General features: G+C 73.3%; 35 protein-coding genes, 4 pseudogenes and 2 riboswitches (1 of these 41 cut by a window edge). Of the genes and pseudogenes, 23 read left to right on the top strand and 16 right to left on the bottom strand.

Going from position 1 to position 44022, the window contains the following annotated elements:
* The 7 genes and pseudogenes from D450_RS0123100 to fbaA form a co-directional block, all read right to left on the bottom strand.
* Positions 1-784, bottom strand: a pseudogene (locus tag D450_RS0123100) (UDP-N-acetylglucosamine 1-carboxyvinyltransferase); the annotation flags it as partial.
* A 331-nt stretch (positions 785-1115) separates the two neighbouring features.
* The gene (locus tag D450_RS0123095; RefSeq protein WP_017541003.1) at positions 1116-2024 is read right to left on the bottom strand and encodes a phosphoribosylaminoimidazolesuccinocarboxamide synthase; all 909 of its coding nucleotides are present in this window, start codon (positions 2022-2024) and stop codon (positions 1116-1118) included.
* A complete protein-coding gene (gene purB / locus D450_RS0123090; protein ID WP_017541002.1) occupies positions 2021-3328 on the bottom strand; it encodes an adenylosuccinate lyase in 1308 nt (435 codons plus the stop codon). The genes D450_RS0123095 and purB overlap by 4 nt, the downstream gene beginning before the upstream one ends.
* 45 nt (positions 3329-3373) lie before the next feature.
* Positions 3374-4636 carry a phosphoribosylamine--glycine ligase gene (gene purD, locus D450_RS0123085; RefSeq protein ID WP_017541001.1) on the bottom strand — a complete coding sequence of 421 codons (1263 nt, stop codon included), beginning with the start codon at positions 4634-4636 and terminating at the stop codon, positions 3374-3376.
* Positions 4637-4689: 53 nt separating this feature from the next.
* Positions 4690-5957, bottom strand: a pseudogene (locus D450_RS31055) (adenylosuccinate synthase).
* 178 nt (positions 5958-6135) lie between these two features.
* On the bottom strand, positions 6136-6549 hold the full coding sequence (locus D450_RS0123075; protein ID WP_017541000.1) for a DUF3151 domain-containing protein: 414 nt from the start codon (positions 6547-6549) through the stop codon (positions 6136-6138).
* A 157-nt stretch (positions 6550-6706) separates the two neighbouring features.
* Positions 6707-7729 (bottom strand): class II fructose-bisphosphate aldolase, encoded by a 1023-nt coding sequence (gene fbaA / locus D450_RS0123070; RefSeq protein WP_017540999.1) that lies wholly within the window; start codon positions 7727-7729, stop codon positions 6707-6709.
* Positions 7730-8073: 344 nt separating this feature from the next.
* On the opposite strand from fbaA, the gene D450_RS0123065 reads away from it, so the two are divergent.
* Complete coding sequence (locus D450_RS0123065; RefSeq protein WP_017540998.1) at positions 8074-8460, top strand: RodZ domain-containing protein; 387 nt, start codon at positions 8074-8076, stop codon at positions 8458-8460.
* A gap of 225 nt (positions 8461-8685) precedes the next feature.
* Positions 8686-9057, top strand: coding sequence for a hypothetical protein (locus D450_RS0123060; RefSeq protein WP_017540997.1), 372 nt, complete (start codon positions 8686-8688; stop codon positions 9055-9057).
* 51 nt (positions 9058-9108) lie between these two features.
* Here D450_RS0123060 and pyrE read toward each other — a convergent pair whose 3' ends face one another.
* Positions 9109-9642, bottom strand: coding sequence for an orotate phosphoribosyltransferase (pyrE, locus tag D450_RS0123055; RefSeq protein WP_017540996.1), 534 nt, complete (start codon positions 9640-9642; stop codon positions 9109-9111).
* A gap of 78 nt (positions 9643-9720) precedes the next feature.
* Between pyrE and cutA the strand changes: the two genes are divergently transcribed.
* Both cutA and D450_RS0123045 read left to right on the top strand, forming a co-directional pair.
* The gene (gene cutA / locus D450_RS0123050) at positions 9721-10065 is read left to right on the top strand and encodes a divalent-cation tolerance protein CutA (RefSeq protein ID WP_017540995.1); all 345 of its coding nucleotides are present in this window, start codon (positions 9721-9723) and stop codon (positions 10063-10065) included.
* Entirely contained in the window at positions 10062-10703 is a 642-nt protein-coding gene (locus tag D450_RS0123045; RefSeq protein WP_051063647.1) for a hypothetical protein, read from the top strand. The genes cutA and D450_RS0123045 overlap by 4 nt, the downstream gene beginning before the upstream one ends.
* A 2199-nt stretch (positions 10704-12902) precedes the next feature.
* Here D450_RS0123045 and D450_RS0123040 read toward each other — a convergent pair.
* Positions 12903-13655: a hypothetical protein gene (locus tag D450_RS0123040; protein ID WP_017540994.1), complete on the bottom strand. Its 753-nt coding sequence runs from the start codon at positions 13653-13655 to the stop codon at positions 12903-12905.
* Positions 13656-13922: 267 nt separating this feature from the next.
* On the opposite strand from D450_RS0123040, the gene D450_RS31980 reads away from it, so the two are divergent.
* The 3 genes from D450_RS31980 to D450_RS0123025 all read left to right on the top strand — a co-directional run bounded on the left by D450_RS31980 (position 13923) and on the right by D450_RS0123025 (position 19298).
* Positions 13923-16766, top strand: a complete 2844-nt coding sequence (locus D450_RS31980; RefSeq protein WP_026128725.1) for a sigma-70 family RNA polymerase sigma factor — start codon at positions 13923-13925, stop codon at positions 16764-16766.
* Between the two features lie 187 nt (positions 16767-16953).
* Positions 16954-18705 (top strand): NYN domain-containing protein, encoded by a 1752-nt coding sequence (locus D450_RS0123030; RefSeq protein ID WP_017540993.1) that lies wholly within the window; start codon positions 16954-16956, stop codon positions 18703-18705.
* A gap of 41 nt (positions 18706-18746) precedes the next feature.
* Positions 18747-19298 (top strand): tetratricopeptide repeat protein, encoded by a 552-nt coding sequence (locus D450_RS0123025; RefSeq protein WP_017540992.1) that lies wholly within the window; start codon positions 18747-18749, stop codon positions 19296-19298.
* A 76-nt stretch (positions 19299-19374) separates the two neighbouring features.
* Here the strand turns inward: D450_RS0123025 and D450_RS0123020 are convergent, their stop codons facing one another.
* Positions 19375-20028, bottom strand: coding sequence for an HAD family hydrolase (locus tag D450_RS0123020; RefSeq protein WP_017540991.1), 654 nt, complete (start codon positions 20026-20028; stop codon positions 19375-19377).
* A gap of 73 nt (positions 20029-20101) precedes the next feature.
* Positions 20102-20364: riboswitch (cobalamin riboswitch) on the top strand.
* Positions 20365-20502: 138 nt separating this feature from the next.
* Here D450_RS0123020 and D450_RS0123015 point away from each other — a divergent pair.
* The 5 genes and pseudogenes from D450_RS0123015 (at position 20503) to D450_RS34945 (ending at position 26901) form a co-directional block, all read left to right on the top strand.
* Complete coding sequence (locus D450_RS0123015) at positions 20503-24120, top strand: ribonucleoside-diphosphate reductase subunit alpha (protein ID WP_017540990.1); 3618 nt, start codon at positions 20503-20505, stop codon at positions 24118-24120.
* Positions 24121-24193: 73 nt separating this feature from the next.
* Positions 24194-25267: a ribonucleotide-diphosphate reductase subunit beta gene (locus D450_RS0123010; protein ID WP_017540989.1), complete on the top strand. Its 1074-nt coding sequence runs from the start codon at positions 24194-24196 to the stop codon at positions 25265-25267.
* A 206-nt stretch (positions 25268-25473) separates the two neighbouring features.
* Positions 25474-25821, top strand: coding sequence for a VOC family protein (locus D450_RS0123005; protein WP_017540988.1), 348 nt, complete (start codon positions 25474-25476; stop codon positions 25819-25821).
* Positions 25822-25898: 77 nt separating this feature from the next.
* A pseudogene (locus D450_RS31045) lies at positions 25899-26648 on the top strand (alpha/beta fold hydrolase); the annotation flags it as partial.
* 37 nt (positions 26649-26685) lie between these two features.
* Positions 26686-26901 carry an alpha/beta fold hydrolase gene (locus tag D450_RS34945; protein ID WP_017540986.1) on the top strand — a complete coding sequence of 72 codons (216 nt, stop codon included), beginning with the start codon at positions 26686-26688 and terminating at the stop codon, positions 26899-26901.
* Between the two features lie 3 nt (positions 26902-26904).
* Here the strand turns inward: D450_RS34945 and D450_RS0122990 are convergent, their stop codons facing one another.
* Entirely contained in the window at positions 26905-29058 is a 2154-nt protein-coding gene (locus tag D450_RS0122990; RefSeq protein ID WP_017540985.1) for a phosphocholine-specific phospholipase C, read from the bottom strand.
* A gap of 212 nt (positions 29059-29270) precedes the next feature.
* On the opposite strand from D450_RS0122990, the gene D450_RS0122985 reads away from it, so the two are divergent.
* On the top strand, positions 29271-30026 hold the full coding sequence (locus tag D450_RS0122985; protein ID WP_017540984.1) for an MHYT domain-containing protein: 756 nt from the start codon (positions 29271-29273) through the stop codon (positions 30024-30026).
* Positions 30027-30074: 48 nt separating this feature from the next.
* Here D450_RS0122985 and D450_RS35480 read toward each other — a convergent pair whose 3' ends face one another.
* The 3 genes and pseudogenes from D450_RS35480 to D450_RS0122970 form a co-directional block, all read right to left on the bottom strand.
* On the bottom strand, positions 30075-30437 hold the full coding sequence (locus tag D450_RS35480; RefSeq protein WP_338037996.1) for a FecCD family ABC transporter permease: 363 nt from the start codon (positions 30435-30437) through the stop codon (positions 30075-30077).
* A gap of 94 nt (positions 30438-30531) precedes the next feature.
* Positions 30532-31014 (bottom strand): annotated as a pseudogene (locus D450_RS35475) (FecCD family ABC transporter permease); the annotation flags it as partial.
* Between the two features lie 113 nt (positions 31015-31127).
* Positions 31128-32120: an ABC transporter substrate-binding protein gene (locus D450_RS0122970; RefSeq protein WP_017540981.1), complete on the bottom strand. Its 993-nt coding sequence runs from the start codon at positions 32118-32120 to the stop codon at positions 31128-31130.
* A 93-nt stretch (positions 32121-32213) separates the two neighbouring features.
* Positions 32214-32380: riboswitch (cobalamin riboswitch) on the bottom strand.
* A gap of 216 nt (positions 32381-32596) precedes the next feature.
* Here D450_RS0122970 and putP point away from each other — a divergent pair.
* From putP to nadE, 3 genes are all read left to right on the top strand, one after another.
* Positions 32597-34141, top strand: coding sequence for a sodium/proline symporter PutP (putP, locus tag D450_RS0122965; RefSeq protein WP_017540980.1), 1545 nt, complete (start codon positions 32597-32599; stop codon positions 34139-34141).
* A gap of 178 nt (positions 34142-34319) precedes the next feature.
* Complete coding sequence (locus tag D450_RS0122960) at positions 34320-34877, top strand: putative glycolipid-binding domain-containing protein (protein WP_026128724.1); 558 nt, start codon at positions 34320-34322, stop codon at positions 34875-34877.
* Positions 34878-34999: 122 nt separating this feature from the next.
* A complete protein-coding gene (nadE, locus tag D450_RS0122955) occupies positions 35000-35830 on the top strand; it encodes an ammonia-dependent NAD(+) synthetase (protein ID WP_017540978.1) in 831 nt (276 codons plus the stop codon).
* An 11-nt stretch (positions 35831-35841) separates the two neighbouring features.
* On the opposite strand, the gene D450_RS0122950 is transcribed toward nadE, so the two are convergent.
* On the bottom strand, positions 35842-36810 hold the full coding sequence (locus D450_RS0122950; RefSeq protein ID WP_017540977.1) for a nucleoside hydrolase: 969 nt from the start codon (positions 36808-36810) through the stop codon (positions 35842-35844).
* 222 nt (positions 36811-37032) lie between these two features.
* On the opposite strand from D450_RS0122950, the gene D450_RS31035 reads away from it, so the two are divergent.
* The 7 genes from D450_RS31035 (at position 37033) to D450_RS34940 (ending at position 42966) form a co-directional block, all read left to right on the top strand.
* The gene (locus D450_RS31035) at positions 37033-38103 is read left to right on the top strand and encodes a ribokinase (RefSeq protein WP_017540976.1); all 1071 of its coding nucleotides are present in this window, start codon (positions 37033-37035) and stop codon (positions 38101-38103) included.
* On the top strand, positions 37994-38686 hold the full coding sequence (deoC, locus tag D450_RS0122940) for a deoxyribose-phosphate aldolase (RefSeq protein ID WP_017540975.1): 693 nt from the start codon (positions 37994-37996) through the stop codon (positions 38684-38686). The genes D450_RS31035 and deoC overlap by 110 nt, the downstream gene beginning before the upstream one ends.
* 85 nt (positions 38687-38771) lie before the next feature.
* A complete protein-coding gene (locus D450_RS0122935) occupies positions 38772-39575 on the top strand; it encodes a GntR family transcriptional regulator (RefSeq protein ID WP_017540974.1) in 804 nt (267 codons plus the stop codon).
* Positions 39576-39790: 215 nt separating this feature from the next.
* Entirely contained in the window at positions 39791-40255 is a 465-nt protein-coding gene (locus D450_RS0122930) for an ATP-binding protein (RefSeq protein ID WP_017540973.1), read from the top strand.
* A gap of 128 nt (positions 40256-40383) precedes the next feature.
* Positions 40384-40863, top strand: coding sequence for a nitroreductase family deazaflavin-dependent oxidoreductase (locus D450_RS0122925; RefSeq protein ID WP_017540972.1), 480 nt, complete (start codon positions 40384-40386; stop codon positions 40861-40863).
* Between the two features lie 11 nt (positions 40864-40874).
* A complete protein-coding gene (locus tag D450_RS0122920; protein WP_051063649.1) occupies positions 40875-41789 on the top strand; it encodes a phosphotransferase enzyme family protein in 915 nt (304 codons plus the stop codon).
* A gap of 841 nt (positions 41790-42630) precedes the next feature.
* Positions 42631-42966 carry a hypothetical protein gene (locus tag D450_RS34940; RefSeq protein ID WP_017540970.1) on the top strand — a complete coding sequence of 112 codons (336 nt, stop codon included), beginning with the start codon at positions 42631-42633 and terminating at the stop codon, positions 42964-42966.
* A 314-nt stretch (positions 42967-43280) separates the two neighbouring features.
* Here the strand turns inward: D450_RS34940 and D450_RS35310 are convergent, their stop codons facing one another.
* Positions 43281-44022: the 3' end of an OmpA family protein gene (locus tag D450_RS35310; RefSeq protein WP_026128722.1), read on the bottom strand. It continues 845 nt past the right edge of the window; 742 of the gene's 1587 nt are visible here — the last part of the coding sequence; its start codon lies off the right edge, out of view — the gene reads right to left on this strand; the stop codon is at positions 43281-43283.

The following is a 44022-nucleotide window of genomic DNA, read 5'->3' as shown; positions in this document are numbered from 1 at the left end:
CCTCGCCGCCGGCGGCCGCGGTCGCCATGGCGAACACGCCGGCGTCGATGCGGTCGCTCATGATGGTGTGCTCGACCGCGGTGAGCTCCTCGACGCCCTCCACGGTGATGAACCCGGTGCCGCCGCCGCTGATCTTGGCGCCCATGGCGCGCAGGAACTCGATGACGTCGATGACCTCGGGCTCCAGCGCGGCGTGCTCGATGACCGTCGTCCCGCGGGCGAGCACGGCGGCCATGATGAGGTTCTCGGTGCCGGTGTGCGAGGGGGTGTCCAGGTACAGGTGGCCGCCGCGCAGGAAGGGCGAGGTGATGTTGATGTGGTTGCGCTCTTCGTCCTCGACCACCTCGGCGCCCAGGCGGGCGAATCCGCGGTAGTGGAAGTCGAGTTTGCGGCTGCCCAGGTTGCAGCCGCCGACGCCCTCGATGCGGGCGCGCCCCATGCGGTGCATGAGGGCGGGCACGAACAGCACCGAGCCGCGGAAGCGGGCGGCGATGTCGGCCGGCAGGACGGCGCGCTCGGGGTCGTTCAGGCGGGAGGCGTCGATGACCACCGTGCGCTCGGCCTCGTGGAACTCGACCTTGGCGCCCACGTGCTCGGCCAGCTCCAAGGCCCGGTGGACGTCCTCGATGCTCGGGACGTTGCGCAGCACGGTGCGTCCCTTGCTCGCGAGCAGGGCGGCGCCGATCATCGGCAGCACGGCGTTCTTCGCGCCCTGGATGAACGCCGTCCCGTTGAGGGGACGGCCGCCGCGGACGCGGTAGCGAACCTCCTGGCCCATGCTCATGTGCTCCTTCGTGAGGCGGATGTGAAAGATCTCGACTTCGTCGCGCCTACCTCGTGAGACGCGTTCTTTTCCCGGCTCGTTCCTGCCGTATGGCCGCGATCCCGAAGCGGCTAACGCGGTGCAGGTCGGAGGGATCGCACGGGCTGTCGTGCCGGCGGTTGTGTGAACGTCCCATGCGTGGGCGCCGGCGGACCCGCCCCGGCAACCGGCGGCCGCGCCCCGGCAAAAGGACGGCTTCCACTGTAAGCGCTCCGCGCGGCTGCCGGTGCCATCGTGGCCGGGATCACGGGCCCGGCACCGGCAGCCGGCGTGTCGCGCCCGGGCGGGGCGGTCAGCCGACCGGCGCCGGCGCGCCGGTGAGGCGCTCGTAGACCTCCAGGTAGCGGTCGCGCGTGCGGGCGACGACCTCCTCGGGCAGCGGCGGGGGCGGCTCCTCCGAGGCGCGGTCCCAGCCCGAGGCCGGGGAGGTCAGCCAGTCGCGGATGATCTGCTTGTCGAACGAGGGCTGGGGGCGCCCCGGCTCCCACTCCTCGGCCGGCCAGAACCGGGAGGAGTCGGGGGTGAAGACCTCGTCGGCCAGCACCAGCGACCCCCCGGAGTCCCGGCCGAACTCGAACTTGGTGTCGGCGAGCAGGATGCCGCGCTCCTCGGCCAGCTCCCGCCCCCGGCGGTACAGCGCCAGGGTCAGGGTGCGCAGCTCCCCGGCGAGCTCGGCGCCGTGCCGGGCCGCGACCTGCTCGAAGGAGACGTTCTCGTCGTGCTCGCCCACCTCGGCCTTGGTGGCCGGGGTGAAGACCGGCTCCTCCAGCCGGGACCCGTCCACCAGCCCGTCGGGCAGCGGCACGCCGCAGACGGCCCCGCCGACCCGGTACTCGGCCAGGCCCGACCCGGTCAGGTAGCCGCGGGCCACGCACTCCACCGGCACCATGTCCAGGCGGCGGCAGACCAGGGTGCGGCCCGCCCAGTCGGCCGGGGCGCCCGGCGGGGGCGTGTCCGAGACGACGTGCGCGGGCGCGATGTCGGCCAGCCGCTCGAACCACCACAGCGACAGCGCGGTCAGCAGCCGCCCCTTGTCGGGGACCTCGGTGGGCAGCACCCAGTCGTAGGCCGACACCCGGTCGCTGGCCACCATCACCAGGTCGCCGGAGCCGGTGGCGTACAGGTCGCGCACCTTGCCGGTGTGCAGGTGCGTCAGCCCCGGGACCTCGGCCGGCACGGGGCGCACGGTGAAGCCGCTCACGCCAGCTTCTCCAGCCGCTCGAACACGCCCGCCAGGCGCCGCGTGAAGCGCTCGGGGCGGCAGACCTCGTCCAGGCGGGCCTCGTCCAGGGCGATGCCGCGGGAGCCGGCCTCCTCGCGCAGGGTCTGCCGGAACGGCGCGCCGCTGTCCCAGGTGCGCATGGCCGCGGACTGCACGACGGCGTAGACGTCCTCGCGGGAGAGCCCGGTCTCGATCAGCTCCGAGACCACGGTGGAGGAGTAGATCAGCCCGTGCGTGGAGTCCAGGTTGGCCAGCATCCGGTCGGTGTCCACGACCAGCCCGGTGACCAGCCTGGTGGTCAGGTTGAGCAGGTAGTCGGTGGCGATCGCGGCGTCGGGGAGGCTGATGCGCTCGGTGGAGGAGTGCGAGATGTCGCGCTCGTGCCAGAGCGGGATGCCCTCCATGACGGGGACGATCTGCGCGCGCACGTTGCGCGCCATCCCGCAGATGCGCTCCGACATGATCGGGTTCTTCTTGTGCGGCATGGCGCTGGAGCCCTTCTGGCCCTTGCCGAAGGGCTCCCACAGCTCCCGCACCTCGGTGCGCTGGCCGTGCCGGACCTCCAGGGCGACCGCCTCGCAGACGGTCGCCATGACCGCCAGGCAGGACACCCACTCGGAGATGCCGTCGCGCAGCACCACCTGGGTGGACACGTCGGCCGGGCGCAGGCCCAGCTTCTCGGCGACGTAGGCCTCGACCTCGGGGTCGATGTTGGAGTAGGTGCCCACCGGGCCCGAGATGGCCATCACCCCGACCGCCTCGCGCGCGCGCCGCAGCCGGTCGCGGGAGCGGGCCATGCCGAAGGCGAAGTCGGCCACCCGGTGGCCCCACACGTCCGGCTCGCCGTGGATGCCGTGGGTGCGGCCCACGCGCAGGGTGCCGCGGTGCTCCAGGGCGTGGTCGCGCAGCGCCGCCACCAGCGTGTCGGCCTTGGCCAGCAGGATGTCGGTGGCCTCGACCAGCTGGGCGGCCAGCGCGGTGTCGAGCAGGTCCGAGGAGGTCATGCCGAAGTGGACCCACTTGGCGGCCTCGCGGGGCTCGGTGTTGTCGGCCCAGGCGGTCAGGAACGCGATGACGTCGTGCTGGGTGACCGCCTCGATCTCGGCCACCCGCTCCGGGGTGGGCGGCGGCGCCTGGCGCACCGGTTCGACCGAGTCGGCCGGGATGGTCCCCGCCTCGGCGTGGGCCTCCATCACCAGGGTCTCGACCCGGCACCAGAGCTCGTACTTGTGGGCGTCGCTGAAGACGCGCCCGATTTCCGGAAGGGTGTAGCGCTCGATCACGCCTACATTTTCGCAGGACTCACCGGCTCGGGCGCGCGCAGGGGTTCAGGAGCCCTTCGCCTCGTGGGCGGCGGCCTCCTCGGCGATGTCCGAGCGGTAGAACGAGCCGCGCAGCTCGACCTTGGAGACCGCCGTGTAGGCGCGCTCGCGCGCGGCGGCCAGGGTCTCGCCGGTGCCGACCACGCTCAGGACCCGGCCGCCGTTGGAGACGACGCCGCGGTCGGGGCCCCAGGCGGTCCCGGCGTGCAGGACGTAGGCGCCCTCCACCGCGTCCGCCTCGTCGAGGCCGCCGATGGCGTCGCCCTTGGCGGGCGAGCCGGGGTAGCCCTCGGAGGCCAGGACCACGGTGACCGCCGCGCCGTTGCGCCACTCCAGGGACGTGATGCCGCCCAGGCCGCCGGTGTCGGCGGCCTGCAGCAGCGTGCCCACCGGGGTGGCGAGGCGGTCGAGCACCACCTGGGCCTCGGGGTCGCCGAAGCGGGCGTTGAACTCCACCACCTTGGGCCCCTCGGAGGTCAGCGCCAGCCCGACGTAGAGCAGCCCCTGGTAGCGGTGGCCGCGCTTGGCCATCTCCCGGATCGTGGGGCCGACGACCGAGGTCATGACCTCCTCGGCGAGCCCGTCCGGCGCCCAGCCCAGCGGGGCGTAGGCGCCCATGCCGCCGGTGTTGGGGCCGGTGCCGCCGTCGTGGGCCCGCTTGAAGTCCTGGGCGGCGGGCAGCGGCACGGCGTGCACCCCGTCGCTGAGCACGAACAGCGACACCTCGGGCCCGTCCAGGAACTCCTCGACCACGACCCGGCCGCACTCGCGGGCGTGCCGCTCGGCGGCGGCGCGGTCCCCGGTGACCACCACGCCCTTGCCGGCGGCCAGGCCGTCGTCCTTGACCACGTACGGCGGGCCGAAGGCGTCCAGGGCCTCGGCGACCTGCGCCGGGGTGCGGCAGACCCGCGCCCGGGCGGTGGGCACCCCGGCGGCCTGCATGACCTCTTTGGCGAAGGCCTTGGACCCCTCGATCCGGGCGGCCTCGCGGTCGGGCCCGAAGACCGGGATGCCCCGGTCGCGCAGCGCGTCGGCGACCCCGGCCACCAGGGGCGCCTCCGGGCCGATGACCACGAGCTCGGCCCGGATGCGGGCGGCCAGCTCGGTCACGGCCAGGCCGTCCACCGTGTTGATCACGTGGTTGTCGGCCAGGGCCGAGGTGCCCGGGTTGCCGGGAGCGCAGTGCAGCTCGGTGACACCCGGGTCGAGGGACAGGGCTCGGACGAGGGCGTGCTCGCGGCCTCCGCCGCCGAGTACCAGGGCTTTCACGTAACGGACCCTTTGTGTGTCGTGGGGATCGAGGGGAGGCGTGCGGGCCGGGGTCAGACCAGGGAGCGCAGCTCCAGGGTCTGGTCGCGCCCGGGACCGACGCCGATGGCCGAGATCGGCGCCCCGGCCATCTCCTCCAGGGTACGCACGTAGTCCTGGGCGGGCTTGGGAAGTTCGCCGAAGGAGCGCGCGCCGGTGATGTCCTCGCTCCAGCCCTCCAGGTGCTCGTAGACCGGAACCGCGTGGTGGAACTCGGTCTGGGTCATCGGGATCTCGTCGTGGCGGACCCCGTCGACGTCGTAGCCGACGCAGACCGGGATCCGGTCCAGGCCGGTGAGCACGTCCAGCTTGGTCAGGAAGAAGTCGGTGATGCCGTTGACGCGGGTGGCGTAGCGGNCCAGCCGCAGCGGCGGTTGCGCCCGGTGGTGACGCCGAACTCGTGGCCCTGGGTGCGCAGCCAGTCGCCCCACTCGTCGTGCAGCTCGGTGGGGAAGGGCCCCGATCCCACACGGGTGGTGTAGGCCTTGAGGATGCCCACCACCTTGGTGATGCGGGTGGGGCCGATGCCCGCGCCGATGCAGGCCCCGCCGGAGGTCGGCGAGGAGGAGGTCACGAACGGGTAGGTGCCGTGGTCGATGTCGAGCAGGGTGCCCTGGGAGCCCTCCAGGTACACGTTCTCGCCCGCGTCCAGCGCCTTGTTGAGCACCAGGGAGGTGTCGGTGACGTGCGGGCGCAGCCGCTCGGCGTAGCCCAGGTACTCGTCGATGACGCGCTCGGGGTCCAGGCCGCGGCGGTTGAAGACCTTGGTGAGCACCTGGTTCTTGTCGTTGAGCGCCAGCTCGACCTTCTTGCGCAGGATCTTGGCGTCGAACATGTCCTGCACGCGCACGCCCTGGCGGGAGATCTTGTCGGCGTAGGTCGGGCCGATGCCGCGTCCGGTGGTGCCGATCCGCCCCTTGCCCAGGAAGCGCTCGCTGACCTTGTCCAGCTCGCGGTGGTAGGGCATGATCAGGTGCGCGTTCGCCGAGATCAGCAGGCGCGAGGTGTCCACGCCGCGCTCCTGGAGGCCGCCCAGCTCCTCGAAGAGCACCGCCGGGTCGATGACGACGCCGTTGGCGATGACCGGTACGACGTCGGGCGAGAGGATGCCCGAGGGCAGCAGGTGCAGGGCGTACTTCTGGTCGCCGATGACGACGGTGTGCCCGGCGTTGTTGCCCCCCTGGTAGCGGACCACGTAGTCGACGCGGTCGCCCACCAGGTCGGTGGCCTTGCCCTTGCCCTCGTCGCCCCACTGGGCCCCAACGAGCGTGATCGCCGGCATGCGGGTCTACCCCTTCAATCGTTCGGACCGTGACCGGTGCCCGGACATGGGTAAGCCCCTGGCGCAAGACAGCGACAGGGGCCCTTGCGTCTAGAGCGTACACGACCACGCCCCGCGCGTTAAGCGCGGAATGCCCGGTCAGTGCCGGTCGGGACGGGGCGGCGCGGGGCGCCGGCGCTCAGGACAGCGCGTCGGCGGCCTCGGGGCTGCTCTCTCGCAGGAAGGTGGAGCAGCGCTCCTCCTCCTCGCTCTCCCCGATCTCCCCGGCGGCGCGGGCCAGCGCGTTCAGGGCGCGCAGGAAGCCGCGGTTGGGCTCGTGGTCCCACGGGACCGGGCCGTGGCCCTTCCAGCCGGCGCGGCGCAGCTGGTCCAGGCCGCGGTGGTAGCCGGTGCGGGCGTAGGCGTAGGCGGTGACCGGGTCGCCGGCCTCCAGGGCGCGCTCGGCCAGCGCGGCCCAGGCGGCGGAGTGCGAGGGGTGGCGGGCGGCGACCTCGGAGGGGTCGCTCCCCGCGGCCAGCGCCTCGCGCGGCTCGGTCTGGTCGGGCAGGCGGGTGGCCGGCGGCTCCCCGAGGAGATTCGCATGCAGGTCCATGGCCCCATCCTGCCAGCGGGGGACGGGGGTGCGCGCCCGGCCGACGCGTCCGCCCATGGATGTCAGGCGGCCGGGCGCGCGGCGGCCCCCGAATCCGCTGGGAAGTGGGGGCCGGCCCAGGGGGCGCGCCCGCACGGGGCGCGCTCCCACGGGCAGATTAGTTCATCTTCTGACCGGCGGACTTCAGCTGGCGGCAGGCGTCGACCACGCGCTCGGCCATGCCGGCCTCGGCCGCCTTGCCGTAGGAGCGCGGGTCGTACTGCTTCTTGTTGCCGACCTCGTCGTCGACCTTGAGCACGCCGTCGTAGTTGCGCAGCATGTGGTCGGCGATGGGGCGGGTGAAGGCGTACTGGGTGTCGGTGTCGATGTTCATCTTCACCACGCCGTAGTCGATGGCGGCGTGGATCTCCTCAAGGGTCGACCCGGACCCGCCGTGGAAGACGAAGTCGAACGGCTTGGTCCGGCCGTACTTCTCGCCCACCGCGTCCTGGGCCTCCTTGAGGACCTCCGGGCGCAGCTTGACGTGGCCGGGCTTGTAGACCCCGTGCACGTTGCCGAAGGTGAGCGCGGTCATGTAGTAGCCCCGGTCGCCCAGGCCCAGGGCCTCGGCGGTGCGCAGGGCGTCCTCGGGCGTGGTGTAGAGCTTCTCGTTGATCTCGCCGACGATGCCGTCCTCTTCGCCGCCGACGACGCCGACCTCGATCTCCAGGATCGTGCGGGCGGCGTTGGAGGCGGCCAGCAGCTCCTCGGCGATCTGGAGGTTCTCCTCCAGCGGCACGGCCGAGCCGTCCCACATGTGGGACTGGAACAGCGGCTGCTGCCCCTTGGCCACCCGCTCCTCGGAGAGCTTCAGCAGCGGGCGGACGAACGTGTCGAGCTTGTCCTTGGGGCAGTGGTCGGTGTGCAGGGCGATGTTCACCGGGTACTTGTCGGCGACCACGCGGGCGTACTCGGCGAAGGCCACGGAACCGGTGACCATGTCCTTGACGGTCGCACCGGAGAGGAACTCGGCTCCCCCGGTGGAGATCTGCACGATGCCGTCGCTCTCCGCCTCGGCGAAGCCGCGCAGGGCGGCGTGCAGGGTCTGGCTGGAGGTCACGTTGATCGCCGGGTAAGCGAAGCCCTGGGACTTCGCGCGGCCCAGCATCTCCGTGTAGATCTCCGGGGTCGCGATAGGCATGGTGTGACTCCCTGGTTGGCCTGGAGTGATCCGGTTGCGATGCCCCCTGTAGCACGGGGGGTCGGGCCCCAGTATCGCGAACCCGGGGAGTCCGCGGAAAGGTCTAGACCAAATGTACGGAATGAGCAGGTCAGAGGCCGGGTGTCCGGATCGGTCGACGGGGTGCCCGGAGGGGGTGGCGACCGGGGCGATCGGTCGACGGGGAGTAGGGGTCTGCTCGCGGTGCGTAGGAAATCCGGTGATATTCCCCCTCTCTTCGCACCAGGTCTCGAATGCCCCGCGTGATTCACGCTACATTCACCACCGTGGGACGACATCGCAATGACCCTCGGGGCATCGGGCAGGTGCTGGGAATCGCCGCCGCGATCGCCCTCTTCGTCGTGCTCGTCGGCCTCGGGGCGTTCTTCCTCTACAACTCCCTGCCCGGACAGGCCGCCGGACCGGCGACCGACACCCCTCCGGCCGCCGCCGAGGAGGCGGGCGAGGCCGACGGAAGCGTGCTGTACATCAAGGTCGTGGGGCAGGCGAGCGACGTGCTCGTGCGCGTGCCCGGGGGTGAGGTGCTGACCGACCAGAGCATGACCCAGGGCCAGTACCTCAGCTACGACCAGGCCCAGCTGGAGGTCACCCTGGGTGACCCCGAGGCCGTGGAGGTCCATGTCAACGGCGAGCTGATGGACCTGTCCGATGCCGAGGAGGGGTACACCTTCGTGGCCGAGGCCGCCTCCTGAGGGTCCTGAGGGGCGCTTTCCATGGGCGTCCCGGGCCGCCGGTTCCCCGCGGCCATCGCGCGACCGCGGTCGGCTCCGCTCCGGCCCGGGCCATCAATCGAGGTCCGGGTTTCGCCGCACTGTGCTGCGGTCGTTGCTTTCGCCACCTCTCTCCTTACTCTGAGTAATTGTCCGGTCTCGGGCTGTTCCGGGGCCACGGTCGACGAATCTCGCTAGGAGAGGCACATGTCCATCGCACGCAATGCCGGTGCCGCGGCCCTGATCGGGGGCCTCATGGGAGCGCTGCTGCTCCCCGTCTCCGCCTCGGCGGATCCGGAGGAGGTCGAGTACGTCTACCTGGAGAACAGGATCGAGGGCTACCACGAGGGCGAACTCGTGGGATACGTCGAGATGGACGGCAAGGACCGCCTCCGGGTGCACGACGAGCGCTGCGACGCCTACAGCCCGCACGGCGAGGTGGACGCCGAGCCCGGGACCGAGTACTGGGACGACGAAGGGTGCGAGGGCGACGGCGAGTGGCACGAGGTCCCGCGCTCGTACAACTTCCGGCTCAGCATGGTCGGCATCAACCACTCCGACTGGCACCCGATCACCTGACCGGGACCGGCGCCCGGCCGCGGAGGTACCGCCTCCGCGGCCGCGGCCGCCTCACACGTCCAGGTCGGACGGCTTGAACACGGTCCGGTACTCCAAGCCCTCGCCGGCCACCTTCTCCCGGGCGCCCCGGTCTACGATCACCGCGACGCCCACGACCTCGGCGCCGGCCTCGCGCAGCGCCTCCACGGCCGTCAGCACCGAGCCGCCCGTGGTGGAGGTGTCCTCCACCGCCAGCACCCGGCGCCCGGCCACGTCGGGGCCCTCGATGCGCCGCTGCAGGCCGTGCGCCTTGCCGGCCTTGCGCACCACGAAGGCGTCCAGCCGGCGGCCCTGGGCGGCCGCGGCGTGCAGCATGGACGCGGCCACCGGGTCGGCGCCCAGGGTCAGCCCGCCCACGGCTTCGTAGTCCAGGTCGGCGGTGGCCTCCAGCATGGCCCGGCCGACCAGCGGGGCGCTCTCCCCGTCCAGGGTGACCCGGCGCAGGTCGACGTAGTAGTCGGCCTCCTTGCCCGAGGAGAGGGTGACGCGGCCGTGCACCACGGCCTTATCGTTGACCTGTCGCAGGAGTTCTTCGCGGTCGCTCATGGTCCCATCGCTCATGGTCCATGAGCCTAGACCGGCTGGATCACCACCCTGATCAGCGGAAAGCGGGAGAGGGCGAGCATGGCGGAGCGGCACCGGGACAACGGGCACGTGCGGGTGGAGACCACCGCGGCCGACCGGGAGGGGGCCCAGGCGCTGGCCCGCTCCGCGGTCGAGCACCGGCTGGCCGCCTGTGCGCAGGTGGCGGGGCCGATCACCAGCTTCTACCGGTGGGAGGGGGCGGTGCAGGCCGACGAGGAGTGGCTGGTGGTCATGAAGACCGCGGCCGACCGCCTGGACGCGCTCACCGCCCACCTGGGCGAAGTGCACCCCTACGACGTGCCCGAGGTGGTGGCGGTGCCGGTCGAGGGCGGCTCGGCCGAGTACCTGGACTGGGTCACCGACGAGACCCGCCCCGTCCGTTGAGGGCCGCGGTCCCCCTGATCCTGGGCGGAGCGAGCGCCCCCGGCCCGTGGCCGGGCCTGGCCGGCGCGCTGGAGGGGCGAGGGCTGCCGCCGGTGGCCGCCGACCCCGACCCGGCCGGCGGCCCGCCCCACGCGGCGGGCTTCGTGGCCGCCGCGTCACTGGCCGCCGCATCGGGCCTCGCGGCCGGAGCGGCGGGCGGGGCGGCGGCCGCGTCCGCCCCGGACCCCGGTGCCGGTCGGCCGGGACCGCTGATCATCGCCGTCGGCGAGGCGGCGCCGCTCGCTGCCGCCGTGGGCGCCGCCCAGCGCGCCGCGCGCCGCCCTCCGGCCGGGTACGTGATCGCCGACGGGCTGATGCCCCAGCAGGGCGCCCCGACCCGGGCCGAGCTGCACCGGGCCCAGAACCCGGCCGCGGAGGAGCCGGGCGGCCCCGAGGCGCCCCGCGGGTACCGGACCGAGCCGCTCCCGCTGGTCCAGGACTGGCCCGACGCCCCGTGCGGCTACCTGTACACCGACCCGGGGCACGCGCCCTGCGCCCGCCTCGCGGGCCTGCGAGGCTGGCCGACCGTGGACGCGACGGCGGCGCACACCCCGGACGACCTGGCCGAGGCGCTGCTGGAGCTGGTCGCGAGAATGTAGCCCCGCCCCGAAAGCGGACGTGCTGGGCCGCCGGGCGGTCGGGCCGCCCGGGCCGCCCGGGCCGACAGCGGCCCGCCGGGGTGCCGGTGGTCCAGGGGGGAGGCGGCGAAGCCGTAGCCGGTTCCCCACTCACGGCCCCGGGCGGGCGCCGGGCTGCCGGTGGTCCCGGGGGAAGGCGGCGAAAGAGAAGCGGGGCGGTTCCCCCGGGCCTGCCAGTCGGCCGCCGGGCCAGCGGAGTGCCAGGCGATGGGCAGCGACGAAGAAGGTCGGCAGCCCCTACAGCGACGCTGTCGGGTGCACGGCGCGCGGACGCCTACCGGCGCAGCGGCAACGGCACGGCCGGTACCCCGCTCACGGCCGCTTCCCGGCCGCCGGGCCAGCGGGGTGCCAGGTGGGGGCGGCGACGAGGAGCCGGGGCGGTTCCCAGGGCCTGCTCGTCGGCCGCCGGGTCCCTCGCGGTCCCGGAAGATCCGCAACCCCGCCACGCCGGGCACCCCGCTCCTCCCCGCTCGCCAGGCGGTGGCTTCCCCTTGGTCTGGTCGGGGTCGGACCTCGCCCGCGCGCGTTCGGGGCGGCCGATCGTTCTGAGTGGGGATTCACGACACCCTTCTGACCTGGGGGAACACGTACCGTCATGGGGGTGGGGCGGGCGGGGGCACGCCCATCGACGCCTCTTCGGACGGTCCGGGTGCGATGTCGGCCAGACCAGAACGCGATTCGGTGAAGAAATGTCAGGAATGACGCTGATCGTCACTTCAGTGATGGGCGGGCTTCGCTGAAGCCGGGCAGGGGTGTCGGGTCGCACTGGATCTCGTGTTGCCGTCGACTCGCGATTGGTTACCCATAGTGATACGTGGGCACTGCAAGTGGAATCGTGGCGCCGTTAGAGGGGGAGTGGGCACCGAATCCGGTTCTGGTCTGGCCGCCGCCGCGCACCAGTCCCCTCGAAAGGCGTGACTGGGGGACTGGGCACCGCACAGCCCTCCCTTCCGGGCGAAGCGGCCCCCTGGTGGTGCGTGTCCGACAGCGGTCGGGGATCGTGTCCTGCAGAGTGGTGTAACTAATTTCGAATCTGCATCGCCATGAGCACCAAACGGCTGGTCAGCACGGGTGCTCATGTTCGAACAGCATCGGAAAGTTACACCACTCCAGGGGACGTGACCCGGTCGGGAGCAGGAGAGCCGGTCAGGGCATCGATTGTGGTGGTATCGCCACCTGATCGCACATTAGGTGGCGATACCACCACTATCGATGAAGCTGCTCCCTGAACATCGGGCTCATCCGGGCGGGACGGCCCGCCGCCCACCCCATCCCCGCATTGTCGACGCCTGTCACCTGGAATCCCGGGCGGCCCGGCGCTCGACTGCCGGGACGGGGGAACCGTCCCGCTTCCTCGTCGTCGCCGTCCGCTCCGTTGTCCGCCCGCACGCCGTGCACCCGGCAGCGCTGCCGTGAGGGCCGTCGGCCTTCTTCGTCGCGGCTCCACCTCCCCGGCCCTCCGGCGGCCCGCCGCCCGGCCGGTGGCCTGGAGCGGGGGACCGGCCGGGCCGTCGTCGCCGCCCCTCCACCCGGACCGCGAGCGGCCCGGCGGCCGACAAGCAGGGCCGGGGAACCGCCCCGCTTCCTCGTCGCCGCTCTTCTTCCCCGGTCACTCCGGTGACCCGCTGCCCGGCCGACGTCCGTGAGCGGGGTACCCGCCGTTCCGCCGACCCCTCCGATGCGGACCGTGAGAAGCCTCCGCCCGGCGGGTGGTCCCGGCGGCGCGCGCCCCTGGGGCGGCCGTGTGCCCGTACCGCCTCCCCCTTCCCCTCTCCCGGCCATGAGGCCCCTCTTCCGGGCATAAGGGGAGGCGCGCCCGCCTCCCCTTGCGGACGCGCCTCCGTGGGAACGCCTTGCGGCATTCCCGTGGTTACCGGTCGGTTCGGGGGACCGTCCCCGCCGGGGACCAGAGGGCCCTCCCGCTCGACGATCCGGCAACCCTTCACCGGGGCGGAGCCCGGTGGCGGGCCGGCCTGCGCGCTCCCGCCCCCTCAAACGGGGCGCAGCAGGCCGACCGGCCGCCGGTGGCGGGTCCCGCCCCCTCTACGGGGCCGCGCGGCACCGGCGGCGTCGGGGGTCAGTCGGTGTCCATGGGGCACCTCGCCGCTGGTTCGGGCCGCTCGGGCCGGCGGACGGGGACGGGGACGGTGGGGACGGTGGTCACGTCGACAGCGGCCTTCCGATGTCGTCGAGCAGGGCGCGCGCCTCGCGCTCGGTGTCGGGCAGCGGCACGGTCCACAGCTCCGCGCCGTGCTCCCGGCACAGGTTCTCCTTCAAGTGGCGGGTGTGCTCGGCGAGCTCGGGCCCGTCCGGAGCCAGCACCGCCAGCCGGGTCCTGCTCAGCAGCGCCAGCGACTCCCCGCCGCTGAACGACCGGCTCAGCTCGTGCCCGAGCACGATCAGCTGGGCGGTGCGCCGCCACGGGTCGGCCCGCTGCTCCAGCGCCACCACCACCAGGCGGTGCCGCGCCGCGGCACCGGCCCCCGCGGCGGCGCCCCGGTACAGCTCGCCGATCCGCGTGTGCAGGAAGGCGGCGGTGGCCAGGCCGGTCAGCGGGTCCTGGCAGTCGTCGGGCGAGCGCCCCCCGTCCACCCAGCCCTCGGCCAGCGCCCGCAGCAGCGGCAGCGGCACGCTCCGCCAGTCCAGTACCTCGGCCAGCGAGGCCAGGTCGGTCATGGTCGCGCCGATGCCCACCCCGGAGCGGGCCCGCGCCTGGCCGAACCGGAAGCATCCGGGCGCCAGGTCGTCCCCGCGCGCCGCCGCCTCGCAGATGTGGTCCACCACCGGGGTCCACCAGTCGTCCGGCGGGTCCCACCCGTTCTCCCGGCTCCTACGGCTCCACAGGGTGCGCAGCCTGCGGCGCTCGGCCGCCTCGCGCAGCTGCCCGGGGCCGTCCCTTCCACATGCCTCCATCGCTGAAGCTCCCGTCGTCGTCCAGGTCCCGGCGCTGTCCGGCAGGGCCCACGCCCCCGTTGCGGTGGGCCCCGCCGGTGCGCCTTCACCCCTAATCACGGACTCGGGTGGCGGCTATGACGCGATTGCGGGATATTTTTTTCGGCTCTCTTTCGCGGGGCGGTCCGCAAGGGAGGGGGCGCGGCGGAGGGGCCGTGCCGAACCGCCCGCCCCGCGGGCGATGCACGACAGACGCGGACGCCGGGGACCGGCGGGAGGGGCGGGTGCATGGCGGACGCTCGGGGTGAGCACACCGAGTTGCTGGCCGGCGACGACGAGTTGCTCGACCGCGTGCGCGCGGGCGATACGGGCGCGTACGGGACGCTGTGGGAACGGCACGTGGACGCCGCGCGGGGACTGGCCCGCCAACTGGTGCGGGGCGAGGCGGAGGTCGACGACGCCGTCGCGGACGCCTTCGCACGCGTGCTGGACGTGCTCCAGCGCGGCGGCGGGCCGTCGGCCGGGTTCCGGCCCTACCTGCTCACCGCCCTGCGGCACTGCGTCTACGACCGCGGCCGCAAGGACAAGCGCCAGGTCGTCACCGACGACATGGAGCGCTTCGACAGCGGCGAGCCGTTCGTCGACCCGGCGGTGGAGGGGCTGGAGCGGTCGCTGATCGCCCGGGCCTTCCTGTCGCTGCGCCCGGACTGGCAGTCGGTGCTCTGGTACACCGAGATCGAGGGGCTGGGCCCGGCCGAGGCCGCCGGCTACCTGGGCAAGGACCCGGGCAGCGTGGCCGCCATGGCCTACCGCGCCCGGGAAGGGCTGCGCCGGGCCTACCTGCAGATGCACCTGGCCGGGGGTGCGCCCGCGGAGAGCTGCCGGCCCGCCCTGGAGCTGCTCGGCGGCTACGTGCGCGGCGGCCTGGCCAAGCGCGACACCGCGGTGGTCGAGGGGCACCTGGACGGGTGCGCGCAGTGCCGCGAGGTCTGCGCCGAGCTGATGGACGTCAACGTCGGGCTGCGCGGGCTGGTGCTGCCGCTCATCGTCGGGCCGGCGGCCGCCGGGTACCTGTCCAGCCTGCCCACGGGCGCCTTGGCGGGCGGCTGGTGGGCGCGGATGTCCAAGGGGCAGCAGCAGGCCACCGCGGGCGGGACCGCCGCGGCGGCCGTCGCCGCTGCGGTCGCCCTGGCGCTGGTGGGCGCCGAGTCGCCGCTGCCGCCGCCCGGCTCGCCCCCGCNCCCTCCGGCGCAGGATCCGCCCGCCGAGGACCCGCCCGCGCCGGACCCGCCCGCGCCGCAGGGGGAGCCGCCGGCGGACCCGCCGGTCCAGGCCCCGCCGCCCGCGGACCCGCCGGTGGTCCTCCCGCCGGACCCGCCGCGCGCGCCCGGGGAGGAGCCCGCCCCCGACGAGCCCGACCCCGAGGACCCGCCGGCGCCCGACGAGCCGGGCGAGCCCGTGTTCGCCGCCCGGGTCGACCCGGTCGGCTCCCTGGTCCCCGGCCGCGCTGGCATCGTGGTGATGAGCGTGCTCAACGAGGGCGACCCGGCCGTGCAGGACGTGGTCGCCGACATCCTGCTGCCCGACGGGGTGTCCTTCGCCGAGGGCGGGGGGCCCGGCAGCACGGTGCCCTTCTCCGTCGGCGAGGACGGGTGGAGCTGCACGCCCCGGGCCGAGGGCGCCCGCTGCGTGCGCGACGGCCTGGGCCAGGGGGAGAGCACCACCCAGTACCTGGACGTGGACGTCGACGGGGGAGCCCCGGCCGGGGACCCGCCCGGGATCCGGGTCTCCTACGGGGGGCGGACCGTCTCCGCGGGGGGCACCTACGGCGTCGACCCCGAGGGGACGCCCGCGCGGTACGCCACCGCAGGGCGCGTCCGGGTGGAGAGCGTCGGCAACGCGCTGCTCACGTGCGAGGACGTGGAGCCGCCGGACGACGACCATGACCATGACCATGACCATGGACACGATCACGACCACGGCTACGACGACTGGCCGTGGTGGCCGGGTGTGGTCGGCGACGGCCGGGGCCCCGGGCGCGGCGGTGGAGACGGCGGCCAGGAGGCCCCCGCCGCCGACGAGCGCCGCGCCCCTGCCGCGGCCGGAATCCCCGAGGCTCCGGAGCCCGAGTCCCCCGAGGAGGAGGAACCCGCGACGCCGGAGTCGCCCGAACCTCCCGCCTCGCCCACGCCCCTGCCCCCGGAGAAGCCGGAGGCCCCTGAGAAGCCTGAGAAGCCCGCTGAGCCGGAACATCCCGAGAAGCCGGAACACCCCGAGAAGCCCGAGAAACCGGAGAAACCGGAAGAACCCGAGGAGCCCGAAGGGCCCGGCCCCTGTGCCGAGGCCCGGCAGCGCCAGGGCGACATGCGCGACAACGACCTGTGGGACATGCGCCCGCTCGACCAGGACTCCGACCCCGACACCCGCACCTCCAGCTCCGCACGCTGGACGCTGCCCTCCGAGGGATCGGTCCGCTGGGCCGGGCTCTACTTCTCCGGGGTGGGCTCCCCAGGGAGCGCGTCGGCCCGCTTCAAAGGCCCGGGCGCGTCCTCCTACACCGAGGTCGCCGCCTCCGAGGTGCGTACCGCCGAGCTGCCCGGCTACACCGCCTACCAGGCCTACGCCGACGTCACCTCCCAGGTCCGGCAGGGCGGCGGCGGCGAGTGGTGGGTGGCCGACGTGCCCGGAAAGGAGGGTGTGAGCACCTACGCGGGGTGGAGCCTGGTCGTCGTCCTCGAGGACCCGGAGGAGTCGTTCAACCAGGCCATGGTGCTGGACGACGCCGCCCCCGTCTTCCACGACGACCGGGGGGCGCGGTTCCCGCTGGCCGGGCTGCTGCCGGCCGCCGTCTCCGGCACCGTCGACGTGGTCGCCTGGGAGGGCGACGCCGACCTGCCCGGCGACCGGGTGCTGCTGAACGGCGAACCGCTCACCCCGTCCGGTGGCGACCGCGACCCGGCCAACGCCCTGGCGAGCCATTCCCGGGGCGCCTCCGGGCCGCCGCTGACCTTCGGCACCGACGTGGTGCGCTTCCCCGCCCGGCTGCCCCGCGACCCCGAGCTGCGCCTGGTCTCCGAGGGGGACGCGGTGATGGCCGGGGTGGTCGCGGTGACCACGCCGATGCGCACGTGAGGCGCAGGTGAGCGGGGTGCGGGCGACCGGCTGTGGCACCCCGCACGCAAACCGACACAGACTTGGCTAGGCTGTGGGCGGCCTGTCCAACGGCCGGACGCCGAACACAGGCCGGTACTTCGCGGAGCGGCCCGGTGCGGACATCAGTCGCTCCGGGCGGCAGGACCTTGGGAAGGGGCGGTGTCGCGTGGATCGCTGCGCGCTGTTCGTTGACGCCGGCTACCTCCTTGCCGACGGCGCGATGGCTGTACACGGAACCCGCAACCGCGACTCCGTGTCCTGGGACTACGCGGGACTCGCCCGGCTCCTCGACGAGGTCGCCCGGGACCGTACAGGGCTCCCCCTGCTGCGGTGCTACTGGTACGAGGCGACCGCCGACGGCCGCCGCACCCAGGAGCAGGACGGGATCGCGGACATCCCCGGAATCAAGTTCCGAGCCGCGCGCATCCGTCCAGGCAGACGGGAGGGCGTCGAGAGCTATGTCCAAAGAGACCTGACCACCCTGGCCCGCACCGGCATCCTGTGCGAGGCGGTGCTGGTCAGCGGGGACGAGGACATGGCCCAAGTGGTGGCCGACGTGCAGGACATGGGGGTGCGGGTCACCGTCGTGCACGTCTCGGTCGAGGGCAACTGGACCATCTCGCGCGCGCTGCGCCGGGAGTGCGACGACCTCATCGAGATCGGCGCGGGGCACCTGCGGCCCTACGTCAACCTGCTGTCCGGGGCTGGCGCCGGGGAGTCCTCGGCCGAGACCACCGCCCCGCTGACCAACGGCCGCGCCCGCTCGGCCCCCGAGACCGAGCGGCACCCGGTGGAGGCGCACCCGGCCTCGGCCCGGGTCGAGCCGGCCGCCGCGCAGAGCGGCGGCGTGGAGGCGGTGCTGGCGGCCACCGGGTCCCAGCAGTCGATGGGCGGCAGCGCCATGGACCAGCTGCGGGCCATGCGCCAGACCCTGGACCGGCAGCGCGGCGGCGACCAGCTCGCCCCGCAGGCCGGCCCGGACACGCCGCAGCAGAACCCCTCGGGCCCGATCGACGCCAACGGCTTCCCGACCGGGCCGCGCGCCTCGCACGCCGCCCCGCCCCCGCCGCCCCAGGCCCCGCCCCCGCCGCCCCAGGCCGCGGGGGGCCCACCGGCCGCCGGGCACCAGCAGGCCACCGGGGGTAGGCCCGCCATGGGCCACCCGACGGGGCCGCAGCCGGCCATGGGGCACCAGACGGGCGCCCAGCCCGCCATGGGGCACCAGCAGGCCACCGGGGGGCAGCCCGCCCACCCGCCGACCGGCCCGCAGCAGGCGCCGCACCACGGCCCCGCCGCGCACACCGGCCACACCGGGCAGCAGCCGTCGTTCGCCCCGGATGCCTACGGCGCCCCGCCGCAGCAGCGCCAGGCGCCGCACCAGCCGCAACCCCCCTATGAGCGGGAGGCGCCGCCCGGTGCCGCCCCGCCGGATCCGCGGTACGGCCACGGCCCTACGACCGGGGAGAACCCCGGATACGGAGGTAATACCGGGCCAAACCCTATTTTTGGGGCCAGTACGGAGGCTGACTCCCCGCAGGGGAGCGGCCCGGGGGGACCGCAGGGGCCCCCGGACGGCGGTACTGGCCCCCGACCCCGACCCAGGGTCCAGCACGGGCCCTACACCGACCCGACCCCCAGTGCGGACTTCGCCCGCGCCGGGGGGTCGGTCGCGCGCACCATCGAGGACGCCGTGAATGTCGCGCGCCAGGAGGGGAACGACTTCGCCGAGTCCATCGCGCGCGACGCGCCCGTCCTGTGGCTTGAGGCGGTGCTCGTCCGCCGCCCCCGGATGCCCTCCGACCTGGAGGCGCGGCTGTTGCAGGGGTCGGCGCTGCCGATCGACTTCCTGCTGCGCGACGAGGTCCGCGAGGCGCTGCGGCAGGGCTTCTGGGAGGCGCTGGAGCGGCACCGGGAATGACCGGGGCGCTGCGGGGCGGCGACAAGCGAGGGAGGCCGATTGTGACCCGAGTTACCACGGCCGATCTGGACCGCCTGGAGTTCCGGGCCGTCCAGTCCGGCGACCATGCCGACGTGGCGGTGGAGCTCCTCGGGCTGGCCAACAGCGTGGACGCCGACAGCGAGGTGTCGCGCGCCGAGCTGTTCGTCCGCGCCGGTGAGCAGTGGGAGATGGCCCAGGAGTTCGACCGCGCCTCCCGCTCCTACCAGCGGGCCATCGACGACGGGGGGATCACCGTCATCGACGCCCGCGCGCTCCAGGCCGGGGCGCTGCTGGAGCTCGACGACCTGGACGGCGCCGCCGCCCGGCTGGAACAGCTGCGCGCCGAGGGGCCGCGGAACCTGCCCACCTTCATCCACATCGCCGAGACGCTGCAGGCGCACGGCGACCTCAAGGGCGCCCACGCCTGGTCGACGCTGGGCGTGGAGCGCTTCCGGCACCAGGACGTCTCGCCCTACGTGCACGACCTGCTCATGGAGCTGCTGCGGATCCGCTTCCGGATCCGTGTCGACCTGGGCTTCGACGAGGACGCCCTGGACCGGATGCTCGACTGAGCGCACCGATCGGCACCGGAAACGACCGCTCTGAGCGGTACCGAGCGGCTCTGGGCGGCACCGGGCGCGCCGCCTCTCAGGGCGCCGCCGCGCCGTCCTCCACCAGCCCCCGCCCCAGCCGGTAGGCCTCCTCCAGGCTCCGCCCGCGGTAGGCGGCCGCCGCCAAGTGGTCGATGTGCGCGTCGCCGTTGACCGCGACCGTGTGCGGCAGGTGGCGGAAGAGCGGCGCGTCGGACATCGAGTCCCCGTAGGCGACGCAGCGCTCGGGCGCCACGCCCAGCGCCGTACGGACCCGCTCGCAGATGCCGACCTTGTCCGCAGGGGTGAGGATGCGGCCGGGGTCCGGCGGCCCGGTGAACGGGGGAGCGGGGAACAGCGAGGCCTCGACCCGGTCGAAGCCGAAGGCGGCCAGCCGCTCGGCGAAGAACGACGGGGACATCGTGATCACCAGGGAGTGCTCGCCGCGGCGGCGGATGTCGGCGCAGACCCGCGCGATACCGTCGAGGAACGGCCCGCCGGCGAAGGCGGTGTCCACGTGCGCGGGGGTCAGGTGGCGCCACACCTCGTACAGGGCGCCGGAGAACCCCCGGGTGTCCAGCTCGCCGGCGGCGAAGCGGCGCTCCAGCGCGGTGATCGCCTCCTCGGTCCCGCTGGCCCGGGCCAGCTCCAGGCTGGCGGTGCTGTCGGGGATCAGGGTCCCGTCCATGTCGAAGATGTGGAGTCGCGTCATCGCCCGGCAGCCTATCGGGATCCTGTGCGACACGGCTATCTTGCGGTGGTCGCGACCGGTGGGCACCAGATGTAGTATCGCTCCCGCCGATGGTTCACCCCGGATGCGAGACCGGGGTGAGGCAAGAGGGAACCCGGTGCGAATCCGGGACTGCCCCGCAGCGGTGAGCGGGAAGCGGCGCGGCCCAACGGCCCGGGGGACCGGGTCCGCGCCTTCCGACGTCCGCACGAGCGCACTGGGCGCGTGAGCGCCCGGGAAGCGGCGGACGCCAGGCCGCCCGGCCAAGGCCGGGCGACGCCCGCGAGTCCGAAGACCTGCCGTCGGTGTGCGCCTTCCGCGCGCACGATCTACGGGGCCTCGAGGGCGGGCCGCCGTGAGACGGGGGGACCGGCGTGTCCGGGTGCGCCCCCGCTTCGCGCTTCTCCGGCCTCGACTTCCCGACCGGTTCATCGACTACCTGGTGGGAGCGAGCGAATGACCCTCGACACGGAGCCGGCGGCCTACATCGCCGAGGCGGTGCGGGAGGCGAGCGCCGGACTGGCCGGAGTGCGGCCGGAGGCGGTCGTCGCCGAGGCGCGCCGCGGCCTGTACCCCGGTATCCGCGACGACGAGGTGGAGCTGGCGCTGATCATGGCGGCGCGCAGCCTCGTCGAGGAGGACCCCGACTACTCGCCGCTGGCGGCCCGCCTGCTGCTGGGGTCGCTGCGCCGCGAGGCGCTGAGCTTCCTGTCCGGGTCCGGCGACGCCGCCGGGCAGCAGGGCATGGCCGAGCGCTACCCCGCCTACTTCGCCGACTACGTGGCGCGCGGCACGGCCCTGGGCCAGCTCGACCCCGAACTGCAGAAGTTCGACCTGGAGCGCCTGGGGGCGGCGCTGCGGCCCGAGCGCGACCTGGAGTTCACCTTCCTGGGCCTGCAGACCCTCTACGACCGCTACTTCCTGCACAGCGACGGGGTGCGCTACGAGCTGCCCCAGGCCTTCTTCATGCGCGTGGCGATGGGCCTGGCCCTGGAGGAGGACGACCGCGACGCGCGCGCGGAGCAGTTCTACGACCTGCTCTCGTCGTTCGACTTCATGTGCTCCACCCCGACCCTGTTCAACGCCGGCACCCGGCACGCCCAGCTCTCGTCGTGCTTCCTGACCACCGTCGACGACGACCTGCAGGCGATCTTCAAGGGCATCTCGGACAACGCCCTGCTGTCGAAGTACTCGGGCGGCCTGGGCAACGACTGGACCCCGGTCCGCGGCATCGGCGCCCACATCCGCGGCACCAACGGCAAGAGCCAGGGCGTCGTCCCCTTCCTCAAGATCGCCAACGACACGGCCGTGGCGGTCAACCAGTGCTTCGCTCCGGAGACGTCCGTCTACACGGCCGAGGGGACGCGGCCCATCGGTGAGATCCGCGCGGGGGACCTCGTTCTGGGCGACAGCGGGACCTACCGCGAGGTCACCGACGTGATGGTCTACGACCAGACCGATCCGATGGTCGAGATCAACGTCAAGCACGCGGTCGAGACCCTCAAGGTCACGTCCGGCCACCCCTTCTACGCGATCCGCGGTGTTCCGCTGGGCCAGTCGAACAGCCGCACCTATGACTGGATCGCCAAGGGGAAGGTCCGCCCCGAGTGGGTAGAGGCAGGCGAGCTGGAAACAGGCGACTACGTCGCCCAGGTCGTCCCCCGGGAGACCGTTCCCGTCGAGGGCTTCACCGCCGACGACGCCCGGCTCTACGGGATCCTTCTGGGCGACGGCCACCTGGGCAAGAACGGCACGCAGTGGGGGGTCTCCGGCAACCCCGAACTCGACCCGCACCTCGAGTTCGTCCGCGGCTACCTGGAAGAACGGGGCATCCACTACTGGGAGACCGGCAGGGACGACACCTACCTGCAGATCCACTGGTCCTTCGGCAGCGGCGCGAAGCGCTGCGCCGAGACCGGTCGCATCACCGGTCCCGGGGCGCCCACCCTTCCCTTCACCGCCGACGACATCTACGACGGGGGCCGGAAGAAGCGCATCGCGCGGCGCTTCATGCACCTCCCCCTGGACCAGACGAAAGCCCTGCTGCACGGTCTGCTCGAAACCGACGGCGGTGTCTCGCGCGGGGTGGAGATCTACTTCACCACCACGTCGCGTCCCCTGGCGATGGGCGTCCGGTACCAGCTGCTGCGGCTGGGGGTGCCTGCGGCCGGCCAGTACCGGGAACGCGGCCAGGCGCACACCGGTCGCCGCTCGGACGGCACCGAGATCTTCTTCGACGGCCTGGTGAAGGCGTTCGACATCCGTGTCCCCGCGGTGGAGGGGATCGCCGAGCTCCTCGGCTGCCGCCCGCTCACCAAGCGGAACTGGATCGAGCACGCCGGCATGGTCTTCACCCGTGTGCGGGACGTGGCTGAGACGGAGACCGTTCCCCAGGTGGTCGACCTGAAGGTGGAGGGCGATGAGACCTACATGACGGCCTCCGCCCTCGCGCACAACGGAGGCAAGCGCAAGGGCGCCGTCTGCGCCTACCTGGAGAGCTGGCACATCGACGTCGAGGAGTTCCTCGACCTGCGCAAGAACACCGGGGACGAGCGGCGGCGCACGCATGACATGAACACGGCCAACTGGGTGCCCGACCTGTTCATGCGGCGGGTCGAGGCCGACGCCGAGTGGACCCTGTTCTCCCCGGACGAGACCGCCGACCTGCACGAGGTGTACGGCCGGGAGTTCGAGGAGCGCTACGAGGCCTACGAGCGGGCCGCCGACGCCGGGGAGGTCAAGGTGTGGCGGCGGGTGCGCGCCGTCGACCTGTGGCGGCGGATGCTCACCATGCTCTTCGAGACCGGCCACCCCTGGATCACCTTCAAGGACCCGTGCAACCTGCGCTCGCCGCAGCAGCACGCCGGGGTGGTGCACTCCTCCAACCTGTGCACCGAGATCACCCTGAACACCAAGGCCGGCGAGGAGGTCGCGGTCTGCAACCTCGGCTCGGTCAACCTGGCCCGGCACGTCTCCGGCGGCCGGCTGGACTCCGAGCGCCTGGAGCGCACGGTGCGCACCGCCGTGCGCATGCTCGACAACGTCATCGACGTGAACTACTACACGATCCCCGAGGCGCGGACCGCCAACATGCGCCACCGCCCGGTGGGCCTGGGGCTCATGGGGCACCAGGACGCGCTGTTCCGGCTGCGCATCCCAGTGGGCTCGCAGGAGGCGGTGGCCTTCGCCGACGAGAGCATGGAGCTGATCTCCTACCACGCCATCGCCGCCTCCAGCGATCTGGCGGCCGAGCGCGGCTCCTACGCCTCCTTCGAGGGGTCGCTGTGGAGCAGGGGCGTGCTGCCGATCGACTCGCTGGAGGCCCTCGCCGAGGCCCGCGGGGGCGACCTGGACGTCGACCGCACCGCCCGCCTCGACTGGGACGGGCTGCGCGCGCGGGTGCGCGACCAGGGGATGCGCAACTCCAACGTGATGGCGATCGCCCCGACCGCCACCATCGCCAACATCACCGGCGTCGGCCAGTCCATCGAGCCGATCTACCGGAACCTCTTCGTGAAGTCGAACATGTCCGGCGACTTCACCGTGGTCAACCCCTACCTGGTGCGCGACCTGAAGGAGCGCGGCCTGTGGGACGACGACATGGTGGCGCGGCTCAAGTTGCACGACGGCAGCCTCGGCCCGATCGACCGGGTGCCCGCCGACCTGAAGGAGCTGTACGCCACCGCCTTCGAAATCGACCCCGAGTGGCTGGTCGAGGCGGCGGCCCGGCGGCAGAAGTGGATCGACCAGGCGCAGTCGCTGAACCTGTACATGGCCGCCCCCAGCGGCCGGAAGCTGGACGCGCTGTACCGGCGCGCGTGGCGGACCGGTCTGAAGACCACCTACTACCTGCGGTCGCAGAGCGCCACGCACGTGGAGAAGTCGACGCTGAAGGGCACCGACGGCCGGCTCAACGCGGTCGCCGCGACCCCGTCGCCCTCAGCGCCCTCCGGGTCCTCCGCACCCGCGTCCGGCCCGTCCGCGGCGGCAGCGGCCGCGGGGGAGCAGGACGGTCCCGACGCGGCGGGCGCGGCCTGCTCCATCGAGGACCCCGAGTGCGAGGCCTGCCAGTAGCCCCGGCGGCCCCCGCCCGAGCCCCCCGCCACCCGACCGAGCACCGAATCACGAAAGACGACGGTTCCCACCCATGACGACGGCCCCGGAGACCCACGGCACCGGACTCGGCGAGATCGACCGCGGCGGCGCCCGCGTGAGCGTCGACGACAAGTCGATGATCAACGCCCGCGCCGACGTGAACCAGCTCCTTCCGCTGAAGTACCGGTGGGCCTGGGACAAGTACCTGGCCGGGTGCAACAACCACTGGATGCCCACCGAGGTGTCCATGCAGGCCGACATCGCCCTGTGGAAGTCGGCCGACGGGCTCACCGACGACGAGCGCCTGATGGTCAAGCGCAACCTCGGCTTCTTCGCCACGGCGGAGTCGCTGGTCGCCAACAACATCGTGCTCGCCGTCTACCGGCAGCTGACCAACCCCGAGTGCCGCCAGTACCTGCTGCGCCAGGCCTTCGAGGAGGCGGTGCACACGCACACCTTCCAGTACATCTGCGAGAGCCTGGGGCTGGACGAGGGCGAGCTGTTCAACATGTACCGGGAGGTCCCCTCCATCACGGAGAAGGACGCCTGGGCGCTGAAGTTCACCCAGAACCTGGAGGACCCCGACTTCGCCACCGGCACGCCCGAGGCCGACCAGGCGTTCCTGCGCGACCTGATCGCCTTCTACGTGGTGTTCGAGGGGATGTGGTTCTACACCGGTTTCGCGCAGATCCTCTCGCTGGGCCGGCGCAACAAGATGGTCGGCGTCGCCGAGCAGTACCAGTACATCCTGCGCGACGAGTCGATCCACCTGAACTTCGGCATCGACGTGATCAACCAGATCAAGCTGGAGAACCCGCACCTGTGGGGGGAGGAGTTCCAGCGCGAGGTGCGCACCATGCTCCGCGAGGCCTGCGAGCTGGAGGTCGCCTACGGCAAGGAGACCATGCCGCGCGGCGTTCTGGGCCTCAACGCCGAGCTGTGCGAGCAGTACATGCACTTCATCACTGACCGCCGCGCCGAGCAGATCGGCCTGGAGCCGATCTTCGGCGGCACGGAGAACCCGTTCCCGTGGATGTCGGAGATGATGGACCTGAACAAGGAGAAGAACTTCTTCGAGACCCGGGTCATCGAGTACCAGACCGGCGGCGGCCTGAGCTGGGACTGACCTGACAGGACACGGCCCCTGGACCCGTCGGCGGAGGGTCCGGGGGCCGTTTTCGCGCGCGGGAGGGGCCGGGGCCGGCGGTTCCCATTCCTCCAAGACGCGGGTGCGCCCCTGGGCGAGGATGGGGCGCATGGAGCAGAGAGGGGCCGCCGTGACGGGTCGGCCCATGGATCTGCGGTGAGGTCCCGTTCCGATTGGAGCCGTCGATGTCCGTCCGCCGCGTGGTGCCCGACATCCGTTCGCAGGACCTGCAGGAGAGCCGGGAGTTCTATGGGCTCCTGGGGTTCGAGGAGGTGATGGACCTCGGCTGGGTCGTGGCGCTCGCCTCGCCCTCGGAGCCCAAGGCTCAGATCATCCTCATGACCGGTGATGCGACCGCTCCGGTCGTCCCCGACATGAGCGTGGAGGTGGACGACGTCGACGCGGCTTATGCGGCCGTGCGGGACAGCGGGGCGGAGATCGTTCACCCCTTGCAGGACGAGGAGTGGGGGGTCCGCCGGTTCTTCGTCCGGGACCCCGACGGCAAGGTGGTCAATGTGCTGAGCCACCGCTGAAGGGGGTTCTCCTGGGGAGGAGCGGCGCACCAGTGCACGGCAGGGCGCGTTGAGATGCACTGAGATGCACTACGAAAATGTGGCGCATATCACATTTCCCTCCTGTGAGGGCGGTGTGTCGGCTGTTCCGGGGCATGGGGGAGGCGACGGGGCGGCGCCCGGAGCGCGCCTTCACTGGCGCCGACTCGTTACCTCGGGTAGACCGTTTCTTTATGGACCACCGAGACATCGTTTACGAGCGGCACGGCCGGGGCGACCCCCTCGTGCTCCTGCACGGGCTGGGCCACCGGCGCCAGGCGTGGGAGTCGGTCCTGGACGACCTGGCCGGGCGGCACGAGGTCTATGCCCTGGACCTGCCGGGGTTCGGTGATTCCCCCGGCCCCGAACCCGAGGGCCCCTACGGCATACCCGCCCTGGTCGACGCGGTCGCCGCGTGGTGCGCAGCGGCCGGTCTGCACCGCCCGCACCTGGCAGGGAACTCCCTCGGCGGGGCCGTCGCCCTGGAGCTCGGCGCGCGCGGGCTGGCCGCTTCGGTGACCGCCCTGTCCCCGATCGGCTTCGCCCGCGGGGCGGAGATGCTGGGCAGCCGCCTCATGGTGGGGGGCATGCACGTCGCCACCCGGGTCCCGGCCCGGGCCTGGCGCGCGGTGATCGACAGCCGCCCGGTGCGCACCCTGACCACCCTGGCGGTGCACGGCGGCCTGCGCGACTCCCACGGCGGGCTGGCCAGGCTGGACCCGGCGGCGGTGACCCGCGGGTCGCCCTACACCCGGCTCGCACCCGAGGTGGTGCGCTACAACTTCACCGGCGGACCGGTCCTGACCTGCCCCGCCACCGTGGCCTGGGGAGAGAACGACCGCGNCGGTGGCCGGGGGAGAGACCGCCCGCGCCCTGCCGGTGCGCGCGGTGCGGCGGGTCCTTCGGGCGATCCCGCACGCGCGCGAGGTGCGGCTTCTGGGCTGCGGGCACGTCCCGATGGACGACGACCCGCGCGCGGTGGCCCACACCATTCTGAGCACCTGCCTGAGCGGCGCCGCCCCGCGCGCTGTGGCCCCGGCCCCGGCCCCGGCCGCCGCCTGAGCATCAGCCGGTCACGCTCTCCCGGCCGTTCTCGATGTGTCCGGCGAAGCGGCGGCGGAAGCCGTCGTCCCCCTCCACGGTCACGGTCAGGTCGTACCAGCCCTGGGTCGGCGCCGCAGGCCAGGTCTCCCGGTGCTGCCCTCCGGGCGACACCCGGACGGTCTTCTCCTTCTTGCCCTTCCTCTCCCCGTGCTCTCCGTGCCCCCCGTTCCCGCCGTGCGCGTCGGGGGAGACGGTGTACACCAGCTCCTCCTCACCGCGGTTGGCCAGTGTGACGACCACTCTGCGGCCCTTGGACTCGGTCCGGGCCTCCACCCGGGCCGCGCTGCCCGCCGCATCGGGCGAAGCGCCCCCGGCGAACTCGCGTCGGAACCCGTTGGGGCCGACCAGCAGCAGGTCGTAGGCGTCGCCGGGGACCGGGACCGTCCACGCGCCCGCGTCGGCGCCCGGGCCGACGTCGCGGTGCTGCGGCTCGTCCAGCTCACCGGCGTAGGCGAAGAGGATGAGGTGCACGCTGGAGCCGCCGGCGTTGGAGGCGGCCACCGCCACCTCCGCCGCGTCGGCGTCGTGGTCGGCCCAGGCCTCGGGCCGGTAGGGCAGCGGGCGCGCGGGGCGGCGCCCCTCCTCCTGCGCGGGCACGGTGCCCTGGTCCGGAGGCCGCGGCCGCCAGCGCCGGGTGAACTCCGGGACCGGGCCGGGCTCCTCCACGGCCGGCTGGGGGCGGCCGCGGGTGAAGTCGAACGCGCCGGTCAGGTCTCCGCACACGGTGCGCCGCCACGGCGTGATGTTGGGTTCGCCCACCCCCGTCACGCGCTCCAGGAACCGGATCTGTGAGGTGTGGTCGAAGACCTCCGAGCACACGTAGCCGCCCACGCTCCAGGGGGAGACCACCAGCATGGGCACGCGGACGCCCAGGCCGGTGGGGGCGCCGTCCCAGTACTCCTCCTCGGTGCCGGGCGGGGGCACCGGCGGCGGCACGTGGTCGAAGAACCCGTCGTTCTCGTCGAAGGAGATCAGGAGCGCGGTCTTCGCCCACACCTCGGGGGAGGAGGCCAGGGCGTCGAGGACGCGGTAGGTCAGGGTGGCGCTCTGCACGGGCGAGGAGGAGCCGGGGTGCTCGGACTCGGCCGAGCTGGGCACCAGGTAGCTGACCCGGGGCAGGCGTCCGGACTCGACGTCGGAGCGGAAGGCGTCGGTGAGGCTCCCCGGCGTTCCGCGGCGCAGCCCCCGGTCGTACAGCGCGCGCTCATCGCGGCCGAGCGCCTCCACGCCCTGCTCCAGCAGCTCCAGCAGGCGCTCGCGCTCGTCCTCGGGCCGGCCGGCGAGATCTCCGTAGAACTCGGTGAGGCCGCTGTAGTCCCCGGCCTTCGACAGCGCCTTGCGGGCGATCGCCTTGAAGCGGGCGAAGAAGTCGAGGTTGTTGTCGGTGAAGTTGTCCCATTCCTGGTACACCTGCCAGCTCACGCCCGCCTCCTGCAGGCGCTCGGGGTAGGTCGTCCAGTCGTAGCCCGGGTGGCGCCCCTCGTCGTAGGCGTCGTTGCCGACCGCCCGGCTCCCGTCGGCCTCGAAGCCGGTCCACCCGCTGATCCAGTGGTTGCGGTTGGGGCTGGTGGAGGTGTGGATCGACGAGTGGTAGGCGTCGCAGACGGTGAAGGTGTCGGCCAGCTCGAACTGCAGCGGCAGGTCGCGGCGGTCGTAGTGGGCCATGGTCGCGGCGGTCTTGGCCGCGGTCCAGCCGTCCATCCGCCCCCGGTTCCACGCGCGGCGCCCGCCGTGCCAGGAGTGGTCGAGGGCGCCGATGTACTGCAGCTCCTCCCGCTGCCGCTCGGCCGCCTCGCGGACGCCGAACGGCGGCACCGGTGCGGAGGGCGGCCCCTGCTCGAACACGCTCCGCCCGTCGGGCAGGCGCACGGCGTTGCGGTCGCCGAACCCCCGCACCCCCTGCAGGGTGCCGAAGTAGTGGTCGAAACTGCGGTTCTCCTGCATGAGCAGGACCACGTGCTCGATCCGCCCGACCCCGCCGGGCGGTGCGGGCTCGGCGAGCGCGGTGCGCAGGGAGGGCGGCAGCAGCGAGAGCGCGGCGGCCCCTCCGGTGGCGGCCGCGCCGGCGCCGAACAGGCCGCGGCGGGAGAGGGGGCGGGGGCTGGGCTGGGACACGGGTGGTGCTCCTTCCGACGGTGCCGCCAGGGAACGCTAGGGGCGCGAGGGGGCGGCGGGAAGGCCCGCGGATGGAGCGCGGGAGAACGGCCGTTGTCCGGGAACGGCCGCTGTGCAGGGATTGCGGGTGCGCTGCACGGGTTGCGATGATCTGCGGCGTTCTGCGGTAGGGGGAAACGGCCTGGTAGTGCGGGCCGCGAGGGGAAACAGGCATGGTGGAGCATTTCGCTCAGGGGGTGTGGACGCCGCTGGTGGCGTGCGCGGTGTCGGTGCTGGGGGCCTTCCTCGGCCTCAGGTACGCCTCGCGGGCGCTGTCGTCCTCGGGCCGGACCCGGGCGGCATGGACCGCGCTGGGCGGGCTCTCGCTGGGCGGGGCGGCGGTGTGGTCCATGCACTTCATCGCGATGCTCGGGTTCCGCGTCCCCGGCACCCCGATCCGCTACGACCCGCTGCTGACCGCCGCCAGCGCCGCCGTCCCCGTGGTCGTGATGACCGGTGCGCTGGCCGTGGTGGTCGCCCGCCGGTGGCGCCGCCTGGTCGTGCTGCCGGTCGGCGGGGTGCTGGTCGCGACGGCGATGCTCACCATGCACTACATGGGCATGGCCTCGATGCGGATGGACGCGGCGATGGCCCATGAGCCGCTGTTCGTCGCGGGCGCCGCGGTGGTGGCGCTGGGCGCCTCGGGCGGCGCGCTGTGGTTCGTGGGCAAGCGGTGGACGCTGTCGGCCACGCTGCTGGGGGCCGGGCTGCTGGGCTGCGCGGTGTCGGCCATGCACTACATCGCGATGGCCGGGGTGCGCGTGGAGGCGGCGGGCGCCCCGGGGCACGCGGCGTCCGGAGGCGTCCCCGCCCTGGCCTTCCTGACCCCGATGGTGATCGGTCCGGGCGCCTTCCTGGTACTGGGCACCCTGCTGCTCCTGGTCCTGCCCGACGAGCGCCCGGTCACCGGAGAAGCCGCCGTCCCCTAGCCGCTCCTCCGGTGCACCGGCCCCGGTCCAGGGCCCCGACCGGTCCGCTCAGCCCATCGTCTTGCCCGCGCGTGCGTCGCGGCGCATCAGCCACAGGAAGAAGGGCGCCCCGCACAGGGCGGTGAGGATGCCGACCGGGATCTCCTGGGGCGCGGCGAGCGTGCGCGCCGCCAGGTCGGCCATGACCATGAACGACGCCCCGAGCAGGACCGCGACCGGGACGGCGCGCCGGTGGTCCGTCCCCACCAGCAGCCGGGCGATGTGCGGCATCATCAGCCCGACGAACCCGATCGGCCCTGAGAGGGCGACGAGCACCCCCGTCGCCAGGGACGTGGCGACGAACATCAGCGCGCGGAACCGGTGCACCCTCAGCCCCATGCCGTGCGCCATCTCCTCGCCCAGCTGGAGCACGTTGAGCGCGGGCGTGGCGGNCCCCGACCCCCCCCGCCACTGCGGCCAGCGGCAGGTCCTCCCAGGTGGTCCCGCCCAGGCCGCCCAGCGTCCAGCGCTGGACGGCCCGCGAGGCGTGCGGGTCGCCCGACATCATGATCATCAGGCTCGCAAAGGCCGAGCACACCTGGCCCACGACCACCCCGGACAGGATGAGCCGGGTGACCGTCATCCGCCGCCCGGTGCGGGCCAGCAGGTACACGGCCACGAGCGTGCCCAGCGCGCCGAGGAACGCCGCCGCCGGCATGGAGTAGGCGCCGAAGAGCGTGACGCCGCCGATCACCACCAGGACCGCCCCCAGGGTCGCCCCCGAGGAGATGCCCAGCAGCAGCGGGTCGGCCAGCGGGTTGCGCACCAGGGTCTGCAGCACGGCGCCCACGCCGGCCAGTCCCGCGCCCGTCATCGCCGCCAGCAGCACGCGCGGGGCGCGGGCGGTGACCACGATCGCCTCGTGGGCGCGCGGCCAGTCCGGTTCGACCAGCCCGGGCAGCAGGCGGTGGGCGGTGATGCGCCAGGTGTCGGCGAAGGAGACGTCCACCGAGCCGACGATCACGCCGAAGGTGGCCGCCACCGGCAGCGCGCCCGCGAGCAGACCCAGCACCAGGGGCAGGGGGAGCAGGCCGGGGCGGCGCCCCGTCGCGGTGCGCACGCTCAGCCGTCCTCGCCCGGGTGCAGCTGGTCGGCGACGTCGGCGACGGCGTCGCCGATGCGCACCCCCACCACCGCCGAGGACAGCGGCAGGACCGCGAAGCGCTCCTCGCGCACCGCCTCGGTGCCCGAGAGCAGGGGGTCGTCCTTGACGGCCTGGATCTTCTCCTCGACCGTGATCGAGCCGTAGTCGTAGAAGACGATGGCCTCGGGCCCGCGGTCGGCGGCCTGCTCGATGGAGACGTCGGAGAACACCTGGTCGACGTCGTCGAAGACGTTGCGGCCGCCTGCGCGCTCGATGATGTCGGTGCCGATCCCCTTGCCGCCGGAGGTGAAGACCGTGGTGTCGACGTTGTCCACCACCAGCACGTCGACCGGCTCCACACCCTCCATCCGGGAGTCCGTCTCCGCGAGGCGCTCATCGATCCCGGCGATCAGCTCCTCGGCGCGGTCCTCGACGCCGAAGAGCTCTCCGATGTTGCGGATCTCCTGGTGCGAGGTCTCCACGCCCACCTCGTCCGCGCACTGCTCGAGGCTGCCGTAGGTGGTCATGCCCGCGTCCTCGAGGGCGTCGCGGCCGCGCCCCTCGGCCTCGTCGAAGGCGCTGCCGGGGTAGCCGGCGTAGGCGAAGTCGGGCTCGGCGGCGAGCAGGTCCTCGAAGGAGGGGTACTCGTCGGCCAGGACCGGGACCTCCTCGTAGGCCTGCTCGTACTCGGGCAGCACCGCGTCGTCGAGGTAGGCGGTGCCGACCATGCGGTCCTCCAGGCCGAGCGCCAGCATCACCTCGGTGGCGTGCTGGTTCAGGGTGACCGCCCGCTCGGGCGGGGCGTCGACGGTCACCTCGCGGTCGCACTCGGAGACCGTGACGGGGTAGCCCTCTGCGGGGGCGGCCTCCTCCTCGGAGGCGCCGGTGGTGCCGCAGCCGGCCAGTGCTGCGGCGGCCGCGGTCAGGGCGATCAGGCGCGCGGGGGCGCCGTGCGGGGGTCGAAGGTGCACGTCCGGTCCTCTCCCGGGATCCGGGCGCGTCCGGGAAAGGGCAGGGCAGGGCCGTGCACGTGTGCATCCTCTCCGGGGTCCGCGCCCCTGGTCGGCAACGTTCCGCGACGGGTCAGTCTCCTGACTCCCGGATCGTCGCGTCGCCCGGCCTTCCAGCGCTCGCGCGCCGTGGCCTCCAGCGGGGTCGGCTCCCCGGTCACAGTGGCGGGACCGTGCCGGACTCGCACCGGCTTCCTGGCTCCCGTCGCGGCACCAGCGTACGGGGAGGGCCCAGAGCGGGAGAAGGCAGGTCCGCGCTGTGCGATCGGACAACCGCTCGGCCATGTTCTGGCTGGTCGGACAACTATGGAGGACGAATGTGACGGCCGTATCTCGAAGGAGTGGCGAAGTGCATATCGGTCATTGCGCCGCACGTGACGCGGAGTACAGGATGCGGTGGTCGTCACCATCCTGAGCTGGAGAAAAGGGGGCCAGGCGTGGACCAGTCACTGCTGGCGTCCGTCCTCACCTTCGCCGCGTACTTCGTGGTGATGGTGGGGATCGGTCTGTGGGTGTACAAGCGAACCGTTTCGCTGTCGGACTTCGTGCTCGGCGGCCGAAGGCTCAACAGCTGGGTCGCCGGCCTGAGCGCGAACGCCAGCGACTTCAGCGGCTGGCTCCTGCTGGGGCTGCCCGGTGCCATCTACCTGTCGGGCCTGGGAGAGGCCTGGATCGCCGTGGGCCTGGCGCTCGGCTTCGCCGGCAGCTGGATCCTCATCGCCGGCCGGCTGCGCGTGTACACCGAGCGCGCCACCGACGCCCGCAGCGGCGGCGAGTCGGACTCCCTGACGCTCTCCTCCTACCTGGAGAACCGCTTCGGCGACCGCACCGGTCTGCTGCGCGGCGTCTCGGCCCTGCTCATCCTGGCCTTCTACCTGTTCTACGTCGCCTCCGGCCTGGTGGCCATGGGCGGGCTCTTCGAGCAGGTCTTCGGTCTGAGCTCGGCCGTCGCCATCGTGGCCGGCGTGTCGATCGTGGTTCTCTACACCTTCCTGGGCGGGTTCCTCGCGGTCAGCTACACCGACGTCGTGCAGGCCGTCATGATGTGGATCGCGCTGCTCGTCGTGCCGATCGTGGCCATCGTCGCGATCACCGGCGACGCCGAGCGCGGCACCGGCGGCCTCTCCTCCGTCCTGGGCGGCTTCAAGGGCCAGGGGGCGCTCGACACCGGCGCCGTCCTCGCCCCGGTCGTCGTCATCTCCGGTCTGGCCTGGGGCATCGGCTACCTCGGCCAGCCGCACATCCTCGCCCGCTTCATGGGCATCCGCTCGGTGGCCGACGTTCCCCGGGCCGGTACGGTCAGCGTGGCCTGGGCCGTCTCGGCGATGACCCTGGCCGTGGTCATGGGCTTCGCCGGCGTCGCCTACTTCGGCTTCGACAGCGAGCTGGACAACGCCGAGAACGTCTTCCCCTCGCTCATCCAGGCCCTGATGAACCCGTGGGTGGCCGGGCTGCTGCTGGCCGCCATCCTGGCCGCGGTGATGAGCACCGCCGACTCCCAGCTGCTGGTCGCCTCCTCGGCGCTCACCGAGGACGGCTACCGGGCCTTCCTCAAGCGCGACGCCTCGCCGCTGACCCTGGTGTGGGTGAGCCGGCTGGCGGTCGTGGCGGTCGCGGTGGCCGCCGCCGGGATCGCGCTGAGCGGGAACAACACCGTGATGGACCTGGTGGGCTACGCCTGGGCCGGGTTCGGCGCCGGCTTCGGCCCGGTGATCCTGCTGTCGCTGTACTGGAAGAGGATGACCTGGACCGGCGCGCTGGCCGGGATGGTCGGCGGCGGCGCCACCGCGGTCATCTGGGACGTCCTGGACGAGAAGGTGCTGGAGACCGGCCTGTACGCGATGGTCCCGGCGGTCGTGGTCAGCGTCGTGGCGATCTTCGTCTTCAACGGGCTCGCCAAGGCCACCGACGGGATGGCCGAGGACTTCGACCGCGTGGACGCCGAGTACCGCGGCGCCAAGCAGAAGGCCGCGTCCGCCTGACGGCGCGGTCCGATCCGACCACGCCCCCCTCACAAGGAAGGGCCCCGCGTACCGTCCGCGCGGGGCCCTTCCGCATGCGCACCGCCGTTTCGGCGTCCCATCTCCGGATCGCCCTCCGTTCATGCATTGTGATGGGGGCGTTCTGGTGCGTAACGGGGGCGAACGGTAGAACAGACGCATGTGTGAGCATCCCGCTGCATGGCGCCGCTTGGGCGGCGAGGGCACGGGTGTGGGCACGGTCATCGCCGAGCGCGACGGCTTCCGCCTGGAGGCGACGGAGGCCGCCGCGGGGGAGCGCCCTTTCGGCGGCCGCCTGACCGTGCGCACGGACCTGGCCTGGGAGGTCCTCCGTGCGCGCATTGAGGCCGTGACCGATCAGGGCATGAAGGCGGTAGAGCTGTGCCGCGCGGGGGCGCAGTGGAGCGTCGACGGGACGCGCCGCCCCGACCTCGACGGGTGCGTGGACGTGTGCGCCTCCTGCACCCCGCTGACGGTGACCCTCCCCGTCCGCAGGCTGGGCCTGCGCAAGGGGGAGGCGCGCGAGATCGCGATGGCGTGGGTCGACGTTCCCGGCCTGACGGTGCGCAAGATCGCCCGCCGGTGCACCCGCCTGGAGCCGGCCGGGGGACGCCAGTGCTACGAGATCAGCGATGAGGCCCTGGGCACCGTCCGGGTGACCGTCGACCGCGAGGGGGTCCCCTTCGACATCGAAGGCATGTACACGCGCGCCGCGTGAGCGTCGGCGCACCCCGGCCCCTCCCGGCCCCCTGTCGGCCCGCTTCAGGCCCCGATGCCCGGTGCCCTGCCCGGGAGCGGGATAATCCTCCGAGGACAGACGCAGCCCCGGGGAGGACCCACATGAGCGCACCCGACCTGAGCGACGCCCGCAGTGAGATCATCCGCGACCTGGAGGTCGCCCCGGAGTTCGACGCGCGCCGGGAGATCGAGCGCCGCGTCGCGTTCCTCGCCGAGCGGCTGACCTCCACCGGCGCCCGCGCGCTGGTGCTGGGGATCAGCGGGGGCGTCGACTCCAGCACCGCCGGGCGGCTGTGCCAGCTGGCCGCCGAGCGGGTGCGCGAGGGCGGCGGGGACGCCGAGTTCATCGCCATGCGCCTGCCCTACGGGGTGCAGCGCGACGAGGACGACGCCCAGCGCGCGCTGGGCTTCATCGCCCCGGACAGGATCCTGACCGTCGACGTCCGCCCCGCAACGGACGGGCTGGCCGACGCCCTGGACAAGGCCGGCCTAGACTACGCGGGCGACTCGGCCCGGGACTTCGTCATCGGCAACGCCAAGGCGCGCGAGCGGATGGCCGCCCAGTACGCCGTCGCCGGGGCGGCCGGCGGCCTGGTGGTGGGCACCGACCACGCGGCCGAGGCGGTGACCGGCTTCTTCACCAAGTTCGGCGACGGAGCCGCCGACCTGGTGCCGCTCACCGGGCTGACCAAGCGGCGCGTCCGCGCGGTCGCCGCCGAGCTGGGCGCGCCGGCGGACATCGTGGACAAGACCCCCACGGCCGACCTGGAGTCGCTGAGCCCGCAGAAGCCCGACGAGGAGGCGCTCGGCCTCACTTACGACCAGATCGACGACTTCCTGGAGGGCCTCCCCGTCGACGCCCGTGTCGAGGAGGCCCTCGTGGCGCGCTACCGGGCCACCGCGCACAAGCGCGCGCTGCCGACGGCCCCCTAGCGCTCCCCGCGCTACTGCGGGGCGCGGATCTCCCGCGACGGGGTGGTCGGGGTGGACAGCAGGTCCTTGATGTAGGCGTAGAACCCCTCGGCGTCGATCTCCTCGACCACCTCGGCGTTGGGCTCCAGGCCGTGGACGCCCCACGACATCGCGGAGTAGCCGCGGGTCAGCTCGCCCGCGGTCTCCACGTCCACGTGGTACCGGGACGAGGCGCGCACCAGGCCGGGGTGGAGCAGCACGGCGGCGGTGAGCGAGTCGGGGTGGGTGGTGCCGTCGATGCCGACGCTGCGGTCGAACTCCAGCGTCGCCGCGCACACCCGGGTGAAGAAGTCCGACAGCGGGGTGCCCAGCGCCGCGATCTCCTCCAGCCGCTCCTCCCCGAACACGGCCTGGCGCAGGGTGAGCGGGTCCCAGGGCACGACGGTGACGTCGAAGCCGGCGGCGAAGACCGTCTTGGCCGCCTCCGGGTCGACGTAGAAGTTGAACTCGGCGGCGGCGGTGATGTTGCCCCGCCCGTTGTTGGACCCGCCCATGACGTAGAGCGCCTTGACGTTCTCGGCGAAGCGCGGGTCCTTCACCACGGCCGTCGCGATGTTGGTGAGCGGGCCGATCGCCACGATGGACAGCTCGCCCGGGTGCTCGGCGGCCAGCCGCACCAGGGCGTCCACGGCGTGCTCGTCCTCGGGGGACAGATCGGCGTCGTCCATGGTCAGGCCGCCCGCCCCGTCGCCGTGCACGTCCTCGGCGCTCACCCAGGGGCGCACCATCGGGCGGCGGCAGCCCAGGTGGATGGGGACCTCGCCGAGGCGTCCGGCGGCGCTGAGGGTCAGGTAGGCGTTGCGCACCTGGCGCTCGAACCCGACGTTCCCGGCCACCATCGTGATCGCGCGCAGGTCGGCCTCCGGGTCCAGGAGGCCGGCGAGCAGTGCGACGCAGTCGTCCTGTGCGGTGTCGGTGTCGATGATCAGGGGAACGGGCATTGACCCCTCCGGGAGCGCGATTTGTCCATCCTTTGTCGACTGCGCCCTCCGGGGGCCGACCGGCCGCCGCCTCCCGTCCGCGCGTCGCCAGAGCACGCTATGCCACGGATCTGACGTGCGTCAATCGGTCATATCGGTGGAACGGCGCGTGGAAGTGGACACCGTGCATGGGGTACAAATGTATAGAGATGTCTACCCCCCTCGTGAAGATCGGGTGAGAGTATGCGGATCGCGGTCGTCGGCAGCTACGGCGCGGGCCTGACCATGCGCACGCCCCGGATGCCGGACCCCGGGGAGACCCTCGGCGGCGGCGTGTTCGCCTCCGGGCCCGGTGGAAAAGGGTCGAACCAGGCCATCGGAGCGGCCCGGCTCGGCGCCGACGTGTCCCTCCTGACGGCCATCGGCCCGGACGCCTTCGGGGACGAGGCACGGGACCTGTGGTGCGCCGAGGGCGTGGACGCGCGCTCCGTGGTCACCGCGCGGGCGGCCACCATGGTCGGGGTGATCCTCGTCGAAGGCGACGGGGAGAACCGCATCGTCATCGCCCCCGGTGCGCTGGACGAGCTGCGCCCGGAGCACGTCGAGGGCTTCGCCGGACGCATCGCCGAGGCGGACCTGATGATGACGTGCAACGAGATCCCCGCCGCGACCGTCTCGGCCGCCCTGCGCACCGCGCACCGCGTCGGCACCCCCGCCCTGCTCAACCCCGCCCCCGCCCGCGACCTGTCCGACGCCGACGCCGCCCTCGTCGGCTACCTCACCCCCAACCTCGGCGAGGCGCGCCTGCTCACCGGCCTGGGGGAGGAGGCCGGGCCCGAGCGGCTCCTGGACGCGCTGCGCGTCCGGTTCCCCTCCGCCGCCACCGTGCTGACCTGCGGCGCCGAAGGGGCGTGGGCCGACGACGGGCGGACGCGCACCCGGGTGCCCGCCGTGCGACCGACGTGCGTCGCCGACACCACCGGCGCGGGGGACGCCTTCAACGCGGCCCTCGCCGCCGCCGTGTGCGCCGGGTTCGCGCTCGACGCGGCCNTTCCGCCGCCCCCCGCCACGAGGCGCTGCCGGGGCTCGGGCGTCCCGCGGACATCGACGCCCTCATCGGCTGAAGAGGGCTCGGCTGAAGAGAGCACCGCCGCCGGGCCCCGTCCGCCGACGAGGCGAGGCCCCACGAACGAGGAGAAGGACCATGACCGACGCACAGGCCACCGCGACCGACGCCGCCTCCCTGGCGCCCTACATCCAGCACACCGCCATCGACGCCGGCCTGACGCGGGACGACATCGTCGCCCATTGTGAAGAGGCGGCGCGCTACGGCTTCAACGCCGCGATGATCCCGGCGTCCTGGACCCGCCTGGCCTCCGAGGTCCTCAAGGGCACGGGGATCGCCGTGGCCTCCGCGCTCGACTTCCCGACCGTCGGCGTCATGACGTCCGAGGGCAAGGCCGCCGAAGCGCGCGCCATCGCCGCCGCGGGCGGCGGGCAGATCGACATGGGGGTGCAGATCGGCTGGCTGCGCAGCGGCATGGAGAAGGAGTTCCACGACGACATCGCCGGAGTGGTCGCCGCCGGCGTCCCGGTCAAGGTCATGCTGGAGCTGCCGCTGCTGACACCCGCCGAGCGCGAGCGCGCCGTGGAACTGGCCATGGACGCGGGCGCCGCCTACCTGAAGAACGCCAGCAGTGGCGCCGTCGAGGTGGCCGAGCCCGACAGCGTGGCCTACCTGGCCGCCCGGGTGCGTGAAGGGGTGAAGGTCAAGGCCTCCGGGGGCATCAAGACCCGGGGGCAGGCGCGCGCGCTGCTGGAGGCCGGTGCCTCCCTGCTCGGCACCAGCTCCGGTGTGGCCATCGTCAGCGGGGGCGAGGGCTCGGGGGCGTACTGACCGCGTCTGAGGGGGTGAGCGGCCGGTCGTCGGACCGTGTGTCGGTAGGGTGCCGAGGGGCGAAAGTGGGACACGGAGGGATGAAGTGGACGGCTTGGACGCCGCCGGGGGCGGTACGGGACTGGCCGGGGCGGTCTCCCGCGGTGCACCCGAGCCGCTGAACGTGCAGATCGCCCGGGCGGTGCGCGAGCGCATCGCGAGCGGGGCGTGGCCGCCGCACTTCAAGCTCCCCGCCGAACCCGCCCTCGCCCGCGAGCTCGGCGTGAACCGGGGGACGGTGCGCAAGGCGCTGGCGGCGCTCACCGACGAGGGCCTGCTGGTGCAGACCCGCGGCCGCGGCACCTTCGTCACCTCCGGCAAGGCCGAGCCCTCCATCGCCCAGCGGCTGCGCTCGCTGTCGGAGGACTTCCGTGACCAGGGCATCGAGGTGCGGGCCGAGGTCGTGGACGCGCGCCTGGTGCGCCTGCCGCTGACCGTCCAGGCACTCCTCGGCGCGGAGGCCAACACCCCCGGGCTGCGCCTGGTCCGCGTCTTCCATGGGGACGAGGGGCCGCTCGCCTACCTAGTGAACTATGTGCGGGCGGACCTGTGCCCGGAGATCGAAGGGGTCGACTTCTCCCGGGAGTCGCTGTTCGGCACCCTCGAACAGCGCTACGGACTGGACATCACCGAGGGGCGCCGCTCCTTCAGCGCCGAGCCCGCGCGCGACGAGGCCGCCGAAGCGCTGGGCCTGGAGCCCGGCGCCCCCGTGCTCTACCTGGAGCAGGTGACCTACACGCGCCGGGGGCACGCGGTGGAGTACTCGGACGTGTGGATCGACAGCACACGCGTGAAGGTCACCTCGCTCCTGGACCGCGGGCCGGTCGGAGGGGCGCGCCGGGCCCGGTAGGCCGCGGGGCCCACAGGGGCGGGTGGGGCGGCCGGGGAACGCCTTCCGGCCGCTATCGGCCCTGCAGTGGTCTCGGGGTGGGGAGTCCGATATCGTCCGGCTGCACAGGGTCCCGCACCGTCCCGCACCGCCAGGCGCGCACGGCGGCGCGGAGCCGTTCCGAACCGGCCGCCCGCTCTGCCCCGGCGCGGCGGCGTGCCCCCGGCGGTGGCCTGATGAACGAGACCGGAGACGCCGCGTCCATGGTCGGCGACCCCCCGGCGCTGGATGCGCGCCGGACCTTCCCCGGCGTGCCCGAGCAGTGCCGTGAGGCCCGCCTGTGGGCGCGTTCGGTGATGCGGCCCTTTCCCGACGCCGCCGACGCGGTCGAGGTGGTCGTCAGCGAGTTCTTCGGCAACGCCGTCCGGCACACCGCCTCCGGCGGGCCGGGAGGTGTGGTGGACGTGGAGCTCACCGGCGGCTACGGGGCCCCGGTGCGGTTGACCGTGGTGGACCAGGGGGCCTGCGCCGACCGCCCGGCGACCGCCGCGCGGGTGCTCGCCCCGACGCTGAGCCGCCCCGACGGCCGGGGACTGTTCCTGGCCGCCGCCCTGAGCAGCGAATGGGGCCGCGCCCCCCACGACGGCACGGGCGCGATGGCCACCTGGGCCGAGTTCCCCACCGAGCGGTCGCGTTCCTGAGCGNGCCATCGGCTCCTCCACCACCGACGCCGCCACTGACGCGGCCACTGACGCCGCCTCCAAGGGATGACGGGGACGGACCGGTACCCTCCCGCCCAAGGCGCGCAGAGGCACGCAGGGGAGGGGCCATGGAGGAGACCGGCAAGCCGAAGCGGCCGACGGGCCTGTCGAAGGCTCTGTTCCGCGCCCCGACCCACCTGTACCGGTGGAACCTCGGGTGGCTCATGGGCGGGCGCTTCCTGATGCTCAGCCACATCGGGCGCCGTTCGGGGCTCGTGCGCCGTACGGTCGTCGAAGTGGTGGACCGGGACGCCCCGCAGGGCACCTACACGGTGTGCTCCGGGTTCGGCCCCCGTTCGGACTGGTACCGGAACCTGCTCGCGGAGCCCAAAGCCGTCATCCAGGTGGGCGCCAAGCGCATGCGGGTGACCGCACGCCCTCTCAGGGCCGAAGAGGGGGCCGAGGCGATGGTCCGCTATGCGCGCCGCCATGCGCGCTCGGCCAGAGCGCTGGCGGGCTTCATGGGGTTCCGCGTCGATGGGAGTGAGGCCGACTTCCGGGAGGCGGGGCGCCGCCTCCCCTTCGTCCGCTTCGAGCCCCGCCGGTAGTGTCGCCGGACATGCGTGACGTGAGCGTGGGGAAGGAGCGCGGGGTGTTCGACGGTGCAGCCGCCCGTGCCGTGCTGGAGCGGGCGTGCGCTGAGGCCGGATATCCCTCTCAAGGCGCTCGGGAGATCGCCCTGGGGGAGAACGCGGTGTTCGCGCTCGACGGCCCTGGGGTCGTGGTGCGCGTCGGTCGGGACCCCGCCCTCCTGGAACGGGCACGGCGCGAAGTGCGGGTCGCATCGTGGCTCGCCGAAGAGGGCGTGCCCGCCGTCCGCCCTGCGGAGGGGGCGCCTGAAGCCCGGCTCGTCGACGGGCACCCGGTCTCCTTCTGGCGGCGCCTGCCCGACCCGGTGCGCCCGCCGGGCGGTGCGGACCTGGCAGGGCTGCTGCGGCGGGTCCACGCCCTGGAGCGGCCGCCCTTCGCCCTCCCCTCGCGCGACCTGCTCTCCGGGGTCGAGCGCTGGCTCGCCGCCGCCGAGGGGCACATCGACCCGGCCGACGCCGCTTACCTGGAGGAGCGGCGCGACGCCTTCACCGAACGGCTCAGGGCGCTGGACCCGCCGCTCGCGCCCGGCCCCGTGCACGGCGACGCCCTGCTGCGCAACGTGCACGTGGGGCCGGACGGCCCGGTCCTGGTGGACCTGGAGACCTTCGCCGACGACATGCGCGAGCACGACCTCGTCGTCATGTGGCTGATGCGGGACCGGTACGGAATGCCGGCCGAGGAGTACCGGGCCTTCACCGCCGTCTACGGGTGGGACGTGGCCCAGTGGGAGGGGGCGGCGGTGCTGCGCGGGGCGCGGGAGACCGCGAGCGCGGCGTGGGTCGCCCAGCACGCCCCGGGCCGCCCGCAGGCCCGCACGGAGTTCGAACGGCGCGTCGCTTCACTGAGGGACGGGGACCCCTCGGTCCGCTGGCGCCCCTTCTAGCCTCTTCACCCTCAGTCGCCACGGGACGGGCGCGCCGGAACGGCTCCGGACGGCCGGGGCGCGCTCGGATGAGCGGCATCCCTGGGAATTGGCCGGATCCGGTAGCCGTGACCGAAGAATGTTGACATTCCAACATGGGAAGATCGATCCTGTCCGGCGAAGGATTCCGCTCACGTGGGGTGATCAACGGGGCGTCGCCAACCGCGCGAGACAGGGGAGGGGCCCAGCGGTCGCGCGCCTCGAAACACGTGTCCCGACCCGCTCCGGAACGTGTCCCGGGTGTTCGCCACCTGGCAGGCGATCCGTCCACACCCGGTGGGACCGGCCGGAGCGGCGCGGTCCGGGCCCCGGGCGCACCCGGTGTGCGACCGGGCCCCGGACCCGCGTGGGCCCGCCGGGCCGGACGCTTCTTGCTACCGTGCGGTGTGTCGTCCGAGATGTCGCCGGATCCCCGCGCGGCAGCCGCCCCGAGCCGGAGAGTCCCCCATGCCCCTCCCGTCCTCCTCCCCTCTGACCCGCGCCGCGTCGGCCGCCGGCGCGCTCACCGCCGCCGGTGTGCTGCTGGCGGGCTGCAGCGGGTCCGTCGACTTCGGCGGCGAGGTCGGCGAGCTGGAGCTGCCCGACCTGGGCGAGGTGGTCCCCTCGGCCTCCCCGTCGGCGGACGCCGAGGGCGCCGAGGCACCCGGCGGCCGCCGAGGGCGCCGAGGCCCCCGCCCTTCCCGCGAGCTGCGCCGAGGCGGGCGCCGCCGAGCTGGTCGGGGGCAGCGTCCCGGCCGGGGCACAGCTGGAGGAGGAGACCGGCGCGGTCGAGGGCGTCGAGGACAGCGAGCGGCTCGGCTGCGTGTGGTCGGGGCAGGGCGAGTCGGTCGCCGTGGTGTACGCGGTCAACGTCGACACCACCGACCTGGCGCAGGTGGTGCAGGTCTCCGCGGGGCAGGAGGAGGCCAACTGGGAGGTCGACGTGGACGTCTACGGCGACACCTACCACTCCGAGGACGCCGACGCCGTCGGCGGCGAGCTGGAGTACATGGCCACCGCCGGCGACACCACCCGGTACGTCTTCCTCACCCTGCCGGGCGACGTCCACGTGGCCGCCGCGGCGACCGGCGGCGACCTGGAACAGCAGGACCTGGAGCAGATCGCCCTGGAGGCGGGCCAGCGGATGCAGGGGAACTGAGGAGGCGGTCGGCAGCCCGTCGCCGGCCCGGCACGTCTCCGGGAAGGATCCGCCGGACACGCCTTACCGAGGTGTCCGGGAGTCGCTGGGAGGCCGCCCGCAAGGCCAGCGGCTCACCGGTATGCATCGATAGTGCTGGGATCACCACTGTCGGCGGCCTGACGCGGTGAAACCACCACTACCGATCACCGGCACGCTCCGTCGGGACCGCCGCCCGCGCGCCGGACTCCTCCTCACGTCTTCGGGCCGGGACACCGCGGTGTCCCGGCCCGAAAACGACGTCGGCGGAGAGCCGGCAGAGAACGGCGAAGGCCTCAGCCCTCCACCGGTACGTCCTCCAGCACGCCGAAGGGTCCGGCGCGCAGGTCCAGTTCCTCGACGTCCTTGCCGGGAGCCGGGAACACGGCGACCAGCTGGTAGGTGTTGCCGGGCTGGAGCCGGTGCACCTCCTCGGCGAAGCCGTCGTAGACACCGTCGCCGAAGTTCATCTGCGCCACGTACCGCACCAGCCCCGTCTCGGGCTCCAGAAGCTGGAAGCCGCCCAGAGAGCCCTTGCTGAACTGCTCGGGCCCGCCGGCGACCTTCTGGTCCAGGCCGCCCATGTCCGGAGTGAGGGCCTCGTCGGTGGTGTTGGTCAGCTCCACCGTGCCGATCACGTAGGCGCCGTCCCGCACCAGCGGGTACACGTCCAGCGTCACGCCGTCCTTCTCGGTGCTCGCGGCCGCGCCGCCCGGGTCGTCGCTGAACGGGGCGGGCCAGTTCACGTGGCGGTCGGCCACGCCCAGGCCGCCGTCGACCGCCTGGTCCTCCTCCTCGACGTCCTCCTCGTCGGCGGTGGTGACGGTGTAGGAGAACTCCACCCGGCGGTTGCGGGCGCGCGCCTGCTCGTCGTCGGGACCGCCCTCACGGGCGATCGGCTCCTTGCTGCCGCGCCCCTCCACCTCGTAGGTGTAGTCCCCGTCGATCTCCTCCTGCAACAGGTCCCGGACGGTCTCCGCGCGCTTCTCCGACAGGGTCTGGTTGTAGGCGTCTGTGCCCTTGCCGTCGGTGTGGCCG

The organism is Nocardiopsis halophila DSM 44494, from assembly GCF_000341245.1.
Lineage (GTDB): Bacteria > Actinomycetota > Actinomycetes > Streptosporangiales > Streptosporangiaceae > Nocardiopsis_A > Nocardiopsis_A halophila.
The sequence above is the reverse complement of the archived record's forward strand: the minus strand, read 5'-3'. Positions and strand labels throughout refer to the sequence as shown.

Excerpts from the sequence above, each read along its gene's own strand:
- D450_RS0123075 (WP_017541000.1), bottom strand. The coding sequence starts at position 6,549 with ATGGACCTGCATGCGAATCTCCTCGGGGAGCCGCCGGCCACCCGCCTG.
- fbaA (WP_017540999.1), bottom strand. The coding sequence starts at position 7,729 with ATGCCTATCGCGACCCCGGAGATCTACACGGAGATGCTGGGCCGCGCG.
- D450_RS0123060 (WP_017540997.1), top strand. The coding sequence starts at position 8,686 with ATGTCCATCGCACGCAATGCCGGTGCCGCGGCCCTGATCGGGGGCCTC.
- pyrE (WP_017540996.1), bottom strand. The coding sequence starts at position 9,642 with ATGAGCGACCGCGAAGAACTCCTGCGACAGGTCAACGATAAGGCCGTG.
- cutA (WP_017540995.1), top strand. The coding sequence starts at position 9,721 with ATGGCGGAGCGGCACCGGGACAACGGGCACGTGCGGGTGGAGACCACC.
- D450_RS0123040 (WP_017540994.1), bottom strand. The coding sequence starts at position 13,655 with ATGGAGGCATGTGGAAGGGACGGCCCCGGGCAGCTGCGCGAGGCGGCC.
- D450_RS0123020 (WP_017540991.1), bottom strand. The coding sequence starts at position 20,028 with ATGACGCGACTCCACATCTTCGACATGGACGGGACCCTGATCCCCGAC.
- D450_RS0123015 (WP_017540990.1), top strand. The coding sequence starts at position 20,503 with ATGACCCTCGACACGGAGCCGGCGGCCTACATCGCCGAGGCGGTGCGG.
- D450_RS0123010 (WP_017540989.1), top strand. The coding sequence starts at position 24,194 with ATGACGACGGCCCCGGAGACCCACGGCACCGGACTCGGCGAGATCGAC.
- D450_RS0123005 (WP_017540988.1), top strand. The coding sequence starts at position 25,474 with ATGTCCGTCCGCCGCGTGGTGCCCGACATCCGTTCGCAGGACCTGCAG.
- D450_RS0122985 (WP_017540984.1), top strand. The coding sequence starts at position 29,271 with ATGGTGGAGCATTTCGCTCAGGGGGTGTGGACGCCGCTGGTGGCGTGC.
- D450_RS0122960 (WP_026128724.1), top strand. The coding sequence starts at position 34,320 with ATGTGTGAGCATCCCGCTGCATGGCGCCGCTTGGGCGGCGAGGGCACG.
- nadE (WP_017540978.1), top strand. The coding sequence starts at position 35,000 with ATGAGCGCACCCGACCTGAGCGACGCCCGCAGTGAGATCATCCGCGAC.
- D450_RS0122950 (WP_017540977.1), bottom strand. The coding sequence starts at position 36,810 with ATGCCCGTTCCCCTGATCATCGACACCGACACCGCACAGGACGACTGC.
- deoC (WP_017540975.1), top strand. The coding sequence starts at position 37,994 with ATGACCGACGCACAGGCCACCGCGACCGACGCCGCCTCCCTGGCGCCC.
- D450_RS0122930 (WP_017540973.1), top strand. The coding sequence starts at position 39,791 with ATGAACGAGACCGGAGACGCCGCGTCCATGGTCGGCGACCCCCCGGCG.
- D450_RS0122925 (WP_017540972.1), top strand. The coding sequence starts at position 40,384 with ATGGAGGAGACCGGCAAGCCGAAGCGGCCGACGGGCCTGTCGAAGGCT.
- D450_RS0122920 (WP_051063649.1), top strand. The coding sequence starts at position 40,875 with ATGCGTGACGTGAGCGTGGGGAAGGAGCGCGGGGTGTTCGACGGTGCA.